53 protein-coding genes, 1 tRNA gene and 3 pseudogenes (2 of these 57 cut by a window edge) are annotated in these 56,171 nt (G+C 59.7%); 20 read left to right on the top strand and 37 right to left on the bottom strand.

Translation table 11 applies throughout. The features are described from left to right. Positions 1-136, bottom strand: the 5' portion of a protein-coding gene (ppsA, locus tag KW838_RS18200) for a phosphoenolpyruvate synthase (protein WP_015096069.1). Its footprint begins 2,240 nt before the window's first position; the window shows 136 of its 2,376 coding nt (coding positions 1-136); its start codon is at positions 134-136; its stop codon lies beyond the left edge, outside the window. A 174-nt stretch (positions 137-310) separates the two neighbouring features. Between ppsA and KW838_RS18195 the strand changes: the two genes are divergently transcribed. Next, the gene (locus KW838_RS18195; RefSeq protein WP_007971527.1) at positions 311-1,129 is read left to right on the top strand and encodes a pyruvate, water dikinase regulatory protein; all 819 of its coding nucleotides are present in this window, start codon (positions 311-313) and stop codon (positions 1,127-1,129) included. A gap of 182 nt (positions 1,130-1,311) precedes the next feature. Here KW838_RS18195 and prpF read toward each other — a convergent pair whose 3' ends face one another. From prpF to KW838_RS18170, 5 genes are all read right to left on the bottom strand, one after another. Further along, positions 1,312-2,502: a 2-methylaconitate cis-trans isomerase PrpF gene (gene prpF, locus KW838_RS18190; RefSeq protein ID WP_095965144.1), complete on the bottom strand. Its 1,191-nt coding sequence runs from the start codon at positions 2,500-2,502 to the stop codon at positions 1,312-1,314. 66 nt (positions 2,503-2,568) lie between these two features. Beyond that, complete coding sequence (gene acnD, locus KW838_RS18185; protein ID WP_218502137.1) at positions 2,569-5,163, bottom strand: Fe/S-dependent 2-methylisocitrate dehydratase AcnD; 2,595 nt, start codon at positions 5,161-5,163, stop codon at positions 2,569-2,571. Positions 5,164-5,366: 203 nt separating this feature from the next. Then, entirely contained in the window at positions 5,367-6,494 is a 1,128-nt protein-coding gene (gene prpC / locus KW838_RS18180) for a 2-methylcitrate synthase (protein WP_007971533.1), read from the bottom strand. 164 nt (positions 6,495-6,658) lie between these two features. Then, positions 6,659-7,549 (bottom strand): methylisocitrate lyase, encoded by an 891-nt coding sequence (gene prpB, locus KW838_RS18175; protein WP_046816178.1) that lies wholly within the window; start codon positions 7,547-7,549, stop codon positions 6,659-6,661. Continuing rightward, positions 7,546-8,265 carry a GntR family transcriptional regulator gene (locus KW838_RS18170; protein ID WP_102698815.1) on the bottom strand — a complete coding sequence of 240 codons (720 nt, stop codon included), beginning with the start codon at positions 8,263-8,265 and terminating at the stop codon, positions 7,546-7,548. The genes prpB and KW838_RS18170 overlap by 4 nt, the downstream gene beginning before the upstream one ends. Before the next feature lie 296 nt (positions 8,266-8,561). On the opposite strand from KW838_RS18170, the gene KW838_RS18165 reads away from it, so the two are divergent. From KW838_RS18165 to pabB, 4 genes are all read left to right on the top strand, one after another. Then, on the top strand, positions 8,562-9,098 hold the full coding sequence (locus KW838_RS18165) for an ATP-dependent zinc protease (protein WP_085716837.1): 537 nt from the start codon (positions 8,562-8,564) through the stop codon (positions 9,096-9,098). Between the two features lie 5 nt (positions 9,099-9,103). Continuing rightward, entirely contained in the window at positions 9,104-10,639 is a 1,536-nt protein-coding gene (locus tag KW838_RS18160; protein WP_218502134.1) for an inactive transglutaminase family protein, read from the top strand. Further along, positions 10,639-11,625: an alpha-L-glutamate ligase-like protein gene (locus KW838_RS18155; RefSeq protein WP_218502131.1), complete on the top strand. Its 987-nt coding sequence runs from the start codon at positions 10,639-10,641 to the stop codon at positions 11,623-11,625. Before KW838_RS18160 ends, KW838_RS18155 begins: the two co-directional genes overlap by 1 nt. Positions 11,626-11,863: 238 nt before the next feature. After that, positions 11,864-13,207, top strand: coding sequence for an aminodeoxychorismate synthase component I (gene pabB, locus KW838_RS18150; protein WP_218502129.1), 1,344 nt, complete (start codon positions 11,864-11,866; stop codon positions 13,205-13,207). Between the two features lie 90 nt (positions 13,208-13,297). Here pabB and thrH read toward each other — a convergent pair whose 3' ends face one another. Then, complete coding sequence (gene thrH / locus KW838_RS18145) at positions 13,298-13,915, bottom strand: bifunctional phosphoserine phosphatase/homoserine phosphotransferase ThrH (protein WP_102702772.1); 618 nt, start codon at positions 13,913-13,915, stop codon at positions 13,298-13,300. A gap of 173 nt (positions 13,916-14,088) precedes the next feature. On the opposite strand from thrH, the gene KW838_RS18140 reads away from it, so the two are divergent. From KW838_RS18140 to KW838_RS18130, 3 genes are all read left to right on the top strand, one after another. Next, a complete protein-coding gene (locus tag KW838_RS18140; protein WP_102673279.1) occupies positions 14,089-14,829 on the top strand; it encodes a phosphoadenylyl-sulfate reductase in 741 nt (246 codons plus the stop codon). Between the two features lie 566 nt (positions 14,830-15,395). Continuing rightward, entirely contained in the window at positions 15,396-16,937 is a 1,542-nt protein-coding gene (locus tag KW838_RS18135) for an NCS1 family nucleobase:cation symporter-1 (RefSeq protein WP_218502118.1), read from the top strand. Between the two features lie 55 nt (positions 16,938-16,992). Next, positions 16,993-17,721, top strand: coding sequence for an aspartate/glutamate racemase family protein (locus KW838_RS18130; protein ID WP_007988885.1), 729 nt, complete (start codon positions 16,993-16,995; stop codon positions 17,719-17,721). Between the two features lie 97 nt (positions 17,722-17,818). Here KW838_RS18130 and KW838_RS18125 read toward each other — a convergent pair whose 3' ends face one another. Next, a complete protein-coding gene (locus KW838_RS18125) occupies positions 17,819-18,742 on the bottom strand; it encodes a LysR family transcriptional regulator (protein WP_218502115.1) in 924 nt (307 codons plus the stop codon). Positions 18,743-18,866: 124 nt separating this feature from the next. Here KW838_RS18125 and KW838_RS18120 point away from each other — a divergent pair, with 124 nt between their 5' ends. After that, positions 18,867-19,613 carry a 3-oxoacyl-ACP reductase family protein gene (locus KW838_RS18120; protein WP_218502113.1) on the top strand — a complete coding sequence of 249 codons (747 nt, stop codon included), beginning with the start codon at positions 18,867-18,869 and terminating at the stop codon, positions 19,611-19,613. A gap of 140 nt (positions 19,614-19,753) precedes the next feature. On the opposite strand, the gene KW838_RS18115 is transcribed toward KW838_RS18120, so the two are convergent. Further along, the gene (locus tag KW838_RS18115; protein WP_095964046.1) at positions 19,754-20,449 is read right to left on the bottom strand and encodes an HAD-IA family hydrolase; all 696 of its coding nucleotides are present in this window, start codon (positions 20,447-20,449) and stop codon (positions 19,754-19,756) included. Between the two features lie 247 nt (positions 20,450-20,696). On the opposite strand from KW838_RS18115, the gene KW838_RS18110 reads away from it, so the two are divergent. After that, positions 20,697-23,927 (top strand): RHS repeat-associated core domain-containing protein, encoded by a 3,231-nt coding sequence (locus tag KW838_RS18110; RefSeq protein WP_218502111.1) that lies wholly within the window; start codon positions 20,697-20,699, stop codon positions 23,925-23,927. On the opposite strand, the gene KW838_RS18105 is transcribed toward KW838_RS18110, so the two are convergent. The 6 genes from KW838_RS18105 to KW838_RS18080 form a co-directional block, all read right to left on the bottom strand. Then, positions 23,908-24,132 (bottom strand): hypothetical protein, encoded by a 225-nt coding sequence (locus KW838_RS18105; protein ID WP_218502100.1) that lies wholly within the window; start codon positions 24,130-24,132, stop codon positions 23,908-23,910. The genes KW838_RS18110 and KW838_RS18105 overlap by 20 nt on opposite strands. A gap of 107 nt (positions 24,133-24,239) precedes the next feature. Continuing rightward, a complete protein-coding gene (locus KW838_RS18100; protein ID WP_102702390.1) occupies positions 24,240-24,422 on the bottom strand; it encodes a hypothetical protein in 183 nt (60 codons plus the stop codon). A gap of 16 nt (positions 24,423-24,438) precedes the next feature. Beyond that, the gene (locus tag KW838_RS18095) at positions 24,439-24,906 is read right to left on the bottom strand and encodes a YMGG-like glycine zipper-containing protein (RefSeq protein ID WP_218502097.1); all 468 of its coding nucleotides are present in this window, start codon (positions 24,904-24,906) and stop codon (positions 24,439-24,441) included. 112 nt (positions 24,907-25,018) lie between these two features. Then, a complete protein-coding gene (locus KW838_RS18090) occupies positions 25,019-25,387 on the bottom strand; it encodes a hypothetical protein (protein ID WP_015096085.1) in 369 nt (122 codons plus the stop codon). Positions 25,388-25,699: 312 nt separating this feature from the next. Next, entirely contained in the window at positions 25,700-25,888 is a 189-nt protein-coding gene (locus KW838_RS18085; RefSeq protein WP_033047548.1) for a hypothetical protein, read from the bottom strand. 144 nt (positions 25,889-26,032) lie between these two features. Next, on the bottom strand, positions 26,033-26,353 hold the full coding sequence (locus tag KW838_RS18080; RefSeq protein WP_218502094.1) for a YbjQ family protein: 321 nt from the start codon (positions 26,351-26,353) through the stop codon (positions 26,033-26,035). A gap of 157 nt (positions 26,354-26,510) precedes the next feature. Here KW838_RS18080 and KW838_RS18075 point away from each other — a divergent pair, with 157 nt between their 5' ends. Beyond that, the gene (locus KW838_RS18075; RefSeq protein WP_218502092.1) at positions 26,511-27,095 is read left to right on the top strand and encodes a hypothetical protein; all 585 of its coding nucleotides are present in this window, start codon (positions 26,511-26,513) and stop codon (positions 27,093-27,095) included. 138 nt (positions 27,096-27,233) lie between these two features. On the opposite strand, the pseudogene KW838_RS18070 reads toward KW838_RS18075, so the two are convergent. Both KW838_RS18070 and KW838_RS18065 read right to left on the bottom strand, forming a co-directional pair. Next, positions 27,234-27,565: pseudogene (locus KW838_RS18070) on the bottom strand (type II toxin-antitoxin system HicB family antitoxin). Beyond that, positions 27,562-27,759 carry a type II toxin-antitoxin system HicA family toxin gene (locus tag KW838_RS18065; protein WP_218502281.1) on the bottom strand — a complete coding sequence of 66 codons (198 nt, stop codon included), beginning with the start codon at positions 27,757-27,759 and terminating at the stop codon, positions 27,562-27,564. The pseudogene KW838_RS18070 and the gene KW838_RS18065 overlap by 4 nt, the downstream one beginning before the upstream one ends. 306 nt (positions 27,760-28,065) lie before the next feature. Between KW838_RS18065 and KW838_RS18060 the strand changes: the two are divergent. After that, a pseudogene (locus tag KW838_RS18060) lies at positions 28,066-28,335 on the top strand (site-specific integrase); the annotation flags it as partial. Positions 28,336-28,687: 352 nt separating this feature from the next. Continuing rightward, positions 28,688-29,719 carry a DUF4062 domain-containing protein gene (locus KW838_RS18055; RefSeq protein WP_218502089.1) on the top strand — a complete coding sequence of 344 codons (1,032 nt, stop codon included), beginning with the start codon at positions 28,688-28,690 and terminating at the stop codon, positions 29,717-29,719. 519 nt (positions 29,720-30,238) lie between these two features. Here the strand turns inward: KW838_RS18055 and KW838_RS18050 are convergent. Further along, positions 30,239-30,328 (bottom strand) — tRNA-Ser (locus tag KW838_RS18050). Positions 30,329-30,636: 308 nt separating this feature from the next. On the opposite strand from KW838_RS18050, the gene KW838_RS18045 reads away from it, so the two are divergent. The 3 genes from KW838_RS18045 (at position 30,637) to KW838_RS18035 (ending at position 33,398) form a co-directional block, all read left to right on the top strand. After that, complete coding sequence (locus KW838_RS18045; protein ID WP_218502087.1) at positions 30,637-31,326, top strand: crotonase/enoyl-CoA hydratase family protein; 690 nt, start codon at positions 30,637-30,639, stop codon at positions 31,324-31,326. A 214-nt stretch (positions 31,327-31,540) separates the two neighbouring features. Next, complete coding sequence (locus KW838_RS18040; RefSeq protein WP_102702386.1) at positions 31,541-32,263, top strand: 1-acyl-sn-glycerol-3-phosphate acyltransferase; 723 nt, start codon at positions 31,541-31,543, stop codon at positions 32,261-32,263. 163 nt (positions 32,264-32,426) lie between these two features. Beyond that, on the top strand, positions 32,427-33,398 hold the full coding sequence (locus tag KW838_RS18035; protein ID WP_102702385.1) for a magnesium and cobalt transport protein CorA: 972 nt from the start codon (positions 32,427-32,429) through the stop codon (positions 33,396-33,398). 150 nt (positions 33,399-33,548) lie between these two features. On the opposite strand, the gene KW838_RS18030 is transcribed toward KW838_RS18035, so the two are convergent. From KW838_RS18030 to KW838_RS18020, 3 genes are all read right to left on the bottom strand, one after another. Continuing rightward, the gene (locus KW838_RS18030) at positions 33,549-34,277 is read right to left on the bottom strand and encodes an amidotransferase (protein ID WP_218502085.1); all 729 of its coding nucleotides are present in this window, start codon (positions 34,275-34,277) and stop codon (positions 33,549-33,551) included. Positions 34,278-34,372: 95 nt separating this feature from the next. Next, complete coding sequence (locus tag KW838_RS18025) at positions 34,373-36,517, bottom strand: 3-hydroxyacyl-CoA dehydrogenase NAD-binding domain-containing protein (protein WP_218502082.1); 2,145 nt, start codon at positions 36,515-36,517, stop codon at positions 34,373-34,375. 24 nt (positions 36,518-36,541) lie between these two features. Next, positions 36,542-37,747, bottom strand: coding sequence for an acetyl-CoA C-acetyltransferase (locus KW838_RS18020; protein ID WP_102673289.1), 1,206 nt, complete (start codon positions 37,745-37,747; stop codon positions 36,542-36,544). Between the two features lie 603 nt (positions 37,748-38,350). On the opposite strand from KW838_RS18020, the pseudogene KW838_RS18015 reads away from it, so the two are divergent. Next, positions 38,351-39,173, top strand: a pseudogene (locus KW838_RS18015) (cytochrome c). Positions 39,174-39,296: 123 nt separating this feature from the next. Here KW838_RS18015 and KW838_RS18010 read toward each other — a convergent pair. The 10 genes from KW838_RS18010 to KW838_RS17965 all read right to left on the bottom strand — a co-directional run bounded on the left by KW838_RS18010 (position 39,297) and on the right by KW838_RS17965 (position 48,379). Next, on the bottom strand, positions 39,297-40,106 hold the full coding sequence (locus KW838_RS18010) for a transglutaminase family protein (RefSeq protein ID WP_007971903.1): 810 nt from the start codon (positions 40,104-40,106) through the stop codon (positions 39,297-39,299). Beyond that, positions 40,103-41,053, bottom strand: a complete 951-nt coding sequence (locus tag KW838_RS18005; protein ID WP_007971901.1) for an alpha-E domain-containing protein — start codon at positions 41,051-41,053, stop codon at positions 40,103-40,105. The genes KW838_RS18010 and KW838_RS18005 overlap by 4 nt, the downstream gene beginning before the upstream one ends. Positions 41,054-41,065: 12 nt before the next feature. Further along, on the bottom strand, positions 41,066-42,475 hold the full coding sequence (locus KW838_RS18000) for a circularly permuted type 2 ATP-grasp protein (protein WP_007971899.1): 1,410 nt from the start codon (positions 42,473-42,475) through the stop codon (positions 41,066-41,068). Positions 42,476-42,889: 414 nt separating this feature from the next. Then, positions 42,890-43,234: a ribonuclease E inhibitor RraB gene (locus KW838_RS17995; protein WP_007971898.1), complete on the bottom strand. Its 345-nt coding sequence runs from the start codon at positions 43,232-43,234 to the stop codon at positions 42,890-42,892. Between the two features lie 210 nt (positions 43,235-43,444). Further along, entirely contained in the window at positions 43,445-43,678 is a 234-nt protein-coding gene (locus tag KW838_RS17990; RefSeq protein ID WP_218502081.1) for a hypothetical protein, read from the bottom strand. A 173-nt stretch (positions 43,679-43,851) separates the two neighbouring features. Further along, entirely contained in the window at positions 43,852-44,727 is an 876-nt protein-coding gene (gene speE / locus KW838_RS17985; RefSeq protein ID WP_218502079.1) for a polyamine aminopropyltransferase, read from the bottom strand. Positions 44,728-44,980: 253 nt separating this feature from the next. Next, complete coding sequence (locus tag KW838_RS17980; RefSeq protein WP_218502077.1) at positions 44,981-45,172, bottom strand: PLD nuclease N-terminal domain-containing protein; 192 nt, start codon at positions 45,170-45,172, stop codon at positions 44,981-44,983. An 83-nt stretch (positions 45,173-45,255) separates the two neighbouring features. Further along, positions 45,256-45,786 carry a hypothetical protein gene (locus KW838_RS17975; protein WP_218502074.1) on the bottom strand — a complete coding sequence of 177 codons (531 nt, stop codon included), beginning with the start codon at positions 45,784-45,786 and terminating at the stop codon, positions 45,256-45,258. Between the two features lie 138 nt (positions 45,787-45,924). Continuing rightward, complete coding sequence (locus KW838_RS17970; RefSeq protein WP_102702377.1) at positions 45,925-46,443, bottom strand: ankyrin repeat domain-containing protein; 519 nt, start codon at positions 46,441-46,443, stop codon at positions 45,925-45,927. 97 nt (positions 46,444-46,540) lie between these two features. After that, a complete protein-coding gene (locus tag KW838_RS17965) occupies positions 46,541-48,379 on the bottom strand; it encodes a long-chain-acyl-CoA synthetase (protein ID WP_218502071.1) in 1,839 nt (612 codons plus the stop codon). A gap of 372 nt (positions 48,380-48,751) precedes the next feature. Between KW838_RS17965 and KW838_RS17960 the strand changes: the two genes are divergently transcribed. Continuing rightward, on the top strand, positions 48,752-49,030 hold the full coding sequence (locus KW838_RS17960; protein WP_095964027.1) for a DUF3509 domain-containing protein: 279 nt from the start codon (positions 48,752-48,754) through the stop codon (positions 49,028-49,030). Between the two features lie 116 nt (positions 49,031-49,146). Here KW838_RS17960 and mtnC read toward each other — a convergent pair whose 3' ends face one another. From mtnC to aroC, 5 genes are read right to left on the bottom strand one after another with little or no spacing between them, the layout of a single operon-like run. Continuing rightward, complete coding sequence (gene mtnC, locus KW838_RS17955) at positions 49,147-49,830, bottom strand: acireductone synthase (RefSeq protein WP_102700135.1); 684 nt, start codon at positions 49,828-49,830, stop codon at positions 49,147-49,149. 4 nt (positions 49,831-49,834) lie between these two features. Continuing rightward, positions 49,835-50,380 (bottom strand): acireductone dioxygenase, encoded by a 546-nt coding sequence (locus KW838_RS17950; protein WP_007974895.1) that lies wholly within the window; start codon positions 50,378-50,380, stop codon positions 49,835-49,837. Positions 50,381-50,400: 20 nt separating this feature from the next. Next, complete coding sequence (locus KW838_RS17945) at positions 50,401-51,027, bottom strand: methylthioribulose 1-phosphate dehydratase (protein ID WP_095964025.1); 627 nt, start codon at positions 51,025-51,027, stop codon at positions 50,401-50,403. Next, positions 51,024-52,175: an MFS transporter gene (locus KW838_RS17940; protein ID WP_218502060.1), complete on the bottom strand. Its 1,152-nt coding sequence runs from the start codon at positions 52,173-52,175 to the stop codon at positions 51,024-51,026. The genes KW838_RS17945 and KW838_RS17940 overlap by 4 nt, the downstream gene beginning before the upstream one ends. Positions 52,176-52,204: 29 nt before the next feature. Further along, on the bottom strand, positions 52,205-53,296 hold the full coding sequence (aroC, locus tag KW838_RS17935) for a chorismate synthase (protein WP_007974902.1): 1,092 nt from the start codon (positions 53,294-53,296) through the stop codon (positions 52,205-52,207). An 83-nt stretch (positions 53,297-53,379) separates the two neighbouring features. Between aroC and KW838_RS17930 the strand changes: the two genes are divergently transcribed. Then, the gene (locus KW838_RS17930; RefSeq protein ID WP_218502058.1) at positions 53,380-54,378 is read left to right on the top strand and encodes an alpha/beta hydrolase; all 999 of its coding nucleotides are present in this window, start codon (positions 53,380-53,382) and stop codon (positions 54,376-54,378) included. A 99-nt stretch (positions 54,379-54,477) separates the two neighbouring features. Next, positions 54,478-55,269 (top strand): hypothetical protein, encoded by a 792-nt coding sequence (locus KW838_RS17925; RefSeq protein ID WP_218502056.1) that lies wholly within the window; start codon positions 54,478-54,480, stop codon positions 55,267-55,269. Positions 55,270-55,398: 129 nt separating this feature from the next. Here KW838_RS17925 and prmB read toward each other — a convergent pair whose 3' ends face one another. Beyond that, a protein-coding gene (prmB, locus tag KW838_RS17920) for a 50S ribosomal protein L3 N(5)-glutamine methyltransferase (RefSeq protein WP_218502053.1) crosses the window boundary here: on the bottom strand, positions 55,399-56,171 show its 3' portion. The gene runs 136 nt beyond the window's last position; the window shows 773 of its 909 coding nt (coding positions 137-909); the start codon falls outside the window, past its right edge — the gene reads right to left on this strand; the stop codon is at positions 55,399-55,401.

Raw genomic sequence — 56,171 nt, 5'->3', positions numbered from 1 at the left:
TGGCGAAGCCGCCGGGCACCGATACACCGGCACCCGCAAGGTTGCTGATCATCTCGCCCAGGGATGCGTTCTTGCCCCCCACATGCTCAACATCGTGTTTGCCGAGCTTATCGAGGGAAACTACGTACTCTACCAAGGTGATCTCTCCACTAACTGTGTTGGAAAAGCTCAGAAACCGGCTGCTTAAGTGAGCATTTGCCGGCTATATGGCCTGGACCTGGAAAATAAGTGAGAATGCGGGCCATTGGCGGCCGGCAAATCGCGCCTATCATATCCAAGATTCGTTACTAGCTTAAGGCCCAAGGTGCAAATGAAACGATCTGCTTTCTTTATCTCCGATGGTACCGGCATTACCGCCGAAACCCTGGGTCAAAGCCTTCTGGCGCAGTTCGAAAACATTACCTTCAGCAAGGTCACGCGGCCGTACATCGACAACGTGGACAAAGCGCGGGCCATGGTACAACAAATCAACAAAGCCGCCGAAACCGACGGTTTCCGTCCGATTATCTTCGACACCATCGTCAATCAGGACATTCGTGAGATTCTCGCCACCTCGAATGGTTTCATGATCGACATTTTCTCGACGTTCCTGGCACCGCTTGAACAGGAACTGACCGAGCATTCTTCCTACACCGTCGGCAAGTCCCACTCCATCGGCGCCAACACCAATTACATGGAGCGTATCGAGGCCGTCAACTTCGCCCTCGACAACGACGACGGCGCCCGCACGCACTATTACGACAAGGCCGACCTGATACTAGTGGGCGTGTCGCGATGTGGTAAGACGCCGACGTGTCTGTACATGGCAATGCAGTTCGGTATCCGCGCGGCCAACTACCCGCTGACCGAAGACGACATGGAACGCCTGCAACTGCCAAACGCCCTGCGCGCCCACCAGCACAAGCTGTTCGGCCTGACCATCGACCCGGACCGCCTCACCGCGATTCGCAACGAGCGCAAACCCAACAGCCGCTATTCGAGCTACGCCCAGTGCGAGTTCGAGGTGCGCGAGGTCGAGAACCTGTTCCGCCGCGAAAACATTCCACACATCAACTCCACGCATTTTTCCGTGGAAGAGATCTCCGCGAAGATTCTCGTGGAGAAAGGTGTGGAGCGGCGTTTCAAGTAAAGCTCCCGGCGCCTGTTCCGGCCCTATCGCGAGCAGGCTCGCTCCCACACACCGTCGATCCAGTGTGGGAGCGGGCTTGCTCGCGAAGGCGGAGTGTCAGTCGACATCTATATTGCCTGACACACCGCTTTCGTCGGAACGCCGCCCGGAGCAAGCCCGCTCCCACAGGGTTTTGGGTGATCTTAGAAAGAATCCCCCGGCACCCGCACAAACCCTTCCATCAATACCCGCGCACTGCGGCTCATGATCGCCTTGTTCACGGTCCATTCACCATTGACCAGGCTGGCCTCGGCGCCGACGCGCAGGGTGCCGGACGGGTGTCCGAAGCGCACCGCGTTGCGTTCGATACCACCTGCCGCGAGGTTCACCAGGGTGCCGGAAATCGCTGCCGCCGTACCGATCGCCACGGCCGCCGTACCCATCATCGCGTGGTGCAACTTGCCCATGGACAACGCACGCACCAGCAGGTCGACATCGCCTGCGGCAATCGCCTTGCCGCTGGACGCCACGTAGTCCGCCGGCTTGGCCACGAAGGCGACTTTCGGCGTGTGTTGGCGCTTGGCCGCTTCGTCGATGTTGGCAATCAGGCCCATGCGCAATGCCCCGTAGGCGCGGATGGTCTCGAACATCAGCAAGGCTTTCGGGTCGCCGTTGATCGCGCCCTGCAACTCGGTGCCCTTGTAGCCGATGTCTTCGGCATTGACGAAAATCGTCGGGATGCCGGCGTTGATCATGGTCGCCTTGAAGGTGCCGACGCCGGGCACTTCCAGGTCATCGACCAGGTTGCCGGTGGGGAACATCGAACCGCCGCCCCCCTCTTCTTCCGCTGCCGGATCGAGAAACTCTATCTGCACTTCGGCCGCCGGGAAGGTCACGCCGTCGAGTTCGAAATCGCCGGTCTCCTGCACCTCACCATTGGTGATCGGCACGTGGGCGATGATGGTCTTGCCAATGTTGGCCTGCCACACGCGAACCACCGCTACGCCGTTATGCGGGATACGGCTGGCGTCCACCAGGCCGTTGCTGACCGCGAACGAACCGACCGCCGCCGACAGGTTGCCGCAGTTGCCGCTCCAGTCGACGAAGGGCTTGTCGATGGACACCTGGCCGAACAGGTAATCGACGTCGTGATCGGCCTTGGTGCTTTTCGACAGGATCACGGTTTTGCTGGTGCTGGAGGTCGCACCGCCCATGCCGTCGATTTGTTTGTCGTACGGGTCGGGGCTGCCGATCACGCGCAGCAGCAACGCGTCGCGGGCCGGGCCTGGGACCTGTGCCGCTTCAGGCAGGTCCTTGAGACTGAAGAACACGCCTTTGCTGGTGCCGCCGCGCATGTATGTAGCTGGAATCTTGATTTGAGCTGCGTGAGCCATGGTGCTCGTTACTCCTGATCTGAAAGCAGACACGGGACTTGAAGTCCCGTGTCTGTATTGCGTGCGTTAAACGGCAACCGCCGACTCTTCGAGGAAGTCCTGGGCGAAGCGTTGCAGCACGCCGCCGGCCTCGTAGATCGACACTTCTTCGGCGGTGTCGAGGCGGCAGGTCACCGGCACATCGACGCGCTCACCGTTCTTGCGATGGATCACCAGCGTCAGCTCGGCGCGTGGCGTGCGATCACCGATCACGTCGTAGGTTTCGCTGCCGTCGATGGCCAGGGTGTGACGGTTGGTGCCTGGCTTGAATTCCAGCGGCAACACGCCCATGCCCACCAGGTTGGTGCGGTGAATGCGCTCGAAACCTTCGGCGGCAATCGCCTCCACACCCGCCAGACGCACGCCCTTGGCCGCCCAGTCGCGGGACGAACCCTGACCGTAGTCGGCACCGGCGATGATGATCAGCGGCTGCTTGCGATCCATGTAGGTTTCGATGGCTTCCCACATGCGCATCACTTTGCCTTCCGGCTCGACACGGGCCAGCGAACCCTGCTTGACCTTGCCGTTTTCCAGAACCATTTCGTTGAACAGTTTCGGGTTGGCGAAGGTGGCGCGCTGCGCCGTCAGGTGGTCACCGCGGTGCGTCGCGTAAGAGTTGAAGTCCTCTTCCGGCAGGCCCATTTTCGCCAGGTATTCGCCGGCGGCGCTGTCCATCATGATCGCGTTGGACGGCGACAGGTGATCGGTGGTGATGTTGTCCGGCAACACCGCCAGCGGACGCATGCCCTTGAGCGGACGAGCACCGGCCAGCGCGCCTTCCCAGTACGGCGGACGACGGATGTAGGTGCTCATTTCACGCCACTCGTACAGCGGCGCGACTTTCGGGCCGGTGTCTTCGTGGATGGCGAACATCGGGATATACACCTGGCGGAACTGCTCCGGCTTCACCGACGCCTTGACCACCGCGTCGATTTCTTCGTCGCTCGGCCAGATGTCTTTCAGGCGGATTTCCTTGCCATCCACCACGCCCAGCACGTCCTTTTCGATGTCGAAGCGGATGGTGCCGGCAATCGCATAGGCAACCACCAAGGGCGGCGATGCGAGGAACGCTTGCTTGGCGTATGGGTGAATCCGGCCGTCGAAGTTACGGTTTCCGGACAACACCGCAGTGGCGTACAGGTCGCGGTCGATGATCTCTTGCTGGATCACCGGGTCCAGTGCGCCGGACATGCCGTTGCACGTGGTGCAGGCGAAAGCCACGACGCCGAAGCCGAGCTTGTCCAGCTCTTCGGTCAGGCCGGCTTCATCGAGGTACAGCGCCACGGTTTTCGAACCCGGTGCCAGGGACGACTTGACCCAAGGCTTGCGGGTCAGGCCGAGCTTGTTGGCGTTGCGCGCCAGCAGGCCGGCGGCGATCACGTTGCGCGGGTTGCTGGTGTTGGTGCAGCTGGTGATGGCGGCGATGATCACCGCGCCGTCCGGCATTTGCCCCGGCACATCGTCCCACTGACCGGAGATGCCTTTGGCCGCCAGATCCGAAACCGCCACACGGGCGTGCGGGTTGCTCGGGCCGGCCATGTTGCGCACGACCGAGGACAGGTCGAACGTCAGGCCGCGCTCGTATTGCGCGCCTTTGAGGCTGTCAGCCCACAGGCCGACCTGCTTGGCGTAGTTCTCGACCAACTGCACCTGCTCGTCTTCACGGCCGGTGAGCTTGAGGTAGTCGATGGTCTGCTGGTCGATGTAGAACATCGCCGCGGTGGCGCCGTATTCCGGGGCCATGTTGGAGATGGTTGCGCGGTCGCCGAGGGTCAGCGCGGAGGCGCCTTCGCCGAAGAACTCCAGCCATGCGCCAACGACTTTTTGCTTGCGCAGGAACTCGGTCAGCGCCAGCACCATGTCGGTGGCGGTGATGCCCGGTTGCAGCTTGCCGGTCAGTTCGACGCCAACGCTTTCCGGCAGACGCATCCACGATGCGCGGCCGAGCATCACGCTTTCGGCTTCGAGACCACCGACACCGATGGCGATCACGCCCAGCGCATCGACGTGCGGGGTGTGGCTGTCGGTACCGACGCAGGTATCAGGGAAGGCCACACCGTCACGCATCTGGATCACCGGAGACATTTTCTCCAGGTTGATCTGGTGCATGATGCCGTTGCCCGGCGGGATCACGTCGACGTTCTTGAACGCCTTCTTGGTCCAGTTGATGAAGTGGAAGCGGTCTTCGTTGCGACGGTCTTCGATGGCGCGGTTCTTCTCGAACGCGTCCGGATCGAAGCCACCGCGCTCGACGGCCAGGGAGTGGTCGACGATCAGTTGGGTCGGCACCACCGGGTTGACTTGCGCCGGGTCACCGCCTTGCAGGGCGATGGCGTCACGCAGGCCAGCGAGGTCGACCAGCGCGGTCTGGCCGAGAATGTCGTGGCACACCACGCGGGCCGGGAACCACGGGAAATCGAGATCGCGCTTGCGCTCGATGAATTGCTTCAGGGATTCGGTGAGCGTGGCCGGGTCGCAGCGACGCACAAGGTTTTCCGCCAGCACACGGGAGGTGTACGGCAGGGTGTCGTAGGCGCCAGGCTGGATCGCCTCGACCGCTGCGCGGACATCGAAGTAATCCAGGTGGCTGCCAGGCAGCGGTTTACGGAATTGTGTGTTCATCGTCAGGACTCGGTCACGGTAGTTACAAAAGGTGGGGCCTGGCACCAGACTTGAAGTTCACACCATCCACTGTGGGAGCGAGCTTGCTCGCGATGACTGAGTCACATCCAACATACATGTCGACTGACCCACCGCTATCGCGGGCAAGCCCGCTCCCACAGGGATTTCGGTGAACTTCAATATCAGTGCTTAGCCTCCACCATTCAGCGCTGTTCGATTGGCACGAACTTGCGCTGTTCAACGCCGGTGTATTCGGCGCTTGGACGGATGATGCGGTTGTTGGCGCGTTGTTCGTACACGTGTGCAGCCCAGCCGGTCAGGCGCGAGCAGACGAAGATCGGTGTGAACAACTTGGTCGGGATGCCCATGAAGTGGTACGCCGAGGCATGGTAGAAGTCGGCGTTCGGGAACAGCTTCTTCTGCTCCCACATGGTCTTGTCGATGGCTTCGGAGACCGGGAACAACACCTTGTCGCCCACTTCGTCAGCAAGCTTTTTCGACCAGCCCTTGATCACCTCGTTGCGCGGATCGTTGTCCTTATAGATCGCGTGGCCGAAGCCCATGATCTTGTCCTTGCGCTCGAGCATGCCGAGGGTGCCCTTGATCGCGTCTTCCGGCGACGAGAAACGCTCGATCATTTCCATCGCCGCTTCGTTGGCGCCACCGTGCAGCGGGCCGCGCAACGAGCCGATGGCCGCGGTGATGCACGAATACAGGTCGGACAGGGTCGATGCGCAAACACGTGCGGTGAAGGTCGACGCGTTGAACTCGTGCTCCGCGTAGAGGATCAGCGAAACGTTCATCACCTTGACGTGCAGCTCGCTTGGTTTCTTGCCATGCAGCAGGTGCAGGAAGTGGCCGCCGATGGACTGCTCGTCGCTCACGCAATCGATGCGCTTGCCTTCGTGGCTGAAGCGATACCAGTAAGTCATGATCGCCGGGAATGCAGCCAGCAGGCGATCGGTCTTGTCGTGTTGCTCGGAGAAATTGTTCTCCGGCTCCAGGTTGCCCAGGAACGAGCAGCCCGTGCGCATCACGTCCATCGGGTGGGCGTCGGCGGGGATGCGCTCGAGCACTTCTTTCAGCGCTTGCGGCAGGTCACGCAGCTTGCTCAGCTTGGCGATGTAGGCGTTCAGTTGCGCCTTGCTCGGCAGTTCGCCGTACAGCAGCAGGTAGGCAACTTCTTCGAACTGTGCGTCAGCCGCCAGTTCACGTACGTCATAACCACGATAGGTCAGACCGGCACCCGACTGGCCCACGGTGGACAGTGCGGTTTGCCCGGCTACCTGGCCACGGAGCCCGGCGCCACTGAGTACTTTTGCTTCGGCCATTGCTGTCTCCAATTTTTTTGAAATTTTTTGGGGAAACTCATTGCTCTTCTGTGGGAGCGAGCCTGCTCGCGATGGTGGACGGCACACCGCGGGGTATCAGGCTTCCCGCGTCATCGTTGACGTCTATCGCGAGCAGGCTCGCTCCTACAGGTACAGGGTGTTCGTTACTTCTTCGCGGCAAATAACGCATCGAGCTTCTGCTCGAAGGTGTGGTAGTCGATGCGATCGTAAAGCTCCATGCGCGTCTGCATGGTGTCGATGACGTTCGCCTGCGTGCCATCGCGGCGCAGTGCGGTGTAGACGTTTTCCGCGGCCTTGTTCATGGCGCGGAAGGCCGACAGCGGGTACAGCACCAGCGACACGTCGACAGCGGCGAGTTGCTCGGTGGTGTACAGCGGGGTCGCGCCGAATTCGGTGATGTTGGCCAGGATCGGCGCTTTCACGCGGCTGGCGAACAGCTTGTACATCTCAAGTTCGGTGATGGCTTCCGGGAAAATCATGTCGGCGCCGGCTTCGATGCAGGCAGCGGCGCGATCCAGGGCAGACTCCAGGCCTTCCACCGCCAGGGCGTCGGTGCGGGCCATGATCACGAAGCTGTCATCGGTACGCGCATCGACGGCGGCCTTGATGCGGTCGACCATTTCCTGCTGGGTCACGATCTCTTTATTAGGACGGTGGCCGCAGCGCTTGGCGCCGACCTGGTCTTCGATATGAATCGCCGCCGCGCCAAACTTGATCATCGACTTGACGGTACGAGCGACGTTGAACGCCGAGGAACCGAAACCGGTGTCCACGTCCACCAGCAATGGCAGATCGCAGACGTCGGTGATACGGCGCACGTCGGTCAGCACGTCATCCAGGCCGGTGATGCCCAGGTCAGGCAAGCCGAGGGAGCCGGCAGCCACCCCGCCACCCGACAGGTAGATCGCCTTGAAACCGGCGCGCTTGGCCAGCAGCGCATGGTTGGCATTGATTGCGCCGACCACTTGCAGTGGATGTTCGCTGGCGACCGCATCGCGGAAACGCTGGCCTGGTGTGCTCTTGTTCAAACTCATGACTCACCTCGTTTGGCTGTCGGGTTGACGCCGTCCTGGTAATGACGGGCGATATTGCGTTTGGAGGCGCCGATGTGACGGCGCATCAACAACTCGGCCAGCTCACCGTCACGGTCGGCGATGGCATCGAGAATGCGGTGGTGCTCGGCGAACGCCTGGTGCGGGCGATTGGGCGTGGTGGAAAACTGGATGCGGTACATGCGCACCAATTGATAGAGCTCGCCGCAGAGCATTTGGGTCAGCGTGCGGTTGCCGCTGCCCTGGATGATTCGGTAATGGAAGTCGAAATCGCCTTCCTGCTGGTAGTAGCCGCGACCTGCCTGGAATGCCTCATCACGCTCATGGGTTTCCAGAACCCGACGCAGCTCGTCGATTTCTTCGAGACTCATGCGCTCGGCGGCCAGGCGACAGGCCATGCCTTCCAGGGATTCGCGGATTTCGTACAGTTCAAGCAGTTCGGCATGATTGAGCGACACCACCCGCGCCCCGACATGCGGCACGCGTACCAGCAGGCGCTGGCCTTCCAGGCGATGGATGGCCTCACGCAGCGGGCCACGGCTGATGCCGTAGGTACGCGCCAGCTCCGGTTCGGAGATTTTGCTGCCCGGCGCGATCTCGCCTTTGACGATAGCCGCCTGAATACGGCGGAAGACGTTCTCGGAAAGTGTCTCCGTATCGTCTGGCGTAGAAACCGGGGGATCGAGTTGATCCAGCATATTGTCGACACCTTGTGAGCCAATGCCGCAAAAACTAACGAATACCGGGAGCGCAGTCAAAGGTTAAATCGATATTGTCGACAATCTTCTGATAACCGGTTGCACCATAACGAAGCAATCCGCTGGTTCATAGCCACCCGCCAGCGCTGGCGCCATCAAACCACCGTGCTAGAATGCCGCCGCATTTGTTTGTCACATCTGCACTGCCTGTCATAAAAATCTGCCAGGCATACGAGGGAGCTTGCGCAGCGATGCCAGGGCCTTGAATCAAGTCGGACCGCTGCGCACCAGGATTTATGAGACTCAAGCCCTTCCCTGCTTTCCTTTATTTACTTTGCCTGCCCGGGTTCGCCATGGCCGGGGAAAAGACTGTGTATGGCCTCAATGAGTACGCATCGCTCAATGGCATCGACCTGGAAGTGGCGGCCAAACTCGACACCGGGGCAAAAACCGCTTCCCTGAGTGCACGGGACATCAAACGTTTCAAACGCAACGGCGAATCCTGGGTACGGTTTTACCTGGCCATCGACGCCGCCCATTCGCATCCGATCGAACGCCCGCTGGCCCGTGTCAGCAAGATCAAGCGCCGGGCCGGCGACTACGACCCCGAGGAAGGCAAGAAGTACACCGCCCGCCCCGTGATCGAACTGGACATCTGCATGGGCTCGGCCCTGCGCAGCATCGAAGTGAACCTGACCGACCGTAGCGCGTTCCAATATCCGCTCCTGATTGGCTCCGAAGCGCTCAAGCGTTTCGATGCACTGGTTGACCCCAGCCTTAAATATGCTGCCGGCAAACCCGCCTGCACCACCGACGCTCATACCGCCGAGTAATTCAAATGCGCTCTCTTACCCTTCATCTGAAACTGCTGATCGCCATCCTGGTGGTGCTGGGCATTTCAGTTACGGCCTATCAGATCTTCGTGCTGGGCATCCCGGTGACCGAAGACGCCACTGACGACCTGTGGAACATCGACGCCAAGGTCGAGTTCGTCGCCAGCGCCAAGGATCCGGTCAAGATCCAGATGTTCGTGCCACCGCTTAGCCGCGACTTCGTCAGCCTCAACGAGAGCTTCATCTCCAATAACTACGGCGTGGCCGTGAACCGGGTCGACGGCAACCGCAAGGTCACCTGGTCGGCACGCCGGGCCAAAGGCAATCAGACGCTGTATTACCGCCTGGTACTGACCAAGCGTTATTCCGGCGAGAAGGCCAAGATCAAGGGCCCGACCTTTCGCGACAGCATCACCATCGAAGGCCCGGAAAAAATCGCCGCCGAAGCCCTGCTCGCACCGATTCGCCAGCATTCGGCCGACGTCGAAACCTTCGTCGGCGAAGCCATCAAGCGGGTCAACAACCTCAACGACGACAACGTGAAACTGTTGCTGGCCGGTGATCCATCCACCGCGCACAAGGCGAAAACCGTCGAGCTGCTGCTGTCCATCGCCCACGTGCCGATCGAGAAGGTCCACACCATTCGCCTGGTGGCAGACCAGCCGCAGGTACCGGAACTGTGGCTGCGCAGTTTCAATGGCACCGACTGGCTGTACTTCAACCCGGAAACCGGTGAGCAAGGGCTGCCGACCGACCGCCTGCTGTGGTGGACCGGCGACGAAAACCTGATCACCGTCGATGGCGGCAAGAAGGCCAATGTGACCTTCAGCCTGAACAACAGCGAAATGAACGCCATTCGCCTGGCCAAGCTGACCGACGAAAACACCGACGCCAACTTCCTCGAGTACTCGTTGTACGGCCTGCCGCTGCAAACCCAGCAGACCTTCATGATCATGGTGATGATCCCGATCGGCGTACTGGTGATCCTGATCCTGCGCAACCTGATCGGCATCCAGACCCTGGGCACCTTCACCCCGGTGCTGATCGCCCTGGCCTTCCGCGAAACCCAGCTCGGCTTCGGTATCGTGCTGTTTACCATCATCACGGCGCTGGGGCTGTCGCTGCGCTCCTATCTCGAACACCTGAAACTGCAGATGCTGCCGCGGCTGTCGGTGGTACTGACCTTCGTGGTGGTGCTGATTGCGGCCATCAGCCTGCTCAGCCATAAACTCGGCCTGGAACGCGGCTTGTCGGTGGCACTGTTCCCGATGGTGATCCTGACCATGACCATCGAACGCCTGTCGATCACCTGGGAAGAGCGCGGCGGTGGCCATGCCATGAAAGTGGCCATCGGCACGCTGTTCGCCGCGTCCCTGGCGCACCTGATCATGAGCGTGCCGGAACTGGTGTACTTCGTGTTCACCTTCCCGGCAATCCTGCTGATCCTGGTGGGTTTCATGCTGGCCATGGGTCGTTATCGCGGCTATCGCCTGACCGAACTGGTGCGCTTCAAGGCCTTCCTGAAAAAGGCTGACGCCTGATGTTCGGCCTCTGGAAGACCTGGAAGGCCCTGGAAGCCCGGGGCATCATGGGGATCAATCGGCGCAACGCAGACTACGTGCTCAAGTACAACAAGCGCAGCCTGTACCCGATCGTCGATGACAAGATCATCACCAAGGAGCGCGCCATCGCCGCCGGCATCCATGTGCCCGAGCTCTATGGCGTGATCTCCACCGAGAAGGAAATCGACAATCTCGAAGAGATCATTGGCGCACGCAATGACTTCGTGATCAAACCGGCCCAGGGCGCTGGCGGCGATGGCATCCTGGTCATCGCCGACCGCTTTGAAGGGCGTTATCGCACGGTGTCCGGCCGGATCATCAGCCATGAAGAAATCGAGCACCAGGTTTCCAGCATCCTGACCGGCCTGTACTCCCTGGGCGGTCACCGCGACCGGGCGCTGATCGAATACCGCGTGATTCCGGACCAGATCTTCAAGAGCATCAGCTACGAAGGCGTGCCGGATATCCGCATCATTGTCTTGATGGGTTACCCGGTGATGGCCATGTTGCGCCTGCCGACGCGCCAGTCCAACGGCAAGGCCAACCTGCACCAAGGCGCCATCGGCGTCGGCGTGGACCTGGCCACCGGCCTGACCCTGCGCGGCACCTGGCTGAACAACATCATCAACAAACACCCGGACACCACCAACGCGGTGGATGGCGTGCAACTGCCCTACTGGGACGGTTTCATGAAACTCGCCGCTGGCTGTTATGAGTTGTGCGGGCTGGGCTACATCGGTGTCGACATGGTCCTGGACCAGGAAAAAGGCCCGCTGATCCTTGAACTCAACGCCCGGCCGGGGCTGAATATCCAGATTGCCAACGACTGCGGGCTGACGTTGCGTACTCATGCGGTGGAAGCACGACTGGAAGACCTGAAGGCTCGTGGCGTGACCGAAACGGTCGAAGAGCGCGTGGCGTTTGTGCAGGAGATGTTTGGGCATATTCCTGCGGTCGAGGGTTGATCCAGAACCAAGTCGCCTCTTTCGCGAGCAGGCTCGCTCCCACAAGAGCAGCACTGAACCCTGTGGGAGCGAGCTTGCTCGCGATGGACCAGAGAGCGCCACGGGGTGTCAGGCTCCCAGCGTCATCGTTCACGACCATCGCGAGCAAGCTCGCTCCTACACTCCATCCCCCTCTAGGAGCAATTCTCCGAGAGGACTACAATCGCCACCCCGCCTCGATGGCTGACTTCCCCCGCCCATGTTGACCTGCTCCGTACACCCGCTGCCCTATCGCGCCAACCCCGCCCACTACTTCGCGGCGATTCGCCATGCCCCCGGCGCCGTGCTGCTCGACAGCGGCCGCCCCAGCGCCGATCGCGGCCGCTATGACCTGCTCAGCGCCTGGCCGCTGGAACAACTGACGGTAGCGCCCGACGAAAGTGGCGAGGCTTTCCTGCAGCGCCTGCGCGATAACCTGACGCGCCTGGGCGAAGCCTCTTTGCCGGCACCTTATGAGTTGCCGTTTGCCGGTGGGTTGATCGGCTACCTGAGTTACGACTTCGGCCGACATCTGGAGCGCCTGCCGAGCCAGGCCAGTGACGACCTGCATCTGCCCGACGCGCGTTTCGGCCTGTATGGCTGGGCATTGGTCAGCGATCACCTTGCGCTGACCAGCCAGCTGGTGTTCCACCCGACCCTGCCCGACAGCGAACGTCAGCGCCTGATCGAGCTGTTCAGCCAACCGGCACCTGAAGCGGTTGCGCCCTTCAAACTGCTCACCCCGATGACCGCCGACTTGAGCGCTGACGAGTATCAACAGGCCATCGAGCGCATCCAGCAGTACATTCAGGCCGGCGACTGTTATCAGGTCAATTTCGCCCAACGGTTTCGCGCGCCCTGCCAGGGCGATCCGTGGGCCGCCTACTGCGCCTTGCGCGCCGCGTGCCCGACGCCTTTTTCCGGATTCCAGAGCTTGCCTGACGGCGATGCCATCCTCAGCCTGTCGCCGGAGCGCTTCGTCAAAGTCAGCCAGCGCCATGTGGAAACCCGCCCGATCAAGGGCACTCGGCCTCGGGGCCTGACGCCTGGGCAAGACGCCGCGAACGCCGCCGAACTGCTGGCCAGCCCCAAGGACCGCGCGGAAAACCTGATGATCGTCGACCTGCTGCGCAACGATCTCGGCCGGACCTGCCGCATCGGCTCGGTTCGGGTGCCGGAGTTGTTCAGCCTGGAAAGTTACCCGAACGTGCATCACCTGGTGAGCAGCGTCACCGGTGAACTGGCGGATGATCGCGACGCTCTGGACCTGATCGCCGGCAGCTTCCCCGGTGGTTCGATCACCGGCGCACCAAAAATTCGCGCGATGCAGATCATCGACGAACTGGAGCCGACCCGACGCGGCCTGTATTGCGGATCGTTGCTGTACCTGGACGTGCGCGGCGAGATGGACAGCTCCATCGCCATCCGCAGTTTGCTGGTCAAGGATGGGCAGGTGTGTTGCTGGGGCGGCGGCGGGATAGTCGCGGATTCCGAGTGGCAGGCCGAATATCAGGAATCGATCACCAAGGTGAAAATCCTGCTGCAAACGCTGCATAACCTGTAGGAGCTGCCGAAGGCTGCGATCTTTTGATCTTGCCTTTAAAAAACAAAATCAAAAGATCGCAGCCTTCGGCAGCTCCTACAAGGATCGGGTTTACAGGCTCAAGGTGCGGTTCGAAGCCTTGATGAACTCCTGCTTGAGCTCTTCAAACGTATGCACTGCCGGGAACTGCGGGAACTCGGCAATCACGTTATCCGGCGCATGGAACAGGATCCCGGCATCGGCCTCGCCCAGCATCGTGGTGTCGTTGTAGGAATCCCCCGCCGCGATCACTCGGTAGTAGAGGCTCTTGAAGGCCAGGACCGACTGACGCTTTGGATCTTTCTGACGCAGTTGATAGCCCGTGACTCGCCCGCTGTCGTCGGTAATCAGGCGATGGCAGAGCAAGGTGGGGAAGCCCAGTTGGCGCATCAACGGCTGGGAGAACTCATAGAAGGTGTCCGACAGGATCACCACCTGGAAGCGCTCGCGCAGCCAGTCGACGAACTCGATGGCGCCGTCCAGCGGCTTGAGCGTGGCGATCACTTCCTGAATGTCGGAGAGCTTCAGGCCATGCTCGTCGAGAATCCGCAGGCGCTGCTTCATCAGCACGTCGTAGTCGGGAATGTCCCGGGTGGTGGCCCTGAGGGATTCGATCCCGGTTTTTTCGGCGAAGGCGATCCAGATTTCCGGGACCAGCACACCTTCAAGATCCAGACAGGCAATTTCCACAAGACACTCCCATTTGTATTGATTATTGAGTCGAGCGAGCAAAAAGATTGCCGAACTCTAGCGACTCAGGCCTGCCTGCGCAACGCAGAGGATGCCCCGACCCGTGCAGCTTTTTGTTACCATCGGCCCCATATAGAGCGCCCAGCGCCACCGACCTGTAGGAAGCCGCCCTGATGAGCCCAACGTTCGACGTCGTGGAACTCGCCACGACCTATGCCAACAAATCCGCCCAGGACATCCTGAAACTCGCGTTTGCCGAGTTCGGTGATGACCTGTGGATATCTTTCAGCGGTGCCGAGGACGTGGTGCTGGTGGACATGGCCTGGAAGCTGAACAAGAACGTCAAGGTGTTCAGCCTCGACACCGGCCGGCTGCACCCCGAGACCTACCGCTTCATCGATCAGGTGCGCGAGCACTACAAGATCGACATCGAGCTGGTGTCGCCGGACTACACGAAACTTGAACCCTTCGTGAAGGAAAAAGGCCTGTTCAGCTTCTACAAGGACGGCCATGGCGAATGCTGCGGCATCCGCAAGATCGAACCGCTGCGCCGCAAGCTGTCCGGCGTGAAAGCCTGGGCCACCGGTCAGCGTCGGGACCAGAGCCCCGGCACCCGCAGCGCCGTCGCGGTGATGGAAATCGACACCGCGTTCTCCACCGCGGAACGCACCCTGTACAAGTTCAACCCGCTGGCGCAAATGACCAGCGAAGAGATCTGGGGCTACATCCGCATGCTGGAGCTGCCGTACAACAGCCTGCACGAACGCGGCTTCATCAGCATCGGCTGCGAACCCTGCACCCGCCCGGTGCTGCCGAACCAGCATGAGCGTGAAGGCCGCTGGTGGTGGGAAGAAGCGACGCAGAAGGAATGCGGGCTGCATGCGGGGAACATCATCAGCAAGTCCAAAGCGTAAGCCCACTGTAGGAGCGAGCCTGCTCGCGATGGTCGTCAACGATAACGCGGGGTGCCTGATACCCCGCTGCGTTCTCGGGTTCATCGCGAGCAAGCTCGCTCCTACAGTGTTATCTGCAGCTTCAAAAAATGTGTACACAGGAATGTCACCATAGGTGCCATTTGTGTGTGCACTTTTAGTTTCTACGCCCCAAAAAGTTACGTTCCTCCCCCCGACGTGCGCCGCCACGCCCTCCTGAATCCCCTATTCAAAATAAATACCTGTTCAAACGGTCAATTTATATTGTCAATTTTTCAATAACTTGGCGAAAAGCCATAACAAAACGAAATGAACAGCGCCGTTCATAGAACGCTCGGCTGGCATGGATCTGGCTTAAGTGCATACATGTTTTGTATACAATCACTTCAAAACATACACACACTTTAGATCCGCAAGCCTGAAGCGCCCTATCCCGTACAGGCTGCAGATGCCCCGTAACCAATGATATTCGCCACCCGCGACGAAGATTTGTCGAGCCAAGGCTCATGCACAGTCATCGCGGCGTCGAGCATCAGGAGCCTGCCGGAATGCGTACTAGTCTCTCCAACAACAATATCGCGCTGGATCTACCCTCCCCCCATTCCACCCACACCGCCGACCATCAGGCGCATCACTCCCCCGTGGTGCTCAGTCCCCGCCTGCACAACAAGGACCTCGCACCGACCAAGGCCGAAGGCCGGCGCTGGGGCCGCTACAGCATCTTTGCCTTGTGGACCAACGACGTTCACAACATTGCCAACTACTCCTTTGCCATCGGCCTGTATGCCCTGGGCCTGGGTGGCTGGCAGATCCTGTTGTCCCTGGGGATCGGAGCGGCGCTGGTGTATTGCTTCATGAACCTGTCCGGCTATATGGGACAAAAGACCGGGGTTCCGTTTCCGGTCATCAGCCGGATCAGTTTCGGCATTCACGGGGCGCAGATTCCTGCGTTGATCCGCGCCGTGATCGCCATCGCCTGGTTCGGTATTCAGACGTACCTCGCCTCCGTCGTCTTTCGCGTGCTGTTGACGGCGATCCATCCCGGGTTCGCCGACTACGACCACGACTCGATCCTCGGCCTGTCGACCCTGGGCTGGGTGTGTTTCGTCGCGATCTGGTTCGTGCAACTGGCGATTCTTGCCTATGGCATGGAGATGGTGCGCCGCTACGAAGCGTTTGCCGGCCCGGTGATTCTGCTGACCGTCGCCGCCCTCGCCGGGTGGATGTACTTCCAGGCCAACGCGACCATTGCCTGGTCGATCCGTGAGCCGCTGACCGGTGGTGAGATGTGGCGCAATATCTTTGCCGGTGGCGCACTGTGGCTGGCGATCTACGGCACCTTGATTCTCAATTTCTGCGACTTCGCCCGCTCTTCACCGTGCCGCAAGACCATCAAGGTCGGAAATTTCTGGGGCTTGCCGGTGAATATCCTGGTGTTCGCCGGCATCACTGTCCTGCTGTGCGGCGCGCAGTTCCAGATCAACGGCCGGATCATCGAAAGCCCGACCGAAATCATCGCCTCGATCCCCAACACCTTCTTTTTGGTACTCGGTTGCCTGGCGTTCCTGATCGTCACCGTGGCGGTGAACATCATGGCCAACTTCGTCGCCCCGGCGTTCGTCCTCAGTAACCTGGCGCCGAAGTACCTGACGTTCCGTCGCGCCGGACTGATCAGCGCCACCATCGCCGTGCTGATCCTGCCGTGGAACCTCTACAACAGCCCGCTGGTGATCGTGTACTTCCTGTCCGGCCTCGGTGCCCTGCTCGGCCCGTTGTACGGCGTGATCATGGTCGACTACTGGCTGGTTCGAAAAGGCCAGGTCAATGTGCCGCAGTTGTACAGCGAAGACCCCAACGGCCCCTATTACTACAGCCGCGGGGTCAATTTGCGCGCGGTGGCGGCGTTCATTCCCGCGGCCCTGATCGCCATCGTCCTGGCCCTGGTGCCCGGGTTCCACAGCGTGTCGCCGTTCTCCTGGCTGATTGGTGCCGGCATCGCCGGAATGCTCTACCTGATCATCGCCAAGCGCCAAGCGCACTACGCCGATGTCAGCGGCGAAGCCATCGCGGTCGAAAACGCCAGCCATTAACTCCATGGCGGCCCGGCAAAGTCGGCCGCAGAACCATCCGCAATAAGGACTCCCCATGCGCATTCTCGTGGTCAACGTCAACACCACCGAATCCATCACCCAGGCCATCGCCCGCTCGGCACAGGCCGTCGCGTCGCCCGGAACGGAAATCGTCGGCCTCACCCCGCACTTCGGCGCCGACTCCATCGAGGGCAACTTCGAAAGTTACCTGGCGGCCATCGCGGTCATGGACCGGGTGATGTCCTACGACCAGCCGTTCGACGCGGTGATCCAGGCCGGCTACGGCGAGCACGGCCGCGAAGGCTTGCAGGAGCTGCTTAACGTGCCGGTGGTGGACATCACCGATGCTGCCGCCAGCACGGCGATGTTTCTCGGTCACGCCTATTCCGTGGTCACCACCCTCGACCGCACCGTGCCCCTGATCGAAGACCGCCTCAAGCTCTCCGGCCTGTGGGACCGTTGCGCCTCGGTACGAGCCAGTGGCCTGGCGGTGCTGGAGCTGGAACATGAACCGCAGCGCGCACTGGAAGCCATCGTGCACCAGGCCGAACTGGCGGTGACCCAGGACAAGGCCGAAGTGATTTGCCTCGGTTGCGGTGGCATGGCCGGGCTGGACGAGCAGATTCGCCGGCGTACCGGGGTACCGGTGGTGGATGGAGTGACGGCGGCGGTGACCATTGCCGAATCGTTGGTGCGGTTGGGGCTGTCGACCTCGAAAGTGCGGACCTATGCGACGCCGCGGCCGAAAAACATCATTGGCTGGCCGGGGCGGTTTGCCCGGTAGACCGCGGCGCCCTCTTCGCGAGCAGGCTCGCTCCCACACAAATTCCCTGTGGGAGCGAGCCTGCTCGCGATGGCCGCCCCTCGGTTTCAAGACTTGCTCAAACCGCACTGAACCTCTGCCCCAACCCCCGCTCGGCAAACTGCTCGATGATGAAATCGACAAACGCCCGGGTCTTGCCGGGCAGCAGTTTGTGTTCGGCGTAATAAATGGAGGTGTAGCCGTCGTCGATGTACCAGTCCGGCAAAACTCGCTGCAATGTGCCCGCCTCCAGGTAACCCGAGGCGAACGGCATACTCACCAGCGCAATGCCCAGACCCTGCGCGGCCGTGACGCAGGCGGCCTCGGAATCGCTCATGGTCATCCGCGCCTTGAGCGTCAACGGGCTGTGTTGCTGATTGCGATGGGTCAACTGCCAGGAGCGCACGCGACCGGTTTGCGGCGAGCGGATCAGAATCCCGTCGTGGTGCTTGAGGTCGTCCGGCTCAGTGATTGACGCATGTGCCGCCAGGTAATCCGGCGAAGCCACCAATACCCGATGCGCCGGACTCAGCTTGCGCGCGACTACGCCCTGGGGCAGTTCGAAGCCACCGCCGATTGCCGCGTCAAACCCCTGCCCGATCAGATCGACCTGGCGGTTGTCGAAGTGCCAGTCCGGGTTGATCGCCGGGAATCGCCGCAGAAACTCGCCGAGCATCGGCACTATGTACAGGCAACCGAATACCGTCCCCATGCTGACCTTCAACGTACCCGCTGGCTGCCCACCGGCGCTGGCGAGATTGGCCACGGCATTCTGGATAGTGTGCAGGCTGGTGCTGACTTCGCCGAGAAACAACTGACCGGCCTCGGTCAGCGTCAGGCTGCGCGTGCTGCGCTGAAACAATCTGACGCCCAGGCGCGCCTCAAGCTTGGCAACGCTCTTGCCCACCGCCGCCGGTGTCAGGCTCAAGCGTCGCGCCGCTTCGGCGAAGCTGCCGACCTCGGCGCTGCGCACAAAGCATTCGATACTGCTGAAGGTTTCCATAGCTGCCACTATAAACTTTTGGTTTACACAGACTATCGCAATTATGGTCTACACAGCTCGTAATCCTGAATTGATACTAGCCTCCATCAACCGGGACATCTCGCCTCGGGACTTGGAGATCGACATGACTACTCAGAACCTCAGCGGCAAAGTGGCATTGATTCAAGGTGGTTCCCGCGGTATCGGTGCAGCCATCGTCAAGCGCCTGGCCGCTGAAGGCGCGACCGTTGCCTTCACTTATGTCAGCTCGACAGCCAAAGCTGAAGAGTTGCAACACAGCATCACCGCCTCGGGCGGCAAGGCCCTGGCCATCAAGGCCGACAGCGCCGACGCCGACGCGATCCGCGGCGCCGTGTCCGCCACGGTGGAAGCCTTCGGTCGCCTGGATATCCTGGTCAACAATGCAGGCGTACTGGCCGTCGCGCCGCTGGCCGAGTTCAAACTCGAAGACTTCGACCAGACCCTGGCCATCAACGTACGCAGCGTGTTCATTGCCACCCAGGCCGCCGCCAGGCACATGACCGAAGGCGGTCGCATCATCAACATCGGCAGCACCAACGCCGACCGCATGCCCTTTGCCGGTGGCGGCCCGTACGCCATGAGCAAGTCGGCACTGGTCGGCCTGACCAAAGGCCTGGCCCGTGACCTCGGCCCGCAAGGCATCACCATCAATAACGTGCAGCCGGGTCCGGTCGACACCGACATGAACCCGGCCGAGGGTGACTTTGCGGAAAGCCTGATCCCGCTGATGGCCGTGGGCCGTTACGGCAAGGCCGAAGAGATCGCCAGCTTCGTCGCCTACCTCGTCAGCCCGGAAGCCGGCTACATCACCGGGGCCAGCCTGACCATCGACGGTGGCTTCGGCGCCTGATGCATATCTGTCAACTGCAATAACTGTGGGAGCGAGCCTGCTCGCGAAGAGGGAGTATCAGACAGGTTGATGTTGTCTGAAACACCGCTTTCGCGAGCAGGCTCGCTCCCACATTTGCCAGAGTCATCCCGTCTTTTCAGCTAGGCCCACTCAAGCGCAGGCAAACCAAAGGCGTCCGGCTCGAACGCCTTCAACGTACGAAGAATGCCATCGGCGTGTGCGTACCGGGCGTCGGCCATTGCCGCATCCGGAATCGCAATCGCCGTCATCCCCGCCGCTTTCGCCGCGGTGACACCGAAGGGCGAATCCTCGAACACCAGGCAATCCTCGGGCGCGACGCCCAGACGCCGCGCCGCCGTCAGGAAGATATCCGGTGCCGGTTTGGCCGCCCCCACCTCGGGGTCATCGGCGGTGACGATGAAGTCGAACAAGGTGAACCAGTCGCGGTGCAGGGTGGTTTTCTGACCGAACGACTGGCTCGATGAACTGGTACCCACGGCTATGGGAATGTTGTTGGCCTTCAGGTGCCGGACCAGTTCCTGTGCGCCAGGCATCGCCTGCGCTGTAGGAAAGCGCTCGCGCATCAGCGGCTCGCGGATCACCAGAAACTCTTCGGCGGTGATCGGCAGGTCGAGCGCTTCAACGACATAGCGCGCCAGATCCCCGGCGCCCCGGCCAATGATGTTCTGCTTGATGCTCCAATCGAACGTTCGGCCGTAACGCGCGGCAATGATGGACGTGACTTCGGTGTAGATGCCCTCTGTATCCAGCAGCAAGCCGTCCATATCGAAAATCACGGCCTTGATCGGGCCGAATGTTTTCAGCGGTGCATTCATCGCAACTGATCCGTTTTCCAAGGCATCCCGGGCGGCGCAGGTGAGGCCCGCACCCGAATGGATTAAAGGATTCAGCAGCATAACGAGCGCGGCCGTCTCAGAGCAACGATGAAATCCCGATCCGCGCCGAATGGCTCTCGTGATTTAGCGATTCGCCCTACATCAAACGCCAACTTTCCCGACTTCTTTCCTTGAAGATCCTCCGCAGAGTCTCAGGTCCTACATTCCGCCAAGGGAAAGTCTGCAGATGTTCGATCCCCAAAAGGTATTGGCATGTCCCGCCAGCGGTCCCCTGACACAGGTGCACAGGTTCACCGCCAGGATCGATACCCTCGAGCGCACCGCCCCCCACAACGGCCCGGTGTCGATGGTCACCGGTGAAGTATCGCTGGCCCTCACGGACGGCACCCTCGACGGGATCTTGCCGTTCGACTTCACCCGCCTCTATCGCACCCGTACCGTCGAACTCGACAGCGGGCTCGGTTTCGGCTGGCGGCATTCGCTGTCCCAGCATCTGGAATTCCACGGCGAGCAGGTGCTGTGGATCGACGCCGAAAACCACCGCACGCCATTTCCATGGCCGACGACGGCGCGCCCGTTGATCCGTAACAGACTCTCGCGGGCGGCAATTTACCTCGGCGAAGAACCGGGCGAACTGATCCTCGCCCTGGCTGGCGACGCGGCACGCTTTTTTCATTTCCGCGACGGCCGACTGACCGCGATCAGCGACGCCTACGACAACCGCCTGACGGTACAGCGGGACGGCCTTGAGCGGATTCAGCGCCTGGACAACGGCGCTGACCGTGCCTTGCTGCTGCGTTATGACCTCAAGCACCTGGTGGCCGTCGACTATCAGGTGTTTCAGCGTTGCGGTTGCGAGGCGCACACCTGGCGCACCGAACAGACCCTGGCCAGCTACCGCTACGACGCCCGCCAGCGTCTGGTCGAGGTGACCAACGCCGCGGGTGAAACCGAGCGTTATGACTACGACGAGCAGCACGTGATCCTGCAACGGCAACTGGCGGGCGGCGCGAGTTTGTTCTGGGCGTGGGAACGCTCCGGCAAGACCGCCCGCTGCGTCCATCATTGGGCCTCGTTTGCGCAGATGGAGGCGCGTTACACCTGGGACGATCAAGGCACCGTGACGGTGAACAACGCCGACGGCAGCCAAGAGGTTTACGTTCATGACCCATACGCGCGATGGGTGCGCCACATCGGGCTGGACGGAGGCGAGCAGCACAAGGCCTACGACAATCTGGGCCGATTGATCTTCGAGCAGGACGCCCTCGGCGCCGTCACCCAATACCATTATGACGAAGCCGGGCGACTGATCGCGCTGCATGCACCGGATGAGGCGCCCACGTCCTACAAATATCACCACGGTTTCCTGCACGCCCGTACCCGCGGTCGGGCGACGTGGAGCTACCAGCGCAATGCCCAGGGAGACATCACGGCCGTCACCGATCCCGACGGACAGATCACCCACTATTCCTACGACTCGCTGGGGCGCTTGCTGACGATCCGCTTTCCAGACCAGAGCATTCACCGGTTTGCCTGGAGCGTCCTGGGGCAATTGCTGGAAGAAACCTTGCCCGATGGTTCTCAGCGCATGTTTTCCTACGATGCGTTGGGGCGCAGGATTACCGAACAAGACGAATACGGTGCCATCGCCCGTTATGAGTGGGACGCCGTGGGTCGACTGAGCCGGACCACGCTGCCCTTGGGCGCCTGCCGTGCCTGGCGCTACAACGCCTACGGCCGGATCACCGCCGAGACCGACGAACTGGGACGGGTAACCCGTTACGAATACGCCGACGACCTGCACTTGATCAGTCGTCGGATCAACCCCGACGGCAGCGCGCTGAAGTACCGCTACGACCATGCGCAATTGCTGCTGACCGAGATCGAAAACGAGGTGGGCGACACTTACCATCTGGAATACACCCCGGGAGGGTTGATCCGACAGGAAACCGCCTTCGATGGACGTCGTACCACTTACAGCTACGACCTCAATGGCCAATTGCTGGAGAAAACCGAGTTTGGCGACGACGGTTCGCAACGGGTTACCGGCTATCAGCGTGACAGCGCTGGGCGGTTACGGGTCAAAACATTGCCCGATGGGGTCAGGGTCGAGTACCGCTACGACACGCTAGGGCGACTGGTCAGCGTCGATGACGGCCTGGCCCCTCCGTTGCAGTTCGAATACGACCTTCAGGACCGACTGATCACCGAGCATCAGGGCTGGGGCACCCTGCGTTACGACTACGACGTCTGCGGTCGGCTCCAGTGTCTGCACCTGCCGGACGCCTGTATTCTCGACTACCACCACGCCAAGGGAGGCGCCCTCACGGCCATCGACCTCAACGGCACATCCCTGACCCGCCATCGTTTTGTCGGCGGGCGCGAACAGCAACGCCAACAGGGCCTTCTGCTCAGCGATTACGCCTACGACGAGCAAGGCCGTTTGCAGGCCCATGTCATCAGCCAAAAACAACGACCGCTGTACCGCCGCGAATATGCCTACAGCGCCAAGGGCAACCTCTTGAAGGTTACCGACAGCCGCCACGGCTCACGCTGCTATCAATACGATGCACTGGACCGCCTGACCGGCGTACGTCACGCCCGCGATCCGTGGGCAGAGCACTTCACCCACGACCCGGCCGGTAACCTGCTGATCCACGAGCGTCCTGGCCCGTGTGTTTTCCAGGGCAACCGCCTGCAGTGCAGTGGCAGTGGCAATGACGGCAGCTACTACGACTACGACGCCTTCGGCAACCTGATCCGCGAACGCCGCGGCCTGCCGCCCCGGGTCACCGAATACACCTACGACAGCCAGCACCGCCTGATCGGCGTCAGCCCCCCGGACGGTAAAAGTGTCAGCTATTGCTACGACGCTTTCGGCCGGCGCATCCAGAAAATTATTGACGGCTACACCACGCAATACCTCTGGCAAGACGACCGGCTGATCGCCGAAAGCGGCCCCCGGCACTACCGCAGCTACATCTACGAACGCAGTGAACCCGGCGAGCCCGGTAGCTTCCGCCCCCTGGCGCTGCTCGACGGCAAAGGCCAGGCACACGCCTGCCCGTACTACTTTCAACTCGACCACCTCGGCACCCCGCAGGAACTGACCAGCCACGGCGGTGCGATTGTCTGGTCGGCCCAATACACCGCCCACGGCAAACTCCGTGAGTCGAGCCGCGGCGACGGCGAACGAGTCGAACAACCCTTACGGTTTCAGGGACAATACTTCGACGTAGAGAGTGGCCTGCACTACAACCGGCATCGCTATTACCAGCCGGACTTCGGTCGTTTCCTGACACCGGATCCGATCAGGTCGGGCGGTGGGTTAAACCCGTATCGGTACACCCGCAACCCGACGGGGTGGGTGGATCCGCTGGGGTCGAGCGACCCCCTCGGATCGATTCTTTCAGGAAGCATTCGAGCGCCGGACGTCCTCACCGCCGCTTCGAAGTAGCCGGCTCTGCCGCGCCATCGGTATCTGCATCGCGCCGATCGTGCGGATCTGCCTCGAGATTCTCGTCGCTCTCGTCGCCCGGCACTTGCTCCACGCCGACATCGTCGTCCGGCGGTCGTTGGTCGCGGCTCAAGGAATCGGTAGGTGACGGCAGCGGATATTCCGGAGTTTCATCATCGTCTAAGGCCTTTGGATCAGTGTTCATCTCGCACCTCTCATCTGACCTCAAGCACAGGTCATGACATATCGAGGACTGCACGATGGACACGTTCGACCCGGTAGACGATCGGTTGATTCGGCAACAGGACTCAATCAGTCTTCGTCCTCTTCCTCATCATCAAACTCGATATTTCCCACATCGCCTGCGTCATCTGCATCGTTAAGTGGCACCGTCGCATCATCCATCAGCGATCCCGGATCTTCATTGCCGGGATCGTTGATGGATGGTTGTGCGCTTGGGTCTTTGTCTTCCTTGCCTTCGGATTCCAGAGTCATGGTTTGCCTCACTCAATCAGTGATGCTTTTTGTGGTGCTTGTTCGAGTGTTTATGTCCGCCACCGGAATGGGAATGGCCACTGCCATCCCCCAGATCATTGCCGATCGCACCGCCGGCTGCACCGCCAACACCGGCACCAATGGCCGACCCGGTCGAACCGCCAAGACTGTTGCCGAGCACCGATCCGCCCGCCGCGCCCAAACCACCGCCTACCGCCGCTTCGGTGCGATTGCGCTTGGGTGCGGCAACGGCACTGCCGGCCGCCCCGCCGACACCCGCACCAATCACTGCGCCAGTACTGCCACCCACCTGGCCACCGACCACGTTGCCCAGCACCCCACCAAGACCGCCGCCCACCGCGGCATCTCCATTACCGCCAGCCAGCGCCACCTGGGAGAGCAGCAATCCAAAAACAATCGCAGGCAACATCAACCGTCGAGTCATCGGGCTTGCGTTCTGTTTGCCGTCGGTTTTGGGGTTCATGGCACGCCTCGCATTCTTCAGGAGTATGGAAGATTTGAGCCGCTGCGGCGGGAATCGTTCATATATGAAAAAGCCCGGCATCAAGCCGGGCTTTTTCCCATCTGGATCAGCATCAGTGACGCTTGTGACCGTTGGCCAGGTTGCTGCCGACGCCGCCGCCCAAGGCACCGCCCAGGCCTGCGCCAATGGTGGCACCGGACTTGCCACCCAGGCTTTTACCGATCACCGAACCACCGGCTGCGCCGACACCGCCACCGATGGCTGCGCTGGTGCGATGACCTTTTTTGGCGGCAACTGCGCTGCCCGCCGCGCCGGCAACGCCCGCACCGATCACTGCGCCAGTGCTGCCGCCCATCTTCTGGCCGACCACGTTACCCAATGCGCCGCCCAAGCCACCACCCAGCGCGGCAGTACCGTCACCGGCCATTGCACCTTGAGCAACCAGAAGCCCCAGAACCAGAGCAGGCAGTGTTAAACGCATGACAAAAACCTCAAAAAATAGGGGTACACAACAAGGGGGCGAGATTGAATGCTTTTGCGCGGATAGAGTCCAGCACGCCGGTCCAACTTCGCGATTGGCGACGGTTGGACAGCTATTTTGGAAAAGGTTTTACGACGGGCAAAAAAAAAGCCCGCTGGGGAAACGGGCCAGGTGTTGCTTTCTAACGGATGAGTCGAGACTACGGAGGTTGTTGTGAAAAGTTTGTGAAAGATCACCACTTTAAAAAATTAGTCATGAAAACCTTTCAGACATGAAAAACCCCGTTCAATGACGGGGTCTGCCTGGGTTCGCCTACTTCCTGACCGGTGCTGTCACCTTGGGCAGGAACTTGCCCTTCAGGACCCGGCACGCCCTGGTCTTGATCTTGTCGACCTCTGTCTGGTCTTCGCCGAAACTGGCCACATACTGGGTCTGGCCACACTGCACGCAATTGTTGATCGGAAACTCTGCGCCATCGTCCTCGATATACGGATCAGCCATCTCTTCACCCCTTTCAACGAGCGGGATCGACACCGGCAAGCCCTTTGCCTGAAAAATATCGACCGCCAAGGATTTTCAGACTAGCCGGTCACTAATGGACTTTCCGTTCGAATTTCCATGTGACCGACGAATGGCTGCGATCCCTCATCGCAACTTGACCGCTGTCCCGGTCACAAACACGACGACCATCCCGCCCTTGCCGGCCGGCATGCTGATCTCATAGTCAAGCCCCACCACCGCGTCCGCCTGAAGCGCCCGTGCACGTTCCTTGATTTCATCGGTGGCCTGAACGCGTGCTTCGTTCAACGCTCGCTCCAGCGTCTGGGAGCGCCCGCCGAAAAAGTCGCGCATTCCGGCAAATACGTCACGAACAACGTTGATCCCTTGCACTGACTCGGCGCTGACGATGTCCAGGTAGGCGGTAATTTGCCGGCCTTCAATGGATTGGGTTGTGGTGGTGATCATTGCTGTTTATTCCTGTTCAGATATTCGGCCAGCGCATCAAACGCCGGCAACGTCACGGGGTCATTGGCCGAGTTGCTGGCCACCGGATTCGATACGTAACGGACGATGCCCTACTGCTATGCTGAAAGATCGGTTCCCTGCGCTGGAGACCATCAGCATGGCGGCAGAAGGCAATCATTCCTCGTTCACTTGCAAGGCTATGGCCTACTCGGCTGCAGGCTTCCTTATCGCCTTGATCATTGCCACAAAGCTGCTCGACACTTACTTCGAGCTGACGTTGTTGGCAGAGACCAAGGGCTGGCTGCTACGTACATGGAGCTGGCTTCAGCTGGAAACGCCAATACCGAACTGGTCGCTACTGACGATTATCGGGGCTTTCGTCTGCACCCTGACTTTAGTGATTTACTACTACCGCAGCAACGACGGAGCTTACGGCGAGCTACATGAAATAGAGCGAAAAATTTACAAAAAGAACAACCCACAGTTTCCACAGCTGACAGATAACCAAACGCTGCTGATGGAAGCCTTGGCCTATCACGCAAACTTCAGAAAAGTTGCAAACCTGGACTCGATTTGCAAACTGGTCTCACTCAGCAAGCTGGAAGTTGAAGAGGGTCTGAAGCAACTCCAGGCTAAACGTCTTGTGAATCAAAAAGTGACTCGGGGCACGTTCGGCGCCACCATTTTTGAACTTACCCTGGCAGGTAAGGACTATGCGCAAGAGCGGTTTGAGCTGACGTAGTGGCTTTTTCTGCCACAATTTAAAATGAATGTGGTGCAGGCCAGTGAGCTTGGCCATTTCTTTGCAAAAAGCACTGATGCCATTGCGGCAGTCCGACTCCGCAGTCACACCTGACCAGCTACCGCAGTGAACACAACCTTAGGCATGCGCTTCGCGATCAAGAACGTCGGCGACCCACTGATTGATACTCTTGTGCGCTAACTGCGCTTTTACCGCGACCGTTGCATGCAGTGCGGGGGCCAGACGCAGACTCAGATTGCCCGAATAGGGTTTCTGCGGTGCACGTCCGAGCTTGGCGCACGTTTCCAGATAGTCGGTGACGGCCTCTTCGAACGCCGCTCGGAGCTCCTGGACTGACTCGCCGTGAAACCCAACGACATCCTTGATGCCTGCGATGTGGCCGACAAACAGGCCGTCTTCGTCGCTGTACTCAATTCTGCTGCATAGCCGTTGTAATTCATCACGTTCACGGCGTAACTCCTGCTTGTTCAAGGAAAGCCCGAGCGTCACGCACCTGGTAGGGCTTGGCTTCTTTGTCGGGGTGGGGACGGTGAAAGGTGGCCACCACGCCATTGAGTTCAAAACGTACTCGCGATCCATTGCCTTCAATGGTTCTGGCGCCTGCTGCGCCGAGCAAGGACTCGATACGCGCCCATTCCAGCATGGCCGGGGTAGCTGCGAATGACAACGCCGACGCATGAAGCGCCCCTTCAACACGTGCGAAGAAAACGCCGCTTACCCAGCAATAGGAAAGCGGCGTTTTCGTGTCTGAGGTTCAGATTTTGTTTGGGGCGGTTACAAGAATATCCGGTGGGTCTCGCTGAAGTTGTAGGCAAAATCTGAGAGTTGCGTAAGGAGGTACGCTGCTTATTGTTCCCATATCGCCTTTTTTCAGACGCAAAAAACCACAACCCCCTGACTCTCTCTAGGAAAATCAGGGGTTTGTGTTTACTAAATGTGGCGGTGAAGGAGAGATTCGAAGACCGTGCGGCAACACAAATTGCACTTCGTCTTCCTGAACACAAAAAGCGGACCGCCATACGTCAATGACTTCGTAGTACGTGACCATTTCTTCAAGGCTCACTTGCTCGCGGCCAGGGTTCGCTATCGAGGGCCTGGCCAATGCCGGCATACCTACGCCAGTCAGTTGTTGACTACCGGGGTGGCCTCGGTCGACTGGATCGCCGAGCAGATGGGGCATACCAACGGGAATATGATCCGCCAGCACTACGGTACGTGAATCAACGAGGACGGACCGGATGTTGTTGGAATGCTGCAGTTGGCATTCAATCTTTAGAGGTTGGAACACCAACATTAACGGATAGCCATCGGCCACAGTTCTCGCTAAAAAATAGGGATTGTAAAATGATGGCATCCCACGCTAGCCTTGGCAAAACGCCAGCTAAGGATCTGCAGGAATAGTGCCCTTCATTGACTGCCTCACATCCCCACCCAATCGTCAAGCGCAGCCCACTGCCGCGTTTAAACGTACCATTTAGCTTTATCGTCGGCTCACTTCATTCAATGGTCAGTAAATAGGTTCGTTTTTTTATTTGCCGACTAACACATTTTTTAGTCCTTAAGGATTAGTAATGTCTAAGAAATATCAAGTTTTCATCAGCTCCACTTATCAGGATCTCGTAGAGGAGCGCGAGCAAGTAATAAAAGCCGTCTTGGAAATGGGTCATATCCCCGTTGGGATGGAGATGTTCAGCGCAGCAGATGAAGAGCAATGGAAGATCATCGCCAGACAGATTGACGAAATTGATTATTACGCGGTGATCGTCGCTCACCGCTACGGTTCTGTGACGCCAGAAGGGATTGGCTATACCGAGAAAGAGTATGACTACGCAATTGAAAAGGGGGTTCCCATACTGGGTTTCGTTATTGACAACTCTGCCCCATGGCCTAGAGATAGATGTGAGACTGAAACAAAAGCCCAGCAGCGTTTAGCGAGCTTCAAGATTAAAGTTAAATCAAGGTTGGTAAATTTTTGGTCATCAAAAGATGACTTGCATGGAAAATTCTCAATTTCTTTAATGAAGGCGATCACTGGTAATCCACGAACTGGATGGATTAGAGCGGACCAAGTCACTGGCGCTGAAGTTACAAAAGAGCTGACACGCTTGAGCAGCGAGAATGCCAGCCTCAGAGAGCAGATCGAGAAAATCAAGAGAGCAGAAGATACGCAAGTTGACGAGGTTCGTTCGGCAATACGAATTCTTAGCGCCAACAAGAGAAGTCTAGGTGCAAGAACTAGAGACAAGCCTAAGTGGGAAGATGTTACATTCAAAGAAGTAACGCTTGCAGATGTGTTCCATTGGGTTGCGAAGAATATGATCGTCGAAAACTCCAGCGAAGACATTGGTAAAAATATTGCACTCCATCTAGAGGGCCCTTCTTACGCTTTACACTTTCCAATCGGCAAAAATATTGTAATCGACATTCTTGCCGACCTTGCCGCACTAGAGCTCGTAGAGCCCTCTAAGAAAAAACACTCTGTAAGCGACACTGCAAGTTATTGGTCTCTTACTAAGCTAGGCAAGCAAGTACTTAAAGAATTTCGTCGCGTATTGCTGGAAGAGGGTATCCAAGCATCCGAGATACTAACCGAAACAGAATAGAGCCTTATTTAAGTTGACTACAATAATAATCTCGACCTAGCCAACAAGTAATACACCGCTTGAGTAGAGTACGTCGGTGGACGAGAAAGCAAAATCGAATTAAGGCTCGAAGCCAAGATATCTACAAAGCTAGGGGCGACTCCAGTCCCTAGTTTCATCGATCTTTTATTTATATTCGTCCTGGCCGGGGCGCCTTCCGGTGGGGGTGCCACAAACCACTGAAAAGAACGCGATGCCATCCTCCTGGGTGACAGTCCCGACCGCTTGACAATAATCCGGCGCTTCCTGCCCCCTTCAAGAATTAAGCGCTTGAACACGCCATAGCGGCTTTGCGGCGCATTTCTTTGATGGAGCGATGTCCCAATCTAAGTAGACGACACCGAGGCCTGACGACTGGGGCTTCGAGATGAACGACCTCCCCTCAATCCCATATTGTTCCATACAGCCCTTTTTCAGACGCAAAAAACCACAAACCCCTGACTTTCTCTAGGAAAATCAGGGGTTTGTGTTTACTAAATGTGGCGGTGAAGGAGAGATTCGAACTCTCGATACAGTTTCCTGTATACACACTTTCCAGGCGTGCTCCTTAAGCCACTCGGACACTTCACCGTATCTCTTCAAACATGTTCTGTCTGTCGAGGCGCGCTAATGTAGTCGAAAGCTTTTCCGATGGCAAACATTTTTTTCAGAATTTTCATGCGGTTAACGCGATTCAGCGTTTGCGCTCCCTCTGGGCCATGGCAAACCGGCCAATCTCCGGCTTCGTGCCCTCCTCTATATAGAGGGGAATGCGCAGCAGGCGCGGCGGGCTGCGCCTGGCGGGTGGGCAAAGGGTGACTGGCGGGTCAGTCACGGCGCTTTACCTGGCCTGCGGCGGTGGGTAACGTCTGCCCAACTTTATTGAAAGGAATAGCGTCATGAGTGAGTTGATTTCATACCATCTCGAAGACGGTATCGCGACCCTGACCTTGAGCAATGGCAAGGTCAATGCCATCTCCCCGGATGTGATTGCCGAGTTCAATGCTGCGCTGGATCGGGCAGTGACTGATCGTGCAGTGGTGATCATTACCGGGCAGCCGGGCATTCTCTCTGGCGGTTATGACTTGAAGGTGATGACGGCGGGTCCTAGAGAAGCCGTGGCACTGGTGACCTCCGGCTCGACCCTGGCTCGCCGCCTGCTGTCGCACCCCTTCCCGGTGATCGTGGCGTGCCCGGGGCATGCGGTGGCCAAGGGTGCATTCCTGCTGTTGTCGGCCGACTATCGCATCGGCGTAGACGGTCCGTTCAGCATCGGCCTGAACGAAGTGCAGATCGGCATGACCATGCACCACGCGGGCATCGAGATCGCCCGTGACCGCCTGAACAAAGTGGCGCTTCAGCGCTCGGTGGTCAACGGCGAGATGTTCAACCCGCAAGGCGCCGTGGCTGCCGGCTTCCTGGATGGCGTGGTGTCGGCTGAAGAGCTGCAAGGCACGGCACTGGCGGCGGCTCGTCAGTTGAAGAAGATCAACATGACCGCGCACAAGAACACCAAATTGAAAGTGCGCAAAGCACTGCTGGAGGCCCTGGACAACGCGATCATCCAGGACCAGGAGCATTTGGGTTAAGCCCGGATCCGCTGCAACGAAAAGCCCGACCGTCGTGTCGGGCTTTTTTGTACCTGTCCTGGTTAAACATCTGTAACCGCTCTAGACCGTGTGTGACCCATCAGTCGGAAACATCAGCACAAACATCGGCTATCTCTCACGACTCTGGCAGCAATTGCCGAAAACAGTGCACATCCGTACACTGCGCCACCTTTTGTCCCGGTGGGGCCTGTAAATGCTGTTTTTGTTCCGTATGTCATTGATGGGCCTGCATTTTATCGTGGCGGGTGTGCTGGGTGTGATCCTCGGCCTGTGCCGGCCTTTCAACCCGGACAACAGCCGCCTGTGCGCACGCCTGTATGCGTGGCCGGCCATGTGTATTTTGCGTTTGCGGGTGAAGGCCGAAGTCGGGCCGTTGATGGATAAACCAGACAGCTGCGTGATCGTCGCCAATCATCAGTCCAACTACGACCTGTTTGTGTTTGGCAACGTGGTGCCCCGCCGTACCGTGTGCATCGGCAAAAAGAGCCTGAAATGGGTGCCACTGTTCGGGCAGCTGTTCTGGCTGGCCGGCAATGTGCTGATCGACCGCGGCAACGCGCACAAGGCGCGCAAGTCGATGTTGACCACCACCCACACCCTGCAAAACAAAGACACCTCGATCTGGGTGTTCCCGGAAGGCACGCGCAACCTGGGCGAGGAGTTGCTGCCCTTCAAGAAAGGCGCCTTCCAGATGGCCATTGCCGCCGGAGTACCCATCGTGCCGGTGTGTGTCAGCAGTTACGTCAAACACATGCGATTGAACCGCTGGCGCAGCGGGAAAATCCTGATTCGCTCGTTGCCGGCGATTCCCACCGCCGGATTGAGCCTGGACGACATGCCCCTGCTGATTGCCCAGTGCCGCGAGCAGATGCGTGAATGCATCGAATCGATGGACCGGCAACTGCAAGCCGCCTGAACAAGAAAACCCGCCTGGTGCGGGTTTTCTTTTGCCTGCGAGACTTTACCGGCGAACTCGGCAGATTTAACTGACTCTCAAACCCTTGCGAGGCTAAGCTGATCGACACTGCCGTTGCATTTGTTGCCAATTGAAAGCTGCCAAGAAGAAGTGAATCACCATCATGGGTAGAGTTGTTGCTGCTGCGGTTTATAGCGCCGGTAAGAAAGTCACCAATATCACCCTCGACGAAGGCGCAGCCTGGGCGGCAAAGCCCGGGCACTTTGTCTGGATCGGCCTCGAGGAGCCGAATGCCGAGGAACTCTACAACCTGCAACGCCAGTTCAACCTGCACGAGCTGGCCATTGAAGACGCCCTGGAAAAACACAGCCGGCCGAAGCTGGAAACCTTCGGCGATGCGTTGTTCATCGTTACGTACTCGCCGATTCGCAATGAAGGCAAACTCGAGTTCATCGAAACACATATATTTGCGGGCAAGGGTTACATCATTACCGCACGCAACGGCCATTCGGCTTCCTACGCCTATGTCCGACAGCGCTGTGAGGCACGTCCGATTCTGCTGGAGCACGGAGAAGATTTCGTACTTTACGCCATCCTCGACTTCGTCATCGAAAACTACCAGCCAATGGGTGAAGCCATCCATGCTGAAATCGATGAGCTGGAACGCAACGTACTTTGCAGTGCACTGAATGAGCATGACATTCAGAAACTTCATGGCTTGCGCCGGGATGTCTTGCGCCTGCGTCGTTACGCGGCGCCGATGGTGGAGATTGGCGAGGAACTGCAAAAGCTGAGCTTCCCGTTCATCGACAAGAACATGCGCCCGTACTTTCGCGATGTGCAGATCCATGTAACGCGGCAAATGGAAGACCTGACGACCCTGGCGGATATTGCCAGCCAGACAATTGAGGTCGGGGTGCTGCTGGAGGCCTCTCGCCAGAGCGTGGTGCAACGCAAGTTTGCGGCCTGGGCGGCGATTCTGGCCTTCCCGACGGCGGTGGCGGGGATCTACGGGATGAACTTCCAGAACATGCCGGAGTTGGGCTGGCACTACGGCTATTTCGGGGTGCTGGGGTTTATTACGGTGGGCTGCGTGGGGTTGTGGGCGAGTTTCAAGAAATCGGGCTGGCTGTAGGAGCGAGCTCGCTCGCGAAAAACCTGAGAGCACCGCGGGCTGTCAGGTTTGGCGCGTTATCGTTCACGACCTTCGCGAGCAGGCTCGCTCCCACATTGATCTCTGCAACACCGAAGATCCACTGTGGGAGCGAGCCTGCTCGCGATGATTTCAGCCTTTGACTGCGGTCGGCTTGTGCGCGACAAACCGCATCATCCATTCGGCAACCGTGGTGCCGTGGTGCTCCTGCTCCAGGCTCGCAATGCCTTTCGAGTAGATCTGCTCACCCAGTGCCTGTTGGCGAATCTCCAGCAGGGCGCGGGAGTAGTCGTGGATGAATTCCGGATGCCCCTGGAAGCACAGCACCTGGTCGTTGATGTGATAGGCGGCATAGGGGCAGAAATCGCTGGAGGCGATGACCGTGGCGTTTTCCGGCAGCGACGTGACCTGATCCTGGTGGCTGATCAGCAGTGTCAGTTCCTCGCGTACAGGACTCATCCATGGCGCCTTGGCGGCCAGTTTGTAGTTGTGGGTGCCGACACCCCAACCCTGGGTCGCACGCTCGCTCTTGCCACCGAGCAGCAATGCCAGCAACTGATGACCGAAGCAGACGCCGAGCAACTTGTCGCCACGCTCGTAGCGGGTCAACAGGTACTTCTTGAGGGTTTCGATCCACGGGTCGGTGCCGAAGGAATCGGCCTTGCTGCCCGTCACCAGGTAGGCGTCGAATGTCAGGTCGTCGCTTGGGTACTCACCCTGCACCACGTTGTAGACGGTGAACTCGGCGGCAATCGGCTGCTGCGAAAACAGGTGTTTGAACATCTGCCCGTAGCCCTGATATTGGTCAACCAATTCCGGACGCAGGTGGTCGGTTTCCAGAATGCAGATGCGTAACGACATAAAAAATACCTGACACGTGATGGGAATAATGCACACCCCAGAGCCTGCCTTGAAACACGGTGACAAGGCAAGCCCCGAAATGTGTCATCGCGCCCTTAGAAGGCCTCCCCTTTCGCCGCTTTTTCCAGTAGCAATGCAGGTGGCGCGAAGCGTTCGCCATACTGCTTGGCGAGGTACTGGGCGCGGGCGACAAAGTCCTGTACGCCGTACTGGTTGATGAACTGCAGTGCACCGCCGGTCCAGGCGGCGAAACCGATGCCGAAGATCGAGCCGACGTTGGCGTCCGCCGTCGAGGTCAACACGCCCTCCTCCACACAACGCACGGTTTCGATGGCTTGCACGAACAGCAGGCGATCACGCACATCCACTGGCGAAATCTGCCCGTCGGCTTTCTCGAAGCGTTTTTTCAACTCCGGCCACAGGTGTTTCTGGCCGCCCACCGGATACTCGTAGAAACCGCCACCGGCAGCCTTGCCCGGACGCTTGAACTCATTGAGCAGCAAGTCGATGACGGCAAACGCAGGATGTTCTGTCAGCGGCTTGCCTTCTGCTTGCAGGTCCTTGGCCGTTTGCAGGCGGATATGGTTCATCAGGCTGAGGGAAACTTCATCGGAGATCGCCAGCGGCCCTACAGGCATGCCGGCCTTGCGTGCTTCAGTCTCGATCATCGCCGCGTTCACACCTTCGCCCAGCATGGCAATGCCTTCGTTGGTGAAGGTGCCGAACACCCGCGACGTGAAGAAACCGCGGCTGTCGTTGACCACAATCGGGGTCTTCTTGATTTGCAGGACGTAATCGAATCCGCGGGCCAGGGTTTCGTCGCTGGTATTGGCGCCCTTGATGACTTCCACCAGCGGCATTTTTTCCACGGGGCTGAAAAAGTGCAGGCCGATGAACTTGCTCTGGTCGGGCACGGCGCACGCCAGGCCGCTGATCGGCAAGGTCGAGGTGTTGGACGCGATCACTGCGTCCGCGCCGACGACCTTCTGCGCGGCCAACGAGACTTTGGCCTTCAGGTCACGATCCTCGAACACCGCCTCGATGATCAGGTCGCAACCGGCCAGGTCGGCATCGTTTTCGCTGGTTTGAATGCGCGCCAGCACCGCGTTACGCTGCTCGATGCTCATTTGTCCGCGGCCGACTTTCTTGTCCAGTAGCGCTGCCGAATGCGCTTTGCCTTTCTCGGCTGCGGCGAGGTTGATGTCCTTGAGTATCACTTCAATACCCGCCGACGCGCTGACAAACGCAATGCCGGCGCCCATCATCCCGGCGCCGAGCACGCCAACCTTGCGGGTGACATAGGGCGAAAAACCTTGAGGCCGCGAGCCGCCGGCGTTGATTTCGTTGAGCTGGAACCAGAATGTACCGATCAGGTTTTTCGAGACCTGGCCGGTGGTCAGCTCGGTGAAGTAGCGGGTTTCGATCAGGTGCGCGGTGTCGAAATCCACTTGCGCGCCCTCGACCGCTGCGCAGAGGATTTTCTCCGGCGCGGGCATCGTGCCCTGGGTTTTGCTGCGCAGGATAGACGGGGCAATCGCCAGCATCTGGGCGACTTTCGGGCTTGACGGTGTGCCGCCCGGAATCTGATAGCCCTTCACGTCCCAGCGTTGTACCGCCGTCGGATTGGCCAGAATCCACGCCCGCGCCTTGGCCAACAGATCTTCGCGGTCGGTCGCCAACGCGTCGATCAAGCCTGCCTGCAATGCCTGTTGCGGTTGCACCTTCTTGCCTTCCAGCAGGTACGGCAGGGCTTTTTCGATCCCGAGCATGCGCACCATGCGCACCACGCCACCACCGCCCGGCAGCAGGCCGAGGGTGACTTCCGGCAGGCCGAGTTGCACCGCAGGATTATCCAGCGCCACCCGATGATGGCAGGCCAGGCAGATCTCCCAGCCGCCGCCGAGTGCCGCGCCGTTGATCGCCGCAACCACCGGTTTGCCGAGGGTTTCCAGGGTGCGCAACTGCCCCTTGAGGGTCAGCACCATGTCGTAGAAGGCTTTGGCTTCGGGCTTGCCGACCTTGATCAATTCATTGAGGTCGCCGCCGGCAAAGAAGGTTTTCTTGGCCGACGTGATGATCACACCGGCGATGTTGTCCTTGTCGCCCACCAGGCGCGCGACGCAGTCGGCCATGGCCTCGCGGTACGCCGCGTTCATGGTGTTGGCGCTCTGGTCCGGCAGGTCGATGGTCAGGACGACAATGCGGTCCTGGCCTTTTTCGTAACGAATGGCTTCGCTCATAATTGGGTTCCTTGAAGTCCGGGCTCAGAGGCGTTCGATGATGGTGGCAATGCCCATGCCGCCGCCGACACACAGGGTCGCGAGGCCATAACGCAGGCGTCGGGCTTCCAGTTCATCCAGCAGTGTGCCGAGGATGGCGCAACCGGTGGCGCCCAGCGGGTGGCCCATGGCGATGGAGCCGCCGTTGACATTGACCTTGTCCGGATCGACCGCCATGTCCTTGATGAATTTCAACACCACCGAAGCGAACGCCTCGTTGACCTCGAACAGGTCGATGTCTTCGACCCGCAGACCGGCCTTGGCCAATGCCTTGCGGGTCGCCGGCGCGGGGCCGGTGAGCATGATGGTCGGGTCGGTACTGGTGACCGCCGTGGCGACAATCCGCGCCCGGGGCTGCAGCCCCAACTCCCGGCCCTTGGCTTCGGAGCCGATGAGCATCAGCGCCGCGCCATCGACAATCCCGGAGCTGTTGCCCGGGGTGTGAACATGATTGATCCGTTCGACATGGCTATAGACCCGCAGCGCGGTGGCATCGAACCCCATCTGCCCCATCATCTCGAAACTCGGCTTGAGCTTGCCCAGGCCTTCCAGGGTCGATTCGGCGCGAATGAACTCATCGTGATCGAGCAGGATGATGCCGTTCTGGTCCTGCACCGGCACCAGCGACTTGTTGAACGAACCGTCGGCCCGCGCCCGCGCTGCCTTCTGCTGGGAATGCAGGGCGTAGGCATCGACGTCCTGACGGCTGAAGCCTTCAAGGGTGGCGATCAGGTCGGCACCCACCCCTTGGGGCGTGAAATGGCTGTGCAGGTTGGTCGCCGGGTCCAGCGCCCAGGCGCCGCCATCGCTGCCCATAGGCACCCGTGACATCGACTCGACGCCACCGACCACCACCAGATCCTCGAAGCCGGAACGCACTTTCATTGCGCCGAGGTTGACCGCCTCCAGCCCCGAAGCGCAGAAACGGTTGATTTGTACCCCCGCCACACTGACATCCCAATCGGCCACCTGGGCGGCGGTCTTGGCGATGTCAGAGCCTTGATCGCCAATCGGTGTCACGCAGCCGAGCACCACGTCATCGACCTGGCTGGTGTCCAGCGCCGTGCGCTGCTGCAGCGCGGTGAGTAAACCGGCCACCAGGTTCACCGGCTTGACACTGTGCAAGGCGCCGTCGGCCTTGCCTTTGCCACGGGGCGTGCGTAATGCGTCGAAAATCAATGCTTGGGTCATGACGTCCTCGAACCGCAGTGCAGGAGAGTAAAGGCAGAGTGCCCACTCTTGGCCCGAGCCGCGCTTGATTCAATGACCGCAGCGCTCACAGTTGTTGACGCACACGCTCAGACGGACGGTCATGAACGACCGGATTAACCGATTCAGGACACCAAGCTGTCTAGCCAACGGGCGGCAAAGAAGCTGGCAATAGGCCTCATACCTTTTTTAAAGCGAATCGTGACAACACCATACGAAATGGATCTAAACCAAGCGCTGCGCGGGCTCTAAGGTGAACTTGTACGAAGTTGTCGTCGGGTTTTGCCGAGGCGCTCGTCACTACAGGAAGTGCAACGCGCTGCCATCATGGAGATATGCAGGCAGGCATCAGGAAATAACAATAAAGGCGGTCAAGCCATGTTCAAACAATCGAAAGTACGTCAAGCCGGGCTCATTCTTTTTGCCACCACGCTGTTGTTGATACTGCCGAACCTGACCAAGGTGATCGGCTAGTCGCGTCTAAAAGATACGGCGTCACAGTTTTTGAATTGCCACTATCAAAATGTGACTGGCCCGCTACCCGGGCCAGCGTGGCTGTGCCACCCTTCATGGCACTTCCACGACATGGACGGCGATCACTTTGAAAATGCTCATTCTGCTCGGGGCCCTGCTGATCGGCTCGCCCCTTTATGCCGCACAGCTGAATCTGGAGCTGGGCGCAAACAGTCGCACCTGGCAGACGGAGGAATTGCTCAAGCATCCTCAGGTGCAAACCATCACCATCAGCAACGACGTTTCCTACAAACGGGACATGAGCTACCGCGCCGTGCCTCTGTCCGCCCTGCTGACCGGCATCAAGCCTGACGACCACCTGCAAGCCGTGGCCCTGGATGGCTTTGCCGCCGAAATGGCCGCGGCGCCGCTGCTCAATACCCAAGGGGCACGGGCCTGGCTGGCGATTGAAGACCCGGCCAAACCGTGGCCGGCGCTATCGGAAGGCAAGCCGGGTGCCGGACCGTTCTATCTGGTCTGGACCGATCCGCAGGCCGGCAACATCAGCCCCGAGCAATGGCCGTTCCAGGTGGCGAGCATCAAGCGCCTGGCGCCCGTGGCCGAGCGCTTCCCTGCCCTGCTGCCCGATCCGTCCTTGAAGGCCGATGATCCGGTGAACAAGGGTTTTGCCTTGTTCCAGAAGAACTGCCTGGCGTGCCATCGACTCAATGGCGCCGGGGATGCGCAGTTCGGGCCGGACCTGAATATTCCATACAGCCCGACCGAGTACTTCGGCGCGGACTTCCTCAAGCGCTACATTCGCGATCCACAGAGCTTGCGCCAGTGGCCGCAGGCGAAGATGCCCGGGTTCTCGGCCGAGGTGTTGCCGGATGGGGACCTGGGGATGCTGGTGGGGTATTTGCAGCATATGGTTGGGCGCAAGATTCAGCACTAGCACTGACATGATCCCTGTGGGAGCGAGCTTGCTCGCGATAGCGGTGTGTCAGTCACGGTAGTATCGACTGAAAGGTCGCCATCGCGAGCAAGCTCGCTCCCACAGGATTTTGCAGACCTCTAGTTATTGCTGCTGCACCGAAATCACCGGCGCTGGCGTCGGTGAGACCAGCACCTTCGCGTGCATCTGCTCACACCCGCCGCCCCGGCGCATGCCGCGTACCGGGCAGGCATCCAGGTAATCCAGGCCCACCGCCAGTTTCAGGTGACGTTCCGGCCGGGCCAGTTCGTTGGTCACGTCGAAGCTGTACCAGGCGTCATCCAGCCAGGCTTCGGCCCAGGCGTGGCTGGCCAGGTGTTCGCTGCTTTCACTGTACAAATAGCCCGACACATAGCGTGCAGGAATGCCCAGGCTGCGGGTGCAGGCAAGAAACGCATGGGTATGGTCCTGACACACGCCGGAGCGTCCGGCAAAGGCCTGGGCCGCGCTTGTGTCCACTTCCGTTGAACCCGGCGTGTAGGTCATATGCTGGTTGAGGCCATGCATCAGATCGATCAACGCCGTGCGATCGCGACGCTGCTTGCATTCCTTCTCGGCGAACGCACGCAGGGCGCCATCGGCTTCAGTCAAACGGGTGAAGCGCAGAAACGGCAGTGCCGACTGACTCTCGTGTTCGGCCTCACGTAGTTCATCGATATCGACCTGGCCGCGGGCACCGATGATGATCGCCTCGTGGGGCTCATCCATGGTCAGCACATGCAGGATATTGCCGAACGGATCGAGTTGCGCCCGCACCGGACGCGGCAGGTCGAGCTGCCAGCTGAGCACGTGCTGGCGCTCGCTGTCGTGGGGCGTCAGCCGCAGGTACTGGATGCTCGCCCGCACCTTGTCTTCGTAGTGATAGGTGGTCTCGTGGCTAATGGAAAGTCTCATGCCGCCTCCAGATAAGAACTGTGAATCGCGTTACCCAACTGGCGCACCAGCGGGATGAACTCGGTCAGCCAGGCGTGCAGGCCTTCTTCGAGAATTTCATGGATGCCGGTGTAGCGCAGGCGTGCGTCCATTTCTGCCGCCAGGCGCTGGGCCGGACGACCGTTGGCCCCCGGCAATTGCGCGAGGATCTGGTCGATCTCTTCGGTGCAGGCGCGCAGGGAACGCGGCACGTCGGCGCGCAGCAACAGCAATTCGGCAACATGCCGGGCGCCAGGGGCGTCACGGTAGATTTCCGTGTAGGCCTCGAACGACGACAACGCCCGCAACAACGCGCTCCACTGGTAATACGCGTGAGCGGTGCCATCGCTGACCGCTTCGGCCTGGTCGCCGGCCATTTCGTAACGGGCATCGAGCAGGCGCAAGGTGTTGTCCGCTCGCTCGATGAAGGTCCCCAGACGAATGAAGCGAAACGCATCGTTACGCATGATGGTGCCGTAGGACGCGCCCCGAAACAGGTGGGAACGTTCCTTGATCCACTCGCAGAAACGGCTCATCCCGTAGCGACTGAGGCCCTGTTCGGCGATGCCGCGAATTTCCAGCCAGGTGGCGTTGATGTTTTCCCACATGTCGGCGGTGATGCGCCCACGCACCGCATGGGCGCTGGCCCGCGCGGCACCGAGACAGCTGTAGATGCTCGCCGGGTTGGCCGCATCCAGGGCGAAGAAATGCAGCAGCCGTTCGGCATGCAGTTCGCCATGGCGTTCCAGGTAATCGTCCAGGGTGCCGGTGATCAACAGCGGCATGGCCAGTTCGTGCAAACCGTCGCCACGGCCGTCTTGCGGCATCAGCGACAGCGAATAGCTGATGTCGAGCATCCGTGCGAGGTTTTCCGCCCGCTCCAGGTAACGCGACATCCAATACAAATCCGAGGCAGTTCTACTTAACATGGCAGGCTTCCTTTAATCCTCGACCACCCAGGTGTCCTTGGTTCCGCCACCCTGGGAAGAGTTGACCACCAGGGAGCCTTCGCGCAGGGCGACACGGGTCAAGCCGCCGGGCACCACCCGGGTCTCACGACCCGACAGGACAAACGGCCGCAAGTCGATATGGCGTGGCGCGATGCCGTTTTCGACAAAGGTCGGACAGGTCGACAGCGACAGTGTCGGTTGTGCGATATAGGCATGGGGCTTGGCGATGATCCGCGCACGGAAGGCTTCGATTTCCGCCGCCGTCGCCGCCGGCCCCACCAGCATTCCGTAACCGCCGGAGCCTTGGGTTTCCTTGACCACCAGCTCTGGAAGATTGGCCAGCACGTGGGAAAGTTCAGACGGATTACGGCACTGCCAGGTCGGCACGTTCTTCAGGATCGGTTCTTCATCGAGGTAGAAACGGATCATGTCGGTCACGAACGGATACACCGATTTGTCGTCCGCCACCCCCGTGCCGATGGCATTGGCCAATACCACGTTGCCGGAGCGGTACGACGACAGCAGCCCCGGCACGCCGAGCATCGATTCCGGGTTGAAGGCCAGCGGATCGAGGAAGGCGTCGTCGAGGCGACGATAGATCACGTCGACCGCTTTCGGCCCGTCGGTGGTACGCATGAAGACCTTGTCGTCACGCACGAACAGGTCCGCACCTTCCACCAGTTCCACACCCATTTCCCGCGCCAGGAATGCATGCTCGAAGAACGCACTGTTGAAGCGGCCGGGTGTCAGCACCACCACGCTGGGGTTGTCGATGGGGCTTGAGCTTTTCAGGGTATCGAGCAACAGGTTCGGGTAGTGGTCGATGGGGGCGATGCGTTGCGCCGCGAACAGTTCGGGGAACAGGCGCATCATCATCTTGCGGTCTTCGAGCATGTAGCTGACGCCGCTCGGTGTACGCAGATTGTCTTCGAGCACGTAATACGTGCCGTCACCGTCGCGCACCAGGTCGACGCCGGAGATGTGCGAGTAGATATCGCGGTGCAGGTCCAGCCCCTGCATCGCCAACTGGTACTGCTCGTTGGCCAGCACCTGCTCGGCCGGAATGATGCCGGCCTTGATGATGCGTTGCTCGTGATACAGGTCGGCGAGGAACATGTTCAACGCCTTGACCCGCTGGATGCACCCGCGCTCGACGACCCGCCATTCACTGGCGGGGATGCTGCGGGGGATGGTGTCGAAGGGAATCAGGCGCTCTGTGCCCTGCTCGTCCCCGTAGAGCGTGAAGGTAATCCCGGCGCGATGAAACAACAGATCGGCCTCGCGTCGCCGTTGTGCCAGAAGCTCGTCAGGCGTCTCGGCCAGCCAACGGGCAAACTCCCGATAATGCGGGCGGACCTGGCCGCCGGCATCGTACATCTCATCAAAATAGGTGCGGATCATGCCGTACTCCTTGTCACTCGGACGTCCAGACCTTCGCAAGGCCCGTGCCAGCGGCATAAACGCTTTGATATCAATCAGTTGGATAATCAATGCGCAAGTACCGCACCATTCCTGTGCGGCAAATGCTCCAATCTGATCGCCCCCGCTTCATTGCAAGGCGTGGTTATCGCCTATCACCAGCATAGCCAGAGATGATTTCACTGCCCGGTAACGGGTGCGGATAATCCAGGCATTCGCTGAAAAGCACACTGAACTTCCCTTTTAGCCGCCTGCTCAGGCGGCTTTTTTTTGCCTTGTTGAAATGTTGAGAATCAAAATCAAAAGATCGCAGCCTTCGGCAGCTCCTACAGGCCATAAATGAAAACGGCCAACCCGAAGGTCAGCCGTCAATGCCGGTTGTCACTGTTCATAAGCTTATGCGAGTCGCCCTCGTACCTCCTGTTTCACACCCCAGCCTTCGATGATGCCGCCCAACGGCTCGACAACCGCTTCGAAACCCTGTTCGAAGTCGCCGATGTCGTCGTAGGTCGCATACATGACTTTGCACAACTCCAGCGCCCAGGCGCCATCGTCGCGCACACTGACTTGCGCATCCAGGGATTCACCACGGTGGAAATGACCTGCCGCCCTGCGTGCCCGCTCCTCGTCCGGGAAAATGGCGTAGAACTCGATGGGATGAAACCGCGAAAAGTCAAAACCGCCTTCTTTCATGCGGCGCAACACGCTGCTGCTGATGTCTTCTTGATAGGCTGTGCTCATGAAACGTCCTCCTCAAAACGATGGATAGACTTTCCGTACTCCCTCACCCGCAACCGAACAGCGCGAGCGACGGCAAACGATGTGCCGGCGGGAAACAAGCATGGAGCTGACAAGACCAGACCTTAGCGATTCATTCGCTGATCTCGCTTGCAGAGTAGCCTCAAGATAGAGCCTCTGCCAAGGCCTGGATGTGAATGCGACAGGTGCCGTTCAGATTGGAGTAATGCCGAGGATTTCAATGCTGTTCTGGGACTTGAGCTCTTTGACGCTCGCATCGGCGGTCCGCCCTTCCAGATCGTTCAGATCCAGTTCGGCAGCAACAGGAAGAAGCCGTTCCTTGATGAGCTTGGCGGCACGCTCGTTGTCCGGGCGCTCGGTGCACTCAAAGACCTCGTTAACGGTTTCGCCATGATCATCCACGAAAGTGATTTTCCACTTTTGCATTGATGCCTCCTCGATAAAACCCATGGATGGGCTTACACATATCTGGACTTTGACACCGGGTGATCGTTCAAACGTATTACAACGGCTTGCGTAGGAGCTGCCGCAGGTTGCGATCTTTTAAAAAGCCAAGTCAAAAGATCGCAGCCTGCGGCAGCTCCTACAGGGGTAGCGTTTTAGTCGTTGCTTGGCTTATTCACTGCCTGCAACACGTATTGCGGCAGGGCGAACGCGCCGATGTGGATTTCAGGATTGTAGTAGCGAGTGACGATACCGCTGCCCGTGAAACGCTGTTGCAGGGTTTCGCGGGACAACTTGCGATAAGCGGTATCGGTCGCGCCCCAGGCGAAGGTCATCGAGCCGCCGATGTAGGTCGGCACGGCGGCCTGGTAGAAGTGCCAGTCCGGGAACAGGCTGTGCAGGCGACCGGCGGTAGTCTTCACTTCTTCGATCTGCATGAACGGCGTGCCGTTCTGTGTCACCAGGATGCCGCCTTCGTTCAGGCAGCGGTGGCAAGCCTGGTAAAAGTTTTCCGAAAACAGCACTTCGCCCGGCCCGATCGGGTCAGTGGAGTCGGAAATGATCACGTCGAACTTTTCAGTGGTGGTGGCGACGAAACGCATGCCGTCGTCGATCACCAGATTCAGGCGTGGATCATCGAATGCACCCTTGGAGTGATTCGGCAGGAACTCCTTGCACATGTCGACCACGGTGCCGTCGATCTCGACCATGGTGATGTGCTCGACACTGCGGTGCTTGGCCACTTCACGCAACATGCCGCCGTCGCCGCCGCCGATGATCAGCACGCGCTTGGCGGTGCCATGGGCGAGGATCGGCACGTGGGTCAGCATTTCGTGATAGATGAATTCGTCGGCTTCGGTGGTCTGGATCACGCCGTCCAGCGCCATCACCCGGCCCATGCGCGGGTTTTCGAAGATCACCAGGTGCTGGTGTTCGGTGCGCACTTCGTGCAGCAGTTTTTCCATGCGAAAACGCTGGCCGTAGCCTTCGTAGAGGGTTTCCAGGTAGTCGCTGGTCAGGGTGTTGCTCATGGGAAGTGCTCCGATGAATGCGGGTGGCAACGGACGGTTACCCGCCCATGATGGCCATTCGTTCGTCTCGAATGACCGGGAAAGGCGCGCATTCTACGTCGCGGAACATGACAGGTCGAACCTTCGTCATCGAAGTACCCACAGAACATTGTGGGAGCGAGCCTGCTCGCGAAGCGGACGATGCGGTGTTCAGTTGCTCCGCGTCATCGTTCTTCGCGAGCAGGCTCGCTCCCACAGGTCCAATGTCGCTTGTTCAGGCCCGTACATTGCCCCGCGGTCCGGCGATGGCCCAGATGATCAGCCCCAGCACCGGCAACAGTGCGATCAACAGTACCCAGAGGATTTTCGTCCCGGTCTCGGCGCTGCTTTTGAATACGTTGATGATGGCCCAGATGTCCAGGGCAAAAATGATCAAGGCAACCAGGCTGTTGAACGTGGAACCCATGGTGACGCTCCTGAAGAGTGATTTGCCCTCTTAGGATAGACGGTCGTCGCGAGGGTTCCCTTTGATTTGACAGTATTTGGCTATCAGACGTGGATCGCCACTTTCAGGGCTTCCAGGGAGGGCGCGGCGGCGATGCCCGCTTCTGCGCACAATTCCAGCACGCGGGGCACGTCATTGCCGTACACCAGTACCACCTGCAATTCGTCATCGAGCAACTGGCTGAAGTTCATCAGCGTGTAGCCACCGTTTTCCTTGTTCAGGCTGCTCATTTGCACCTGGATGCGGTTGAGCGCGGTCAAGGATTCGGTCTTGGCCAGTTGCTTGGGCTTGAGATTGAATTCCACACCCGGGCCGAACGAAGCGACGATCTGCGCGAACAGGTCCATGTAGGTGTCAGCCTGGAACAGCACCGTTTCCGGCAGGCTGCCGACCACCACCCATTCACCCAACGGGATCGGGAAGGTTTCGTCGTAGTTGATGTCCGGATTGGCGCTCAGAAAAGCCTGCGGGTCGGCGTAGGCCTGGGCCGCTTCCTCGGCGATCTTGAGGACTTCGTCTTCGCCCATGCACCCGGAGCTGATTTTGCTGATGAGTTCGACGAGTGCGGCTTTCATGGGGAGGATCCTGTAGCGAGGTGAATTTTGAGGGCGCGAAGGATACCGCAAGGATAGATTCGAATGCCCAAAAAAGATCGCAGCCTTGAATCGCGCAGACCTGTAGGAGCTGCCGAAGGCTGCGATCTTTTTAAACAATCAGCCAACCAGTTTCTGCAACTGCGCAACCGTATCGGATGCGCCCATAGTCCTGGCAGCCTCCAATGCGGTGATGCCATTGGCGTCCTTGGCCTGCGGGTCGGCCCCCTTGCTGATCAGGTAGTCGACCACTTCGACGCGGTTGAACATCGCCGCCATCATCAGCGCCGTGCGGCCGTCAAAGGACGAGCCTTCAACCTGCGCGCCGCCCTCGACCAAGGCCTTGATCACCGCCAGGTCGCCCTTGAACGCTGCCCCGGCAATCGGGCTCTGGCCGTTGTCGTTGCGGATCTCCGGATCGGCCTTGTGCTCCAGCAGGACTTTCACCGTGTCCACATGACCGTGGTACGCGGCCAGCATCAGCAAGGTATCGCCCTTGTGGTTACGCAGGTTCGGCGGCAAGCCCTTGGTCAGCAGCGCGGCCATCATCGCCGCATCGCCCTCCCGTGCCTTGTTGAATACCTGTTCGGCAAATTCGGCGGCTTCTTCGGGGGTCATCTGGCGGCTTTTGTCTGACATTGGGCACTCCCTTTTCTGTCATTCGTAAAAGCCGACAGTTTCCCGAGCGGTCCCGGCACTGTCACTTGTTTTTTCTCATGGGCGGCCATAGCCAGATTCAATAGCGGTACTTGCCGCCGTGAATATCGGACAACAATTGCTCCGTGACCTGCACGTAAGTCTGGGTTCCCGGCAGCCAGGCATAGATCGGATCATCACCGGTCCTACCTGGGTCGAAGGCTTCGTCCTTGAGCCGGGTCTTCTGATACTTGAAAGTCCCGGTGGTTTCCATTTTCACTTTCACCCGCAGGAACAACGGCACCGCATAGGCCGGCATTTGCTCGCGGGCAAAGGCCAGCAGTTCGCTGAAGTCCAGGGTGGCCAGGGATTCGGCGGGCGTGATCGCTGCCATCCCGGCCCGGCCATTGGTGTTGCGGATTTCCACGCCGTAGGCCACGGCTTCGGAAATATGCGGGTGTTGCAGGAGGATGTTCTCGACCTCCGTGGTCGACACGTTTTCACCCTTCCAGCGGTAGGTGTCGCCCAGGCGGTCGACAAACTGCGCATGACCAAAGCCGATGTTGCGCAACAGGTCGCCGGTGTTGAAGTAGCGGTCACCCTTTTCGAACACATCCTCGAGCACGACCTTGGCGGTTTTCTGCGGATCGGTGTAGCCGTCCAGCGGAGCCTTGTCGTCGATTTTTGCCAGCAACAGCCCGTGCTCGCCCTTGGCGACCTTGCGCATCAAACCGTTGGCTTCACGAATCGGCGCCCCGCTGTCGTGGTCATAGGCGACCAGTTCCCAGGACATCAGGGAAAAACCGATGGTGTTGTCGAAATTGAGAATGTTGGTGAACCCGATGTTGCCGTCGCTGGCGGCATAGAGTTCACAAATGTGATTCACCGCAAAGCGGGTCTTGAACTCGTTCCAGGCGCCGGGACGCAGGCCGTTGCCGATCATCTTCTTCACATCGTGCCGGCCGTCGTTTTCGCTCGGTGGTTGATCGACCAGGTAGCGGCACAGTTCGCCGACATAACCGATGGTGGTTGCCTGGTATTTGCGTACGTCGCTCCAGAATTGACTGGCGCTGAATTTGCGGCGGATGGCGAACCCGCTGGCACCACTGACGGCCGAGCCCCAGCACACGCAAAGGCCGGTAGCGTGGTACAGCGGCAAGGTGCAATAGACGACATCCTCCGGGCGCATGTCCAGCGCGATCATGCCGAAGCTCGCGGAGCTGCGCATCCAGCGGCCATGCTTGAACACACCTGCCTTGGGCAGCCCCGTGGTGCCCGAGGTGTAGATATAAAAGCAGGGATCGTCGAAGAAAATCTGCTGGCTGCTGGCCGGGTTGTCGCAGGCGTCGTCGAGGCTGACGGTCATCAGGTTGATGAACCCTTCAGGCGCGATACCCGGTTGGCGAGAGGTGTCCTGATCGGCGACGAACCAGGTTCGGGCAGACTGGATCGCCACCCGATCCCGTATCGCCTGGTAGGCCGGGACCAGCTCCTCACCGACAATGATCGCCACCGGCGACACCAGATTCACACTGTGCACCAGGGTGTCGCGGGTCTGCGAGGTATTGAGCAAGGCACTGATCGCGCCGACCTTGGCCACCGCCAGAATCGTCACCAGCAGTTCCGGACGGTTCTCGATGAAGACCGCCACCACGTCACCCTTGCCGATACCTTGGCCGATCAGGTGATGGGCGATGCGGTTGGCCCACTGGTTGACCTCGGAGTAACTGAGCGTGACGTCGTCCTGCAGCAGCGCCGGGCCATCCGGGTTGCGCAATGTGGCTTGCTCGAAACTCCAGCCCAAACCACACGCCTGGGTCGGGTCCTTGACGTTGGCGGCCTTCATGCCCTTGACCACCCGGGGGATGGCCTTGGCGATGGAAGGCAGCTTGCGGAGCATCATGCCCCAGGTAATCGTGTCGTTCGACGTGCGGCTCATGATGCTCCCGTTCGCTGTATTTTTATTGTCGGGCGGCGATGTCTGAGGCCGAAAATACGTCAACGGTTCTTGAGCTGTACACGCGGTTTTTGAAATGTTTTGTATCCACGATCTTGATCCGCGATCCTGATCGGCGATCGCCAGGTTGCCCGGCGTGAACCCTACCCGGAGCAATGGTTCCATCGAATCGCCGAGCGACCTCGCAAAATGCAGGATGCACGATGGCCATTCATGCAGATTGCACGAATGCGAAAATCACCAAAAACAGTAAGTCATTGATTTTCATTGACATTGACCAACTAAAAACACTGGCACAAAGGCTGCAACAGTCTCTCCACGCTTGCCATTCAAGTCATCACGGAGCTGAACGACATGAGCCTGATCCAGGAAAAATTTACGTCCCTGTTCTCCAACTACAAGGTCACCACCCAGGCCCGTCCTGACGGCGGGATCCTGTTGACCCTGAGCGGCGGCGAAGGCAAAGAGTTCAAACGCTCGATTTCCTACCAGCAATTGCACAACGGCGACCAACTGACGTGGGTCATCAGTGCGATTCGCCGCGACCTCGCCGAACAAGCCAGTGAGCTGCCGCAGATTTCCTTGCTGCAAAGCCAGCAACGGTTTGCCTTGCCGACTTATCACTCGCTGTAAAAAGTAAAAAAATGTGGGAGCGGGCTTGCTCGCGAAGACGGAGTGTCAGTCAACAACAATGCTGAATGACAAATCGCCTTCGCGAGCAAGCCCGCTCCCACAGGGGTTTGTGGCGTTTAGAAATTAGCGGGGTTTATCCGCGCAAAGCTGTCCACAGTGATATGCCCCGCCAGCTCCCCGCCTTCGCGAGCCAGGCCGCAAGTGGCCATTCCTGCCGAGCGCGCCGCATCGAGCTCTTCGACGATGTCAGACAGAAACAGAATCTGCCCCGCCTCGAGGTTGATCGCCTGGGTGATGTTGACGTAGGACTGCGCCTCGCGCTTTGGCCCCGAAGTGGTATCGAAATAACCGCTGAACAGCGGCGTCAGGTCCCCCGCCACCGAACAGCCGAAGATCAGCCGCTGGGCCTGGATCGAACCGGACGAATAAACAAACAGTTGAAAGCCATCCTGATGCCAGCGCTTGAGCGCTTCAACGGCGTCCGGGTAGACGTGGCCCTGCAACTGCCCGGCCTGATAACCCTGCTCCCAGACCATGCCCTGCAACGCTTTCAACGGCGTGGCCTTGCGGTCTTCGGCAATCCAGCCCAACAGGATCTCGACGACCCGTTCGACGTCGGCGTCCGGCTCATTGCTGTCGCGGCGTACGGCGGCCAGTTGTTCGGCCACGTCAGCGCGCCCGGCCTGCTGACGGACAAACGCCGGCAGGTGTTTGGCGGCATAGGGAAACAGCACGTCGAAGACAAAACTCACCGCGCTGGTGGTGCCTTCGATGTCGGTGAGAATCGCTTTGATCGGCATCGACTCAGTCCTCCAGACGCGGGAATTGGCTGGCGATGTCTTCACCGGTGAAATTGGCTACCCAGCCTTCCGGGTTGTTGAACAGGCGGATCGCAATGAAATGCGGGTGCTCGCCCATGTCGAACCAGTGTTTGGTGCCGGCTGGCACCGAGATCAGATCGTTTTTCTCGCACAGCACGGCGTAGACGTAATCGTCGATGTGCAGGGTAAACAGACCACGACCGGCAACGAAAAATCGCACTTCGTCTTCGCCATGGCGGTGTTCATTGAGGAACTTGGCGCGCAGTTCGGCTTTTTGCGGGTGATCGCTGTTGAGGCTGATCACGTCGACTGTGATGTAACCGCGCTCGGTCATCAACTGGTCGATTTGCGCTTGATAGGCGCCAATCACTTCTTCCTGAGTGGCGCCCGGCTGAAGCCTGGTGGCGGCTTGCCAACGGTCGAAGCGCACGCCTTGTTCAGCCAGGGTCGAGGCGATGTCTTCGAAATGGGTCAGCACCTTGTTGGGGATTTCAGGGCTGGAGACGTGATAAACGGACAGGCTGCTCATCAGGGCAACTCCTTAACGGTTCATGCTTTAACGTTCAAGAGCGAGCGCATCTTCAACTCGCACTCGAACAAAAATTCAAAGGCCTCGATCTGCCGCAGGGCATCGCTCATGCGCGCCCCCCAGGTGTACAGGCCATGGCCGCGGATCAGGTAGCCGACGCAATCGGGATGGGCGTCCAGCCAAGGCTGCACCTTGGCGGCCAGGCGCGCAATGTCCTGGTCATTGTCGAAAATCGGCACCCGGACCCGGGACTCGTGGGTCGTCACACCGCTGAAGGCTTTTTGCAGTTCGTAGTCTTCGAATTCGATGAAGTCTTGCGGCGTCAGGCGTGACAGCACGGTGGCATTCACCGAATGGGTGTGCAGCACCGCACCGATCTCGGGCCGCCAGCTGTAAAGCTGAGTGTGCAGCAGGGTTTCGGCGGACGGCTTCTTGCCCGGCTCCAGGCTATTGCCTGACAGGTCGGTGGCCAGCACATCGTCCATGCCCAACTGGCCCTTGTGCTTGCCGGAGACGGTCAGCAAGGCTTCGGTCGGCGACAGACGGGTCGAGTAATTGCTGCTGGTGGCCGGGGACCAGCCGCGGCCATAGAGAAAACGCCCGGCGTCGATGATTTCCTGGGCGAGGTGTTCACGGGTAAGGCTCATGGCCTGTCCTCTTGCATACATGTGGCAATGATAACGGCAGCCGCGAGGGCTGCGAGGCTGGCAATACTAAAGGTCAATGCGGCGCCAAGGGCGTTCCAGCTGTAGCCGGAATACAACGCACCCAATGCACCGCCGGTACCGGCCAGGGCGGCGTACAACGCCTGGCCCTGGCCTTGCTGGCGTGCGCCGAAGCTACGTTGCACGAATGAAATGGCAGCGGCGTGAAAGCTGCCGAACGTCGCCGCGTGCAACACCTGGGCAAACAACAGCACCCACAGAAACTCCGCGAGCGAGCCCAGCAATAGCCAACGCAGCGCCGCCAGCAGAAAACTGGCCATCAGTACCCGACGCAATGAGAAGCGCGTGAGGATCCTGCTCATGGCCAAGAACATCAAAACTTCAGCCACCACGCCGACCGCCCAGAGCATGCCGATCACACCGCGGCTGTAACCCAGTCGCTCAAGGTGCAGCGTCAAAAACGTGTAATACGGTCCATGGCTCATCTGCATCAGCGCCACGCAGGCGTAAAACGCCAATACACCGGGGCTGCGCAGCTGCTTGAGGAATCCGTCCCCCGCCACCCGATTGCCCGGTGTCGGTTGGGCATTGGGCACCCACAGGCTGCTGAGCACGATGCCGGCCAGGATCAGCACCAGCGCCGCGGGGTAGATATCGAGGCTCAGCCATTCGAACAGCCGGCCCAGCGCGACCACGGTGATGATGAAACCGATCGATCCCCACAGGCGAATCTGGCTGTAGCGCGAGGTCTGCCCCTGCAAATGCGCCAGGGTGATGACTTCGAACTGCGGCAACACCGCGTGCCAGAAGAACGCATGCAAGGCCATGACCATCGCCAGCCAGGCGTAGGTCTTGCTGACGAAAATCAACGAGAAGGTCAGCAGCGTGCACACCGCGCCAAAACGCACGATGGCCAGCCGCCGACCCGTGAAGTCGCCCAGCCAGCCCCAGATGTTCGGGGCCACGCAGCGCATCAGCATCGGGATCGCCACCAATTCGCCGATGCGCGCGGCGCTGAATCCCAGGTGATCGAAATACAGCGCCAGAAACGGCGCTGTCGAACCGAGCAAGGCGAAATAGAACAGATAGAAACTGGAGAGCCGCCAGTACGGGAGCGCCGCAGTCGCCATCAGACGGCTGCGACCAGGAGGTCTGCCATTTACAGCTGACCCAGCACCGGCGTGCTCACACGCACATCGGCGTTCTGCCCACGGTGACGCAGCAGGTGATCCATCAGCACGATGGCCATCATCGCTTCGGCGATCGGCGTGGCGCGGATACCCACGCACGGATCGTGACGGCCTTTGGTGATCACTTCCACCGGGTTGCCATGGATGTCGATGGAACGGCCCGGCGTGGTGATGCTCGACGTCGGCTTCAGCGCCAGGTGCGCAACGATAGGCTGACCGGAGGAAATACCGCCGAGAATGCCGCCGGCATTGTTGCTGAGGAAACCTTCCGGAGTCATTTCATCGCGATGCTCGGTGCCGCGCTGGGCGACGCTGGCGAAACCGGCGCCGATTTCCACGCCTTTGACCGCATTGATGCTCATCAGCGCATGGGCCAGTTCGGCATCGAGACGGTCGAAGATCGGCTCGCCCAGGCCTGGCATCACACCCTCGGCCACCACGGTGATTTTCGCGCCGACCGAATCCTGGTCGCGGCGCAACTGGTCCATGTAGGCTTCCAGTTCCGGCACTTTGTCCGGATCCGGGCTGAAGAAGGCGTTCTGCTCGACCGATTCCCAGGTCTTGAACGGGATTTCAATCGGCCCGAGCTGGCTCATGTAGCCGCGAATCACGATGCCCTGGCTGGCCAGGTATTTTTTCGCAATCGCCCCTGCCGCGACGCGCATCGCGGTTTCCCGGGCGGAGCTGCGACCGCCACCACGGTAGTCGCGCTCACCGTACTTGTGGTGGTAGGTGTAGTCGGCGTGGGCCGGACGGAACAGATCCTTGATCGCCGAGTAGTCCTTGGACTTCTGGTCGGTGTTGCGGATCAACAGGCCAATGGCGCACCCCGTGGTGCGGCCTTCGAACACGCCAGAGAGGATTTCGACTTCGTCGGCTTCCTGGCGCTGGGTGGTGTGGCGGCTGGTGCCGGGCTTGCGGCGGTCCAGGTCACGCTGCAGATCCTCCAGGGATATCTCCAGGCCCGGCGGGCAGCCATCGACAATGGCGACCAACGCCGGGCCATGGCTTTCGCCCGCGGTGGTGACAGTGAACAGCTTGCCGTAGGTATTGCCGGACATGCAGGACGCTCCGTGAAATGAACCTGAATACGTAATGCGCGCCAGTATACGCAGGCTACCCAAGTAGTTCATCCTCGAACCTTATGGGTGCCTGTGAGTCCAACCGGCATCTTCTTGATGATGGCGTGATGATGCTGCGAGTTCTAGCCTTGAGCCTTACCCTGATTTCCGGCTTCGCCCAGGCGACTGTCCTGCAACGGCCGATCACGTTGGACACCGGCACCGGCGAGCTTTTCGGCTCTTTGCTGTTGCCCAAGTCCGACAACCCGGTCCCCGTTGTCCTGATCATTTCCGGCTCCGGCCCTACCGATCGCGACGGCAACAACCCTGACGGCGGACGTAACGACAGCCTCAAGCGCCTGGCCTGGGTGCTGGCCAAACACAACATCGCCAGTGTGCGCTACGACAAGCGTGGTGTTGCAGCAAGCCTGGCCGCGACGCCAGACGAACGCAATCTGACGGTCGACGCGTACGTTTCCGACGCCGAGGCCTGGGGCCAGAAGCTCAAGACTGATCCGCGTTTCGGCAAACTGATCGTGCTCGGGCACAGTGAAGGCGCCTTGATCGCCAGCCTGGCCGCGCCAACCATCGACGCCGATGCGGTGATTTCCGTCTCGGGCAGCGCGCGACCGGTCGATCAGGTGATCCGTGAGCAACTGGGCAATCGCCTGCCACCGCCGTTGTTGCTGCGCAGTAACCAGTTGCTCGACAGCCTCAAGGCCGGGAAACCCGACGACAATGTGCCGCCACCCTTGCAGGCCATTTTCCGTCCGAGCGTGCAGCCGTACCTGATTTCCCTGTTCCGCCAGGACCCGGCCGCGGCATTTGCCAAGCTGAAGATGCCAGCGCTGATCATCCAGGGCAGCAACGACATCCAGGTCGGCGTCAATGACGCCAGGCTGCTCCAGGCCGCCAAACCGGACGCCGAACTGGCACTGATCGAGGGCATGAACCATGTCATGCGCATCGTGCCTAACGACGTCAAACGCCAGCTGGCTTCCTACAAGGACCCGCAATTGCCCCTGGCGGCGGAACTGGGCACGCGAATCCTCGGGTTTATCGACGGACTTCGTACCAGTTAACGGCTCCTTACCCTCCAGTCTTGGGAAAAACGGCCGATAAGCCTTTGTCGCCAACACATTGGTTGGCGACAAGCTGAGCTTGGACAGGATCTCGCCGTTATGACTGACACCCAGACTTCACCCGACACCACCGCTGAAACAGAAGCACCGCCAGCGGTCGAGCTGCCCTGGGCGGACGTCCACGTCGAGCACCACAAGATGCTCCGTCTGGCGCCGCTGCAGACTCATCGCAATACAGGCGGGCGCCCATTGCGCTTTGTCGAGTTCGGCTATGCCGAGCGCAACGACAGGGCGCACAGCTTGATGCGCATGAGCATCACCCTGCCCGCCCAGCGCGTGCGCAAGGAACAGAATCATCTGGATGTGTGGGTCGATCACGCGGAAAAGCGCGTGCATTTCGGACCGGAAAGCGGTTTGCAGGTCGAACCGCTGAACCGCGGCATCGGCCGATTCATGATCGCCCAGGGCATCAACTGGGCGAAGAAGCGCTGGCCCACCTACACCGTCGACGGCTTTGACCTGAACAACAAGGAAGCGCTCAACGAAGACACCCGCCTGCGCCGCGATCATTTTTTGCGTGTGCACGGTTTCGACGTGGTGTATGCCGATGCCCAGCATCTGAAAGGCAGCGTCAAAGCAGTCAAGGTCGGCGACCTCGCGGGGGACTGGAACAGCGAAAAACTGCAGGTCGTGGAAATTCTCGAGGCGGCACAGATGCTCCAGCAAGCCGAGCAGAACCTGGCCGAGCAGGAAGTCAAACTCAAGAAACACGAAGAGAAGGTCAGCAAGTACAAACGCGAAGACGCCGGGCTGCGTTTCACCATTACGTGCCTGGTGGCGTTTGCGGTGTTTCAGGCAGGGTTGCTGATCTGGATTGCCACGCACCGTTAAAAGCTTGAGCGCGCGACGTATTCATTGTGGGAGCGAGCTTGCTCGCGATGGACGTTAACGATGACGCGTGTATTCTGAATAAACACGTCGCCCTTACGTTCATCGCGAGCAAGCTCGCTCCTACAAGGGTCAGACGCGGGAAGCGAACAACACCTGATGCTCCCGGCACTGCTGCGCGCTCAGCATGAACACTCCGTGACCACCGCGCTCGAACTCCAGCCAGGCGAAGTCGACTTCCGGGTACAACGCCTCGACGTGCACCTGGCTGTTGCCCACTTCGACAATCAGCAAGCCTTTCTCGGTCAGATGATCCGCCGCTTCGGCAAGCATGCGACGCACCAGGTTCAAACCGTCATCGCCGCACGCCAGGCCCAATTCCGGTTCGTGCTGGTATTCGTCCGGCATGTCGGCGAAATCTTCCGAATCGACATAGGGCGGGTTCGACACGATCAGGTCGAAACGTTGTCCCGGCAAGCCCTCGAAACCGTCACCCTGCACCGTGTACACGCGCTCATCGACACCGTGACGCTCGATGTTCTGGTTGGCCACTTCCAGTGCTTCGAACGACAGGTCCGCCAGCACCACTTCGGCATGCTGGAACTCGTAGGCGCAGGCGATGCCGATGCAACCGGAGCCGGTGCACAGGTCGAGAATCCGCGCCGGCTCGTTGGCCAGCCACGGGGTAAAACGGTTTTCGATCAGCTCGCCAATCGGCGAACGCGGGATCAACACACGCTGATCGACGATGAACGACATGCCGCAGAACCAGGCCTCGCCCAGCAGGTAGGCCGTTGGCACCCGCTCTTCGATGCGGCGCTTGAGCAGCAGCTGCAGGTGAACCACTTCGTCTTCTTCCAGATTGCAGTCGAGGTAGCTGTCGGCGATTTCCCACGGCAGGTGCA

The sequence above is a fragment of the Pseudomonas sp. PDM27 genome (assembly GCF_019219205.1).
In the GTDB taxonomy this organism is placed as follows: Bacteria; Pseudomonadota; Gammaproteobacteria; order Pseudomonadales; family Pseudomonadaceae; genus Aquipseudomonas; species Aquipseudomonas laurylsulfatiphila.
The sequence above is the reverse complement of the archived record's forward strand: the minus strand, read 5'-3'. Positions and strand labels throughout refer to the sequence as shown.

Excerpts from the sequence above, each read along its gene's own strand:
- KW838_RS18195 (WP_007971527.1), top strand. The coding sequence starts at position 311 with ATGAAACGATCTGCTTTCTTTATCTCCGATGGTACCGGCATTACCGCC.
- prpF (WP_095965144.1), bottom strand. The coding sequence starts at position 2,502 with ATGGCTCACGCAGCTCAAATCAAGATTCCAGCTACATACATGCGCGGC.
- acnD (WP_218502137.1), bottom strand. The coding sequence starts at position 5,163 with ATGAACACACAATTCCGTAAACCGCTGCCTGGCAGCCACCTGGATTAC.
- prpC (WP_007971533.1), bottom strand. The coding sequence starts at position 6,494 with ATGGCCGAAGCAAAAGTACTCAGTGGCGCCGGGCTCCGTGGCCAGGTA.
- prpB (WP_046816178.1), bottom strand. The coding sequence starts at position 7,549 with ATGAGTTTGAACAAGAGCACACCAGGCCAGCGTTTCCGCGATGCGGTC.
- KW838_RS18170 (WP_102698815.1), bottom strand. The coding sequence starts at position 8,265 with ATGCTGGATCAACTCGATCCCCCGGTTTCTACGCCAGACGATACGGAG.
- KW838_RS18165 (WP_085716837.1), top strand. The coding sequence starts at position 8,562 with ATGAGACTCAAGCCCTTCCCTGCTTTCCTTTATTTACTTTGCCTGCCC.
- KW838_RS18160 (WP_218502134.1), top strand. The coding sequence starts at position 9,104 with ATGCGCTCTCTTACCCTTCATCTGAAACTGCTGATCGCCATCCTGGTG.
- KW838_RS18155 (WP_218502131.1), top strand. The coding sequence starts at position 10,639 with ATGTTCGGCCTCTGGAAGACCTGGAAGGCCCTGGAAGCCCGGGGCATC.
- pabB (WP_218502129.1), top strand. The coding sequence starts at position 11,864 with ATGTTGACCTGCTCCGTACACCCGCTGCCCTATCGCGCCAACCCCGCC.
- KW838_RS18140 (WP_102673279.1), top strand. The coding sequence starts at position 14,089 with ATGAGCCCAACGTTCGACGTCGTGGAACTCGCCACGACCTATGCCAAC.
- KW838_RS18135 (WP_218502118.1), top strand. The coding sequence starts at position 15,396 with ATGCGTACTAGTCTCTCCAACAACAATATCGCGCTGGATCTACCCTCC.
- KW838_RS18130 (WP_007988885.1), top strand. The coding sequence starts at position 16,993 with ATGCGCATTCTCGTGGTCAACGTCAACACCACCGAATCCATCACCCAG.
- KW838_RS18125 (WP_218502115.1), bottom strand. The coding sequence starts at position 18,742 with ATGGAAACCTTCAGCAGTATCGAATGCTTTGTGCGCAGCGCCGAGGTC.
- KW838_RS18120 (WP_218502113.1), top strand. The coding sequence starts at position 18,867 with ATGACTACTCAGAACCTCAGCGGCAAAGTGGCATTGATTCAAGGTGGT.
- KW838_RS18115 (WP_095964046.1), bottom strand. The coding sequence starts at position 20,449 with ATGAATGCACCGCTGAAAACATTCGGCCCGATCAAGGCCGTGATTTTC.
- KW838_RS18110 (WP_218502111.1), top strand. The coding sequence starts at position 20,697 with ATGTTCGATCCCCAAAAGGTATTGGCATGTCCCGCCAGCGGTCCCCTG.
- KW838_RS18105 (WP_218502100.1), bottom strand. The coding sequence starts at position 24,132 with ATGAACACTGATCCAAAGGCCTTAGACGATGATGAAACTCCGGAATAT.
- KW838_RS18100 (WP_102702390.1), bottom strand. The coding sequence starts at position 24,422 with ATGACTCTGGAATCCGAAGGCAAGGAAGACAAAGACCCAAGCGCACAA.
- KW838_RS18095 (WP_218502097.1), bottom strand. The coding sequence starts at position 24,906 with ATGAACCCCAAAACCGACGGCAAACAGAACGCAAGCCCGATGACTCGA.
- KW838_RS18090 (WP_015096085.1), bottom strand. The coding sequence starts at position 25,387 with ATGCGTTTAACACTGCCTGCTCTGGTTCTGGGGCTTCTGGTTGCTCAA.
- KW838_RS18085 (WP_033047548.1), bottom strand. The coding sequence starts at position 25,888 with ATGGCTGATCCGTATATCGAGGACGATGGCGCAGAGTTTCCGATCAAC.
- KW838_RS18080 (WP_218502094.1), bottom strand. The coding sequence starts at position 26,353 with ATGATCACCACCACAACCCAATCCATTGAAGGCCGGCAAATTACCGCC.
- KW838_RS18075 (WP_218502092.1), top strand. The coding sequence starts at position 26,511 with ATGGCGGCAGAAGGCAATCATTCCTCGTTCACTTGCAAGGCTATGGCC.
- KW838_RS18065 (WP_218502281.1), bottom strand. The coding sequence starts at position 27,759 with ATGCTGGAATGGGCGCGTATCGAGTCCTTGCTCGGCGCAGCAGGCGCC.
- KW838_RS18055 (WP_218502089.1), top strand. The coding sequence starts at position 28,688 with ATGTCTAAGAAATATCAAGTTTTCATCAGCTCCACTTATCAGGATCTC.
- KW838_RS18045 (WP_218502087.1), top strand. The coding sequence starts at position 30,637 with ATGAGTGAGTTGATTTCATACCATCTCGAAGACGGTATCGCGACCCTG.
- KW838_RS18040 (WP_102702386.1), top strand. The coding sequence starts at position 31,541 with ATGCTGTTTTTGTTCCGTATGTCATTGATGGGCCTGCATTTTATCGTG.
- KW838_RS18035 (WP_102702385.1), top strand. The coding sequence starts at position 32,427 with ATGGGTAGAGTTGTTGCTGCTGCGGTTTATAGCGCCGGTAAGAAAGTC.
- KW838_RS18030 (WP_218502085.1), bottom strand. The coding sequence starts at position 34,277 with ATGTCGTTACGCATCTGCATTCTGGAAACCGACCACCTGCGTCCGGAA.
- KW838_RS18025 (WP_218502082.1), bottom strand. The coding sequence starts at position 36,517 with ATGAGCGAAGCCATTCGTTACGAAAAAGGCCAGGACCGCATTGTCGTC.
- KW838_RS18020 (WP_102673289.1), bottom strand. The coding sequence starts at position 37,747 with ATGACCCAAGCATTGATTTTCGACGCATTACGCACGCCCCGTGGCAAA.
- KW838_RS18010 (WP_007971903.1), bottom strand. The coding sequence starts at position 40,106 with ATGAGACTTTCCATTAGCCACGAGACCACCTATCACTACGAAGACAAG.
- KW838_RS18005 (WP_007971901.1), bottom strand. The coding sequence starts at position 41,053 with ATGTTAAGTAGAACTGCCTCGGATTTGTATTGGATGTCGCGTTACCTG.
- KW838_RS18000 (WP_007971899.1), bottom strand. The coding sequence starts at position 42,475 with ATGATCCGCACCTATTTTGATGAGATGTACGATGCCGGCGGCCAGGTC.
- KW838_RS17995 (WP_007971898.1), bottom strand. The coding sequence starts at position 43,234 with ATGAGCACAGCCTATCAAGAAGACATCAGCAGCAGCGTGTTGCGCCGC.
- KW838_RS17990 (WP_218502081.1), bottom strand. The coding sequence starts at position 43,678 with ATGCAAAAGTGGAAAATCACTTTCGTGGATGATCATGGCGAAACCGTT.
- speE (WP_218502079.1), bottom strand. The coding sequence starts at position 44,727 with ATGAGCAACACCCTGACCAGCGACTACCTGGAAACCCTCTACGAAGGC.
- KW838_RS17980 (WP_218502077.1), bottom strand. The coding sequence starts at position 45,172 with ATGGGTTCCACGTTCAACAGCCTGGTTGCCTTGATCATTTTTGCCCTG.
- KW838_RS17975 (WP_218502074.1), bottom strand. The coding sequence starts at position 45,786 with ATGAAAGCCGCACTCGTCGAACTCATCAGCAAAATCAGCTCCGGGTGC.
- KW838_RS17970 (WP_102702377.1), bottom strand. The coding sequence starts at position 46,443 with ATGTCAGACAAAAGCCGCCAGATGACCCCCGAAGAAGCCGCCGAATTT.
- KW838_RS17965 (WP_218502071.1), bottom strand. The coding sequence starts at position 48,379 with ATGAGCCGCACGTCGAACGACACGATTACCTGGGGCATGATGCTCCGC.
- KW838_RS17960 (WP_095964027.1), top strand. The coding sequence starts at position 48,752 with ATGAGCCTGATCCAGGAAAAATTTACGTCCCTGTTCTCCAACTACAAG.
- mtnC (WP_102700135.1), bottom strand. The coding sequence starts at position 49,830 with ATGCCGATCAAAGCGATTCTCACCGACATCGAAGGCACCACCAGCGCG.
- KW838_RS17950 (WP_007974895.1), bottom strand. The coding sequence starts at position 50,380 with ATGAGCAGCCTGTCCGTTTATCACGTCTCCAGCCCTGAAATCCCCAAC.
- KW838_RS17945 (WP_095964025.1), bottom strand. The coding sequence starts at position 51,027 with ATGAGCCTTACCCGTGAACACCTCGCCCAGGAAATCATCGACGCCGGG.
- KW838_RS17940 (WP_218502060.1), bottom strand. The coding sequence starts at position 52,175 with ATGGCGACTGCGGCGCTCCCGTACTGGCGGCTCTCCAGTTTCTATCTG.
- aroC (WP_007974902.1), bottom strand. The coding sequence starts at position 53,296 with ATGTCCGGCAATACCTACGGCAAGCTGTTCACTGTCACCACCGCGGGC.
- KW838_RS17930 (WP_218502058.1), top strand. The coding sequence starts at position 53,380 with ATGGGTGCCTGTGAGTCCAACCGGCATCTTCTTGATGATGGCGTGATG.
- KW838_RS17925 (WP_218502056.1), top strand. The coding sequence starts at position 54,478 with ATGACTGACACCCAGACTTCACCCGACACCACCGCTGAAACAGAAGCA.